General features: G+C 60.9%; 52 protein-coding genes and 6 pseudogenes (2 of these 58 only partly in view). 30 read left to right on the plus strand and 28 right to left on the minus strand.

Features of this window, described 5'->3' with window-relative positions:
* The 4 genes in view from AAFG16_RS09660 to AAFG16_RS09675 are tightly spaced (at most 10 nt apart) and all read right to left on the minus strand, a layout consistent with a single transcriptional unit that may run on beyond the window.
* On the minus strand, positions 1-595 hold the 5' portion of the coding sequence (locus AAFG16_RS09660) for a hypothetical protein (RefSeq protein ID WP_342738967.1). The gene continues 134 nt to the left of window position 1, outside the view; 595 of the gene's 729 nt are visible here — the first part of the coding sequence; its start codon is at positions 593-595; its stop codon lies off the left edge, out of view.
* Complete coding sequence (locus tag AAFG16_RS09665; RefSeq protein ID WP_342738968.1) at positions 592-1008, minus strand: phage holin family protein; 417 nt, start codon at positions 1006-1008, stop codon at positions 592-594. Before AAFG16_RS09665 ends, AAFG16_RS09660 begins: the two co-directional genes overlap by 4 nt.
* Positions 1005-1661, minus strand: a complete 657-nt coding sequence (locus AAFG16_RS09670; protein WP_342738969.1) for a hypothetical protein — start codon at positions 1659-1661, stop codon at positions 1005-1007. The genes AAFG16_RS09665 and AAFG16_RS09670 overlap by 4 nt, the downstream gene beginning before the upstream one ends.
* A gap of 10 nt (positions 1662-1671) precedes the next feature.
* Entirely contained in the window at positions 1672-2634 is a 963-nt protein-coding gene (locus tag AAFG16_RS09675; RefSeq protein WP_342738970.1) for a DUF3618 domain-containing protein, read from the minus strand.
* Between the two features lie 328 nt (positions 2635-2962).
* Between AAFG16_RS09675 and AAFG16_RS09680 the strand changes: the two genes are divergently transcribed.
* Positions 2963-4357 (plus strand): carbohydrate porin, encoded by a 1395-nt coding sequence (locus AAFG16_RS09680; RefSeq protein WP_342738971.1) that lies wholly within the window; start codon positions 2963-2965, stop codon positions 4355-4357.
* Positions 4358-4989: 632 nt separating this feature from the next.
* Here AAFG16_RS09680 and AAFG16_RS09685 read toward each other — a convergent pair.
* From AAFG16_RS09685 to AAFG16_RS09700, 4 genes are all read right to left on the minus strand, one after another.
* Positions 4990-5373 carry a DUF1330 domain-containing protein gene (locus tag AAFG16_RS09685; protein WP_342738972.1) on the minus strand — a complete coding sequence of 128 codons (384 nt, stop codon included), beginning with the start codon at positions 5371-5373 and terminating at the stop codon, positions 4990-4992.
* A gap of 1171 nt (positions 5374-6544) precedes the next feature.
* Entirely contained in the window at positions 6545-6766 is a 222-nt protein-coding gene (locus tag AAFG16_RS09690) for a hypothetical protein (protein WP_342738973.1), read from the minus strand.
* A 188-nt stretch (positions 6767-6954) separates the two neighbouring features.
* Positions 6955-7275: a hypothetical protein gene (locus AAFG16_RS09695; RefSeq protein WP_342738974.1), complete on the minus strand. Its 321-nt coding sequence runs from the start codon at positions 7273-7275 to the stop codon at positions 6955-6957.
* A gap of 480 nt (positions 7276-7755) precedes the next feature.
* On the minus strand, positions 7756-8013 hold the full coding sequence (locus AAFG16_RS09700) for a hypothetical protein (protein ID WP_342738975.1): 258 nt from the start codon (positions 8011-8013) through the stop codon (positions 7756-7758).
* 618 nt (positions 8014-8631) lie between these two features.
* On the opposite strand from AAFG16_RS09700, the pseudogene AAFG16_RS09705 reads away from it, so the two are divergent.
* Both AAFG16_RS09705 and AAFG16_RS09710 read left to right on the plus strand, forming a co-directional pair.
* Positions 8632-9248, plus strand: a pseudogene (locus AAFG16_RS09705) (IS5 family transposase); the annotation flags it as partial.
* 61 nt (positions 9249-9309) lie between these two features.
* Positions 9310-10660 (plus strand): annotated as a pseudogene (locus tag AAFG16_RS09710) (IS701 family transposase).
* Between the two features lie 249 nt (positions 10661-10909).
* Here the strand turns inward: AAFG16_RS09710 and AAFG16_RS09715 are convergent.
* From AAFG16_RS09715 to AAFG16_RS09735, 5 genes are all read right to left on the minus strand, one after another.
* A complete protein-coding gene (locus AAFG16_RS09715) occupies positions 10910-11140 on the minus strand; it encodes a hypothetical protein (RefSeq protein WP_342738976.1) in 231 nt (76 codons plus the stop codon).
* 263 nt (positions 11141-11403) lie between these two features.
* Positions 11404-11580, minus strand: coding sequence for a hypothetical protein (locus AAFG16_RS09720; RefSeq protein WP_342738977.1), 177 nt, complete (start codon positions 11578-11580; stop codon positions 11404-11406).
* A 41-nt stretch (positions 11581-11621) separates the two neighbouring features.
* On the minus strand, positions 11622-11951 hold the full coding sequence (locus AAFG16_RS09725; protein WP_342738979.1) for a hypothetical protein: 330 nt from the start codon (positions 11949-11951) through the stop codon (positions 11622-11624).
* 613 nt (positions 11952-12564) lie between these two features.
* A complete protein-coding gene (locus tag AAFG16_RS09730; protein WP_342738980.1) occupies positions 12565-12987 on the minus strand; it encodes a hypothetical protein in 423 nt (140 codons plus the stop codon).
* 92 nt (positions 12988-13079) lie between these two features.
* Positions 13080-13424: a DUF1236 domain-containing protein gene (locus AAFG16_RS09735; RefSeq protein ID WP_342738981.1), complete on the minus strand. Its 345-nt coding sequence runs from the start codon at positions 13422-13424 to the stop codon at positions 13080-13082.
* 199 nt (positions 13425-13623) lie between these two features.
* On the opposite strand from AAFG16_RS09735, the pseudogene AAFG16_RS09740 reads away from it, so the two are divergent.
* Positions 13624-14526 (plus strand): annotated as a pseudogene (locus AAFG16_RS09740) (divalent metal cation transporter); the annotation flags it as partial.
* A gap of 41 nt (positions 14527-14567) precedes the next feature.
* On the opposite strand, the gene AAFG16_RS09745 reads toward AAFG16_RS09740, so the two are convergent.
* Positions 14568-15695, minus strand: coding sequence for an AI-2E family transporter (locus tag AAFG16_RS09745; RefSeq protein WP_342738982.1), 1128 nt, complete (start codon positions 15693-15695; stop codon positions 14568-14570).
* 676 nt (positions 15696-16371) lie between these two features.
* On the opposite strand from AAFG16_RS09745, the gene ligD reads away from it, so the two are divergent.
* A complete protein-coding gene (ligD, locus tag AAFG16_RS09750) occupies positions 16372-17319 on the plus strand; it encodes a non-homologous end-joining DNA ligase (RefSeq protein WP_342740883.1) in 948 nt (315 codons plus the stop codon).
* Between the two features lie 28 nt (positions 17320-17347).
* On the opposite strand, the pseudogene AAFG16_RS09755 reads toward ligD, so the two are convergent.
* Positions 17348-18168: pseudogene (locus AAFG16_RS09755) on the minus strand (ribonuclease HII).
* 259 nt (positions 18169-18427) lie between these two features.
* Here AAFG16_RS09755 and AAFG16_RS09760 point away from each other — a divergent pair.
* A complete protein-coding gene (locus AAFG16_RS09760; RefSeq protein ID WP_342738983.1) occupies positions 18428-19531 on the plus strand; it encodes a DNA topoisomerase IB in 1104 nt (367 codons plus the stop codon).
* Between the two features lie 398 nt (positions 19532-19929).
* On the opposite strand, the pseudogene AAFG16_RS09765 reads toward AAFG16_RS09760, so the two are convergent.
* The 3 genes and pseudogenes from AAFG16_RS09765 to AAFG16_RS09775 form a co-directional block, all read right to left on the minus strand.
* Positions 19930-20331 (minus strand): annotated as a pseudogene (locus AAFG16_RS09765) (hypothetical protein); the annotation flags it as partial.
* 20 nt (positions 20332-20351) lie between these two features.
* The gene (locus AAFG16_RS09770; protein WP_342738984.1) at positions 20352-20552 is read right to left on the minus strand and encodes a hypothetical protein; all 201 of its coding nucleotides are present in this window, start codon (positions 20550-20552) and stop codon (positions 20352-20354) included.
* 94 nt (positions 20553-20646) lie between these two features.
* Positions 20647-21504, minus strand: coding sequence for a hypothetical protein (locus AAFG16_RS09775; RefSeq protein WP_342738985.1), 858 nt, complete (start codon positions 21502-21504; stop codon positions 20647-20649).
* A gap of 208 nt (positions 21505-21712) precedes the next feature.
* On the opposite strand from AAFG16_RS09775, the gene AAFG16_RS09780 reads away from it, so the two are divergent.
* Positions 21713-21952 (plus strand): hypothetical protein, encoded by a 240-nt coding sequence (locus AAFG16_RS09780; protein WP_342738986.1) that lies wholly within the window; start codon positions 21713-21715, stop codon positions 21950-21952.
* A gap of 292 nt (positions 21953-22244) precedes the next feature.
* On the plus strand, positions 22245-22466 hold the full coding sequence (locus AAFG16_RS09785) for a hypothetical protein (protein WP_342738987.1): 222 nt from the start codon (positions 22245-22247) through the stop codon (positions 22464-22466).
* A gap of 733 nt (positions 22467-23199) precedes the next feature.
* On the opposite strand, the gene AAFG16_RS09790 is transcribed toward AAFG16_RS09785, so the two are convergent.
* The gene (locus AAFG16_RS09790; protein ID WP_342738988.1) at positions 23200-25398 is read right to left on the minus strand and encodes an ATP-binding protein; all 2199 of its coding nucleotides are present in this window, start codon (positions 25396-25398) and stop codon (positions 23200-23202) included.
* A 279-nt stretch (positions 25399-25677) separates the two neighbouring features.
* Between AAFG16_RS09790 and AAFG16_RS09795 the strand changes: the two genes are divergently transcribed.
* Both AAFG16_RS09795 and AAFG16_RS09800 read left to right on the plus strand, forming a co-directional pair.
* Positions 25678-25917, plus strand: coding sequence for a hypothetical protein (locus AAFG16_RS09795; protein WP_342738989.1), 240 nt, complete (start codon positions 25678-25680; stop codon positions 25915-25917).
* Positions 25914-26123, plus strand: a complete 210-nt coding sequence (locus AAFG16_RS09800) for a hypothetical protein (RefSeq protein ID WP_342738990.1) — start codon at positions 25914-25916, stop codon at positions 26121-26123. Before AAFG16_RS09795 ends, AAFG16_RS09800 begins: the two co-directional genes overlap by 4 nt.
* Positions 26124-26171: 48 nt before the next feature.
* On the opposite strand, the gene AAFG16_RS09805 is transcribed toward AAFG16_RS09800, so the two are convergent.
* Positions 26172-26687, minus strand: a complete 516-nt coding sequence (locus AAFG16_RS09805) for a septal ring lytic transglycosylase RlpA family protein (RefSeq protein ID WP_342738991.1) — start codon at positions 26685-26687, stop codon at positions 26172-26174.
* A 281-nt stretch (positions 26688-26968) separates the two neighbouring features.
* Here AAFG16_RS09805 and AAFG16_RS09810 point away from each other — a divergent pair, with 281 nt between their 5' ends.
* Entirely contained in the window at positions 26969-27283 is a 315-nt protein-coding gene (locus AAFG16_RS09810; protein WP_342738992.1) for a hypothetical protein, read from the plus strand.
* A gap of 579 nt (positions 27284-27862) precedes the next feature.
* A complete protein-coding gene (locus AAFG16_RS09815; protein ID WP_342738993.1) occupies positions 27863-28129 on the plus strand; it encodes a DUF2934 domain-containing protein in 267 nt (88 codons plus the stop codon).
* Positions 28130-28697: 568 nt separating this feature from the next.
* On the opposite strand, the gene AAFG16_RS09820 is transcribed toward AAFG16_RS09815, so the two are convergent.
* Positions 28698-29303, minus strand: coding sequence for a cupin domain-containing protein (locus tag AAFG16_RS09820; RefSeq protein ID WP_342738994.1), 606 nt, complete (start codon positions 29301-29303; stop codon positions 28698-28700).
* Positions 29290-29415, minus strand: a complete 126-nt coding sequence (locus AAFG16_RS09825; protein ID WP_342738995.1) for a hypothetical protein — start codon at positions 29413-29415, stop codon at positions 29290-29292. Before AAFG16_RS09825 ends, AAFG16_RS09820 begins: the two co-directional genes overlap by 14 nt.
* 126 nt (positions 29416-29541) lie before the next feature.
* On the opposite strand from AAFG16_RS09825, the gene AAFG16_RS09830 reads away from it, so the two are divergent.
* From AAFG16_RS09830 to AAFG16_RS09845, 4 genes are all read left to right on the plus strand, one after another.
* Positions 29542-29982, plus strand: coding sequence for a hypothetical protein (locus AAFG16_RS09830; RefSeq protein ID WP_342738996.1), 441 nt, complete (start codon positions 29542-29544; stop codon positions 29980-29982).
* A 234-nt stretch (positions 29983-30216) separates the two neighbouring features.
* Positions 30217-30531, plus strand: coding sequence for a co-chaperone GroES (groES, locus tag AAFG16_RS09835; RefSeq protein WP_342738997.1), 315 nt, complete (start codon positions 30217-30219; stop codon positions 30529-30531).
* Between the two features lie 38 nt (positions 30532-30569).
* Positions 30570-32189 (plus strand): chaperonin GroEL, encoded by a 1620-nt coding sequence (gene groL / locus AAFG16_RS09840; protein ID WP_342738998.1) that lies wholly within the window; start codon positions 30570-30572, stop codon positions 32187-32189.
* A gap of 1024 nt (positions 32190-33213) precedes the next feature.
* Positions 33214-33924 carry a GntR family transcriptional regulator gene (locus AAFG16_RS09845; RefSeq protein WP_342738999.1) on the plus strand — a complete coding sequence of 237 codons (711 nt, stop codon included), beginning with the start codon at positions 33214-33216 and terminating at the stop codon, positions 33922-33924.
* Positions 33925-33952: 28 nt separating this feature from the next.
* Here the strand turns inward: AAFG16_RS09845 and AAFG16_RS09850 are convergent, their stop codons facing one another.
* Both AAFG16_RS09850 and AAFG16_RS09855 read right to left on the minus strand, forming a co-directional pair.
* Complete coding sequence (locus tag AAFG16_RS09850; protein ID WP_342739000.1) at positions 33953-34387, minus strand: OB-fold domain-containing protein; 435 nt, start codon at positions 34385-34387, stop codon at positions 33953-33955.
* Positions 34387-35466 (minus strand): thiolase family protein, encoded by a 1080-nt coding sequence (locus AAFG16_RS09855; protein WP_342739001.1) that lies wholly within the window; start codon positions 35464-35466, stop codon positions 34387-34389. Before AAFG16_RS09855 ends, AAFG16_RS09850 begins: the two co-directional genes overlap by 1 nt.
* Before the next feature lie 125 nt (positions 35467-35591).
* Here AAFG16_RS09855 and AAFG16_RS09860 point away from each other — a divergent pair, with 125 nt between their 5' ends.
* From AAFG16_RS09860 to AAFG16_RS09880, 5 genes and pseudogenes are all read left to right on the plus strand, one after another.
* Positions 35592-38291 (plus strand): CoA transferase, encoded by a 2700-nt coding sequence (locus tag AAFG16_RS09860; RefSeq protein WP_342739002.1) that lies wholly within the window; start codon positions 35592-35594, stop codon positions 38289-38291.
* Complete coding sequence (locus tag AAFG16_RS09865; RefSeq protein ID WP_342739003.1) at positions 38288-39934, plus strand: GMC family oxidoreductase N-terminal domain-containing protein; 1647 nt, start codon at positions 38288-38290, stop codon at positions 39932-39934. The genes AAFG16_RS09860 and AAFG16_RS09865 overlap by 4 nt, the downstream gene beginning before the upstream one ends.
* 42 nt (positions 39935-39976) lie before the next feature.
* Positions 39977-41536 (plus strand): aldehyde dehydrogenase, encoded by a 1560-nt coding sequence (locus tag AAFG16_RS09870; protein WP_342739004.1) that lies wholly within the window; start codon positions 39977-39979, stop codon positions 41534-41536.
* Positions 41537-41550: 14 nt separating this feature from the next.
* Positions 41551-42738 (plus strand): ABC transporter substrate-binding protein, encoded by a 1188-nt coding sequence (locus AAFG16_RS09875; RefSeq protein ID WP_342739005.1) that lies wholly within the window; start codon positions 41551-41553, stop codon positions 42736-42738.
* Positions 42739-42858: 120 nt separating this feature from the next.
* A pseudogene (locus AAFG16_RS09880) lies at positions 42859-43143 on the plus strand (helix-turn-helix domain-containing protein); the annotation flags it as partial.
* A 230-nt stretch (positions 43144-43373) separates the two neighbouring features.
* On the opposite strand, the gene AAFG16_RS09885 reads toward AAFG16_RS09880, so the two are convergent.
* Positions 43374-44261: a helix-turn-helix domain-containing protein gene (locus tag AAFG16_RS09885; RefSeq protein ID WP_342739006.1), complete on the minus strand. Its 888-nt coding sequence runs from the start codon at positions 44259-44261 to the stop codon at positions 43374-43376.
* Positions 44262-44444: 183 nt separating this feature from the next.
* Between AAFG16_RS09885 and AAFG16_RS09890 the strand changes: the two genes are divergently transcribed.
* The 5 genes from AAFG16_RS09890 to AAFG16_RS09910 all read left to right on the plus strand — a co-directional run bounded on the left by AAFG16_RS09890 (position 44445) and on the right by AAFG16_RS09910 (position 49424).
* Complete coding sequence (locus tag AAFG16_RS09890; protein ID WP_342739007.1) at positions 44445-46148, plus strand: FAD-dependent oxidoreductase; 1704 nt, start codon at positions 44445-44447, stop codon at positions 46146-46148.
* A gap of 68 nt (positions 46149-46216) precedes the next feature.
* A complete protein-coding gene (locus AAFG16_RS09895; protein ID WP_342739008.1) occupies positions 46217-47449 on the plus strand; it encodes an ABC transporter substrate-binding protein in 1233 nt (410 codons plus the stop codon).
* Between the two features lie 22 nt (positions 47450-47471).
* Positions 47472-47810: an NIPSNAP family protein gene (locus AAFG16_RS09900; RefSeq protein ID WP_342739009.1), complete on the plus strand. Its 339-nt coding sequence runs from the start codon at positions 47472-47474 to the stop codon at positions 47808-47810.
* A gap of 37 nt (positions 47811-47847) precedes the next feature.
* Positions 47848-48642 carry an SDR family oxidoreductase gene (locus AAFG16_RS09905; protein WP_342739010.1) on the plus strand — a complete coding sequence of 265 codons (795 nt, stop codon included), beginning with the start codon at positions 47848-47850 and terminating at the stop codon, positions 48640-48642.
* Between the two features lie 38 nt (positions 48643-48680).
* The gene (locus tag AAFG16_RS09910) at positions 48681-49424 is read left to right on the plus strand and encodes an SDR family NAD(P)-dependent oxidoreductase (protein ID WP_342739011.1); all 744 of its coding nucleotides are present in this window, start codon (positions 48681-48683) and stop codon (positions 49422-49424) included.
* Between the two features lie 426 nt (positions 49425-49850).
* Here the strand turns inward: AAFG16_RS09910 and AAFG16_RS09915 are convergent, their stop codons facing one another.
* Positions 49851-50660: a transglutaminase family protein gene (locus AAFG16_RS09915; RefSeq protein WP_342739012.1), complete on the minus strand. Its 810-nt coding sequence runs from the start codon at positions 50658-50660 to the stop codon at positions 49851-49853.
* 122 nt (positions 50661-50782) lie between these two features.
* Here AAFG16_RS09915 and AAFG16_RS09920 point away from each other — a divergent pair, with 122 nt between their 5' ends.
* On the plus strand, positions 50783-51052 hold the full coding sequence (locus AAFG16_RS09920) for a hypothetical protein (RefSeq protein ID WP_342739013.1): 270 nt from the start codon (positions 50783-50785) through the stop codon (positions 51050-51052).
* Positions 51049-52044: a putative zinc-binding metallopeptidase gene (locus AAFG16_RS09925; RefSeq protein WP_342739014.1), complete on the plus strand. Its 996-nt coding sequence runs from the start codon at positions 51049-51051 to the stop codon at positions 52042-52044. The genes AAFG16_RS09920 and AAFG16_RS09925 overlap by 4 nt, the downstream gene beginning before the upstream one ends.
* Before the next feature lie 114 nt (positions 52045-52158).
* Here AAFG16_RS09925 and AAFG16_RS09930 read toward each other — a convergent pair whose 3' ends face one another.
* Positions 52159-52338 (minus strand): DUF3606 domain-containing protein, encoded by a 180-nt coding sequence (locus AAFG16_RS09930; protein WP_220003171.1) that lies wholly within the window; start codon positions 52336-52338, stop codon positions 52159-52161.
* 708 nt (positions 52339-53046) lie between these two features.
* Here AAFG16_RS09930 and AAFG16_RS09935 point away from each other — a divergent pair.
* Both AAFG16_RS09935 and AAFG16_RS09940 read left to right on the plus strand, forming a co-directional pair.
* Complete coding sequence (locus tag AAFG16_RS09935; protein WP_092226167.1) at positions 53047-53256, plus strand: cold-shock protein; 210 nt, start codon at positions 53047-53049, stop codon at positions 53254-53256.
* 805 nt (positions 53257-54061) lie between these two features.
* Positions 54062-54301, plus strand: coding sequence for a hypothetical protein (locus AAFG16_RS09940; protein ID WP_220003170.1), 240 nt, complete (start codon positions 54062-54064; stop codon positions 54299-54301).
* Positions 54302-55439: 1138 nt separating this feature from the next.
* On the opposite strand, the gene AAFG16_RS09945 is transcribed toward AAFG16_RS09940, so the two are convergent.
* A protein-coding gene (locus tag AAFG16_RS09945) for an HWE histidine kinase domain-containing protein (RefSeq protein WP_312016667.1) crosses the window boundary here: on the minus strand, positions 55440-55851 show its 3' portion. The gene runs 308 nt beyond the window's last position; only the last 412 of its 720 coding nucleotides appear in the window; its start codon lies beyond the right edge, outside the window; its stop codon occupies positions 55440-55442.

Here is a 55851-nt window from a genome sequence, read left to right on the forward strand (position 1 = left end):
ATACAGCGGTCCCGCGCCTGCTCAGATCGTCCTTCACTTCGTCGCTGACCGCGCCGATGTAGTCGTCTTCGATCTGGGTCGTTCTAAACGCGCCTGCGAGTGCAGCGCCGACCGCCAAACCGATGGCGCCGATGACCAGCGGTTGGCGCTCCATCAGGTCGCCGAGCGAAGACTGCGCTTTCGTCAAGGTATCCCCTGCTGGCAGAGGATTGCCCATCTTGGCAAACTGTTCGCGGGCGTAAGCGACTCCCTCGTCAAACCGGTCGCGGACCCGGTCTACTGCTTCAGACATCGAGTCGGTTGCCGTTTGCGCGGCATCGCGTGAATCCCCGGCCACGCCGCCCACTTCGTTATCCATATCGGGTGCGGTCGGCGGCGCCGCGCTCCGCTGCAATCCCGAGGCTGCAGCCCGCAAATTGCTGGTACCGCTATCTACTACACCAGATGCGACGTTGGCGGCGGATTGCGCAGCGCCCTTCAATTTGTCGCCGCCGACAAGCAGCCAGAGTGCTCCGCCCCCGATTAGTGCGGCGGAAAGCGGGTTCTCTTTGGCCGCAGCGAGTAAACTGTCAAAAAAACCGGTTTGCGCGCTCATCGCACCATTCCCTTCACAGTGTCTTTGTCCTTTTCAAACTGCCGAATGGTCTCCTGCGGCGTGAGGCTACGCGCGTTCAATCGCTTGATACCCACGGCAAACAAAGCGCCGGATATGGCAGCGGCGACGATCGCCGAGGTCAGGTAGGCTAATGTCGGCGACCATCCGGCACTGATCAACGCGGATGACAACGTGAACAGCGCCATCACGATGGCGGGGATAACAAGAGCCGCGCCGACGGCCAGAAGTCCTAATGCTCCACCGAGCTTTTGAACCTTCTCGCCAAGTTCAGCCTTTGCCAGGTCGACCTCATTCTGAAAAAGCTTCGCGACCTGAGCCATTGCGTCGCCAACAAGGCCCGAGATGTTGTGAAGATCGCTTTTCCCGGTTTCGATATCGTGCTGGATGCTCATGATGCGCTGCCGCCCCCCGGGTTCGGTCGCTGAGCTGTGGATCCCATGAACGTCTGCCCACCGACGCCCTCGCTTGCGTAAGCCGTCCGAGCCCCGGACGGACCAGGTTCCGCACCGGTTTGCGTACTGGCCCGCTGCGACGTGGCGGAGCCGCCTGAAGCCTTCAGGAAGCGCACAGCGGCGAACCCAGCCAAAACAGATAGGCCGAGAAATGCCGCGGGTTGCCGCTTCGCAAAATCACTCGCCCCGTCGACGAGGTCGCGGAAGCTGCCGTCGCGAACCTTCGCGGCCGCTTCTTCAACGTAGTCGGCAGCTGACTTTATGCCGCGTGCCGCAAATGGCACGTCAGCTTCGAATGCGCCGGCAGCCTGGCGGAAGTTACCCGCCAACCGCTCGATGAAATCGGCACCGGTCTGTTGCTGCTCCCGTGCCCGTTCCTGAATCTGATCGACAGTGCCGCTCGCGACATTCTTGGCGGCATCGGCGGCTTCGCCGAACTTGTCCCGAGCCATGTCCGCCGATGCCTGCAGGGCGTCCCCGGCGCGCTGCTTCATCTCGGCCCCTGCATCGCCAATCTGGTCCTTCAGACCGGTGGAGGAGCTGCTCTTGCCTTTGTTGAAGTTGGTCGGCTTGACCACATCTGAATCGCTCATGTTGTGTCTCTCAGGTGCTCGATTTCGGGGAAGGGCTGAATGCTGCGTCAACAACCTCGGTGGCTGCTTCCTTGAGGTTGTCAGCCAGATTCCGCGTCATCCGGCTCGCGTGTCGCCCAAGGTCAGCTTCACTAACGCTTCTTGTCGCGGCATCGGCCGCAGACAACGTGGCATCCTTGGCTGCCTCGAAACCCGATTGAGCTGCCTCGCCTGCAGCGCGCTTCAGGCTCTCGCTCGCCGGCCCTGCCGTCCGGTCTTCGAGCTTCGTTTCCGGAAGGGCCGCCGCGATGATTGCCCCGATGGCGATACCCAGTCCTCCGATGAGCGCGGCGTTATCACCGATGATCTGACGCGCCTGTTCTGGAGCGGCGGAGGCCGAATCCTTGATGGCGTCCATCCCGTCCGTGATCTTGTCACCGATCGTCCCTGCGGCCTCCGTTGGTCGGGCCTTGAGGTGGTCTGCCGCTGTCTTGGCCGAATCCATCGCCTCGTTGACCGCACCGGCGCCTCGTCCTTGGGACTCGGAGAGTTTCGCCTGCACCCCACTGCTCGCTTCCTGAAGTGTGTCGGCAGTTTGGTCGATGACCCGACCGACACCATCCATCACGGGCGATACCGCTCCAGCAGCCCGGTCGCGCACCGTCTTGGAGGTAAGAGCGAGGCCTGCAGCAATCATGAGAAGCGGCAGGGGCACCCCTCTCGCCAGTCGCAGCAGCGGCACGGCTACTACGGTACCAGCGGCAACCGCGCGCATCGGGTTATCCATGGCCTGCTGTTTGAGCCCCTCGACCCAGCCCTGGGCTTTGTCGCTCACGTAGCCCGACATTTCCGATTTAACGTGTTGAGGCGAGACCATGTGACGCAGATCCTGCGTCGTGTCCGATATCCCCTGCTTGAGACGTTCGACCGAGGCCGCCAATTCCGCCCGGTTACGCTCGGACTCCCGTCGTAGCTCCTCCACCGATCGCGTCATCTCATCCTCTTGTCTTCTTGATTGTGCTTGGAGGACGAACTCCCCCTTTATTGGATGGTTCCTAGGCGCCCTTGGAGTGCCTTCGGCCGCATCGCCTCGCGCCGCCGCGCCCACTAGCCCGTATATGTCCTCCCGGCCGGCTGCCGCAGAACCGACTGCGGGCCGATCTCAAAGGCCGCGCTCGTTCGATATCTGCTGGTCAGAGGATCCCACGCCGCAGCGGCAACTTTTTCGAAGGAGGACAAGGCGCGGGTGCCCCCTTGAGTTTAATGTTGGAGCGTCAATACTCCGACCCCACTGAGAATCTTGGTATGCGGCTCGATTGACCATGTCCGTTAGATGCCTGGCGCTGGCGATCCTTCTGGCGGGCCTTCTCGGAGGTTCCCACGCACTCGCGCAGGAGGACAAGAAGACTGACGACGACAAGCCCGCCGATCCCGACACCGGCGAGAGCACCGTCGAGGAGAAGACCCTCGGACTTCTGCCGAACCCGTTCCAAAAGTACGGGATAAAATTCGCCGCTACCTACATCGGTGAGACGCTGGGGAATGTCTCCGGCGGACTGAAGCAGGGAGCGATCTACGAAGGCCGGTTAAACCTCGCGGTCGATGTCGACCTGCAGAAGCTCGTCGGGATCGACAAGCTCACCTTCCATGCCAACATATTCCAGATCCACGGAGATGGACTATCGCGCAACTATCTCGATAATTTTTTCGTCGTTAGCGGCATCGAAGCCTTGCCCTCGACTCGCCTCTATGAGGCCTACTTCGAAAAGCAGTGGGGCAACAAAAAGGTCTCTTTGAAGTTTGGGCAGCTTGCCGCCGACAGCGAGTTCTTCAACACGAAATACACCGACGTCTTCACCAACGCCTCGATGGGATGGCCAGCGATCACGTCGCTCGACCTGCCGAGCGGCGGTCCGTCGCCGCCGTTGGCCGCGATGGGCGCCCGGCTACTGGTCAACATCACCGATCAGCTCTCCGTCCTTGGCGGCATCTTCGACGGCAACCAGGCCGGTCCTGGGCCCGGCGATCCGCAAGAGCGCAACCGATATGGCGTCAACTTTCGGGTCAACGATCCGCCTCTGCTGCTCGGCCAAATCCAGTACGCCTGGAACAACAAGAAAGGCGATCCCAACCTGACCGGCCAGATCAAGTTCGGCGGATGGCGTCACTTCGGGGCGTTCTCGGATCTTCAACTTCCAAGCAACGGCGTTTCGCTTGCCAAGCCGACAAGCAGCGGCACCCCGCTCATGTTGGCTGGCGACATCGGCGGCTGGGCAGTCTTCGAGCAGCAGCTTTATCGGGTACCAAAGAGCGATGATCGTGGGATCGGTGTATTCGCTCGAGTTTCCGGTGCTCCCGCCGATCGCAATCTGATCGATCTCTACGCCGACGCGGGGCTCGAATTCATCGGTCTCAGCGACAAACGGCCGGACGACAAGTTTGGGATCGCGGCCGGCTACGCGCACGTCTCGAAGCGAGCCCAGGCGCTCGACTTTGACTATCGCGCACTCGCCGGTCCGGCATGGCCGGTGCGCAGCTTCGAAGGACTCTTGACGGCAGTGTATCAGTATCAGGTGAGGGACGGCTGGACGCTCCAGCCCAATTTCCAATACATCATCCGGCCGGGCGGCGGAGCGACGGACCCGACGGGCCCGATGCCGGGCCGAGCGCTGAAGAACGCAGCAGTCTTTGGCCTGCGCACGACGTTGAAATTCTAGGGAGCTTCAGGTTGCGTGAACTGGATGCGCAAGGTGAAGAGCTCATCTTGCTTCCTCCTAAACGACCGCTTATGGGCACACAAGAACGGCGAGCTTCTGAACGCCCATTGATCGTGCTCCAGACGCCTCGAAATCCGCTGAGATTGATGGCCGATCGCGAAAGCGATGCGCCAGCGTGGTTATCCGGCATCGATCACAATCGCGCTTACTGGCGAGGTAAAGCATGGTGGCACCATCATTCACCAACGTTCCGGTCGTGGTAAGAACTTTGCCACCAGGGCAACGATAGATGTCCCCAGCATGGTCATAGGTGAAGTCGTCGCGCGAGAAGAGCACGCCTTATCGGCGACACCTTTCACAAGCTCGGGATCCATAAGGCGCTCCTTCAATCGCGGTTGGGTCAAAGTGCAAAGAACTCTGGCCGAGCAAGTCCCCTGCGCCAACATGAGCCGACCTCAGCGCCCGGCGCTGTCCACGTCGCATTCGGGCCATGAGGCGACATTCAGGGGCCGACGTTGAGTGAAGCGGCCGTATGTTAGGCCGTTCCGAGCGAGCCGCGCTGTCGACGTTGGAAGGAAGGCCGCCGGCCTTGGCGGCCTTCTGGTCAATTATTGTGGCGCGCGGTCTGGCGGCTATTTCTCGACTTCAACGGCATACCTGCGCACGACCTTGACTGCCTTGTCACGCTGTGGAGCAAGGTCCGCCCAGGCTTTCGATTTGTAGAATGCCACCGCGTCATCTACGCTGTCCCATTCGGTGAGTGCTGCACTCTTGGGGGGTGCGCCCCCCTCTATCTGAACAACCCTTCCGGCCGCGGTACGCAAAGCGCGACCATGAGCGTCTGCTATCAGCTTGCGGGCCGTAGGCAGGTAAGCGGCCTGGGCCGAAGCATCGAGGATTTCATTTTCGCTGATGACGTACGCTTTCAGCTTGGCCCCTTGAGCGTGGAGGCCCTGAACAACGATGGCGCCGATTGCGATGCCTGCGAGTAATGTCATCGAGTGCTGAATTTTCATGACTTCCTCCCAGTTGCTTGCCGATGATGCGGCAGCCAATAGTACTGCTTTTTAGGACCGTGCAGTGAGCAATCTAGGACACCGGCTTCGAAATCAGTCGGCACCCGGCGTCGAATGCACATGAAAGAGGTTCGTCCGCTTCCGGTCAAAATGCGAAGAACTCAGGTCGAGCAAATCTGGTCCGCTATGCCGCCATGAGCGGACCTCCGTCAGGCGCGGCGTAACTTCGCAGATGGGCCACAAGCGGCCCCAAATAAGTCCCTTGCTAGACCTGCGCTTCTGCTTTCGTGATCGAGGTCGCCTTCGGGTCACGAGTGGCCATTTGGAATGTCGGGTGGTTGCTTCCGGTCTACCAAAAGCGGCGGGGGGCATGCACGAGGGCCGAGCTCCGCTCAACTGCGGACCGCCGACTTGGAAGGGTTGGCGCTGTCTAATTCGAACACTAGGTAAACCGCGTGTGTCCGTATCGTTCCGAGCTGCCTCAGCACGCGCATGGCACATCAGACCGCCTCAATCGGTACTGTCCCAAGCCCACGAGCCGGGGCCGCCAGCGTACGCTAACCAACGCATGCGCTGGCAGTAAGCAGCTCAGCCTAAGGTTTCTCTTCGTATGTACGGAGTGATCTGATAGGCTTGCTGCCATCACCGCACGGCCCTAGGCAACGATCGGTGACTGAGAGCTCTTCACGCTCCCGCCCGACCGCGGGAGTTCGTGTTGATAAAGCAACCCAAGCCGCCCCCTGAAGCCCCGGCCCATGTCCGAAATGCGACGGGCTGCCCATTCCATACCTGCAGCTACCCGACCCCCGCACCGGCATCTTGGCTTACGTCTACCGGTGCAACCGCTGTGCAGGCCTCATCTGGCTCCGCCGCCGCAGTTGTTGGCGGTCTCCTCCGTCCAGCCATTTCAAGGGGAATAGCCATGTCGTCTGCAGATGAATGCCGTAAGCTATCTCAGCAATATAAGGATCGGGCTAACCAGCCGGGCGTCTCCCAAAGGATGGCAGGGGTGCTCAAAAATATTTCGCACAGCTTTGCGGGCCTCGTCAGCCAATTTGCAGTACTCAACGGGATCGCCTCTGAGGAAAGCAACGAGCCGAGCGAGCAGCAAAGCCAGGTCGTAAGCAGGTTTTTGCCTTGCGTCAGCAAGCGTGCCGCGACATCGCAACGGTCAGGGCTGAAGCCTCGATAGAAGACGTTGCCGATCCTGATTGCGAAGGCGCTGTTCTTTGCGCAGCCGCTCCAGTTCCTGTTCGGCGCGCTCGGTGTCTTGCCCGTCACGCTTCAGCTCAACGATCAGCCGTTCCTGTTCTGCGAGGCGTCGCTCTCCCTCGACCACGTCACGCTCGACTTGCCTCAGCTCATCGAAGATCGAGCTGTTGTTGTCCATCATCTGGCCCCTCCCTAGGGGGAGCCGTTGTGCTCTTTCTGATCAACTGTGCCGCCACTTGTGCGTTCCGGCCGGTCGCCGCTCGGCGTGTGGCGGGTTCCCGATCTGAAGGGGCTTTTTGTTATCCTAGGTGATGGCGGTTAAGTGCACTTTGGTACACAGTGCACGCATGGAAATGAGCCGAGCAGCAGTCAAAGACTCTGAGCTTTCGCGGCCTTGCTGCCGGATATGGGTAAGGATTGAAGGACGCACTGCAGATCTTCGGCTTGTGTTAGCAACCGAACATAAGTTCCGCTCTCGTGGATTTCCAGCCAGCCCTTCTCGACGGCGTTGTTGATGCCGGCTCCGAACTCCGGCCCGCTTGCCTTCAGGGTGAAGAGGAATGGCGCGTTGATCTTCTCGATATGGATGCGCCCGTCCTGGACCGGCTCGATGATCGCAGCCAGCTCGATCAGCTTGCGCGCGGCGGTCTCCGGGCTGGCGTAGGGCCGCTTCTCGACGTGGTTGGTCATGCTCTGAAGGCCCCTGACGAAATCATGGACCTTATTGAACATTGCGCGGGTCCGCGCGAGCGATTTGTAAGGAACGAACGGACCCCGGCCAATGGGGGGCCAGCATTCAAGAGCCACGCCCGTTCCGGGGCTCCGACCGGTGTTGCGTCCCGGTCTGAAACAAACATGAGCGTTGCCAGATGTTCCTACCCCTCGGTCGAACCGGCCGGTTAGCGTGATCCGTGGCCTCGAACGTCGCCGCCAAATCTTCGGGCTCGGCTTTCGCCTTGAAGGTCAGCCATGCGGCCTTGAAGCGTTCCTTAGCCTCCTCACTCGACTGGGCGTCCCCAAAGGGCGAGCCTTGAATGGTCACGGTGACGATCCAGAGCCAAATGCCTGGGCTGTGCTCGTGGGCGAAGCGGATGCGGCCGATCGGCTGGCCGTCCTCGCGGACGCTGTAGTCGTCTGGATCGATCGCGCAGGGAAAGGGTCACTACATCCTCAATCCTTCTCGGCCTCCCGGACCATATAGGCCATCCAGCCATCAACCCCAGCATCTTCGCGAGCCATGCCATTGAGCAGAATTTGGCGGTGAGCTTCCGATGGCATGTGCTCCGGCAGATGCATCAGGAACGGGGCCTGCCAGGGATCGTCGCTGTCTTTCATGATCAGCGCGAGCAGGTCTTCGGACCTGTCGTCGATGAGGGTCCGGGCTAACTGAGCGGCCTTGCCTTTCAGGATGGGGTATAGGTTGGTCAAGGTGTACTCCTTATTCGGGTCTTCCGCGGTTGCGGGCCAACATGCTGCGCTCTATAAAGTTGCCACGCAGGAGGCAGTCAAATTACTAGTTTAGGGCCAACCTCGCTTGGCACTGGCCTCCTCGTTACAGGCGCACTTGCGGTCATGGCTTATCTGATCTTTTGGCTTATTGGCTGGCTATGTGCCGGGTTCACACGCGAGACACCTAGCGTCTCGCTATCGCGAAGATCGACTGCAAGCGAGGTCGATGTAGATCAACATTCATCTGCTGCGTCGGCGTCAGCCTCTCCGGGCAAAGACTCCAACTAACGAACTGCCATGACGGTTTACTGTTTCGATCTCTCGATCGCTCGTTACCCGCTGACGTTGCCGTGGATGAGGAGGGACTTGAACTTCCCAGCATCGAGGCTGCTCAAGAGGCGGCCCGCGCTGGCAGATCTGGCGCGGGAATTCATTCAGGCAGGTCCAATTCCGGATTGGCCCGCAACTTCGCCATTGAAGTCCGCGACGACAAAGGAGTTGTGATGCGGGCTCGCTTCCAGTTCGAGCGCTTATGGTAAGCACCGGACTTTCTAGGTAGCCCCAACCGACACTGACCGCGAAGCAACTTACTGGGCGTGGCGCGACCTGCCGGAGAACTTCGGTCCGTACACTACGTGCTACAACCGCTTCGTCCTTTGGCGGCGGGCTGGCGTCTAGGGCGGCATCATAGATGCGCTTGCGACTGCCCATGATGCCGCTGTCCAGATGATCGACACTTCGATTGTCCGTGTGCATCAGCAGGCTGCCTGCATTCGAAGGAATCAGCACCAGATCACGCGGTGGCTTGACGAGCAAGATCCATGCAGTAGTCGATGGCAATGGTCTGCCGGTCCGGCCTGCGTTGAGCCCCGGCGAGGCGCACGACCTTCGGCTTGCGGGAAAACTGCTGTCTCGTCTCAAAGCCGGATCAATGCTGCTTGCCGATCGCGGCTATGACGCCGACTGGATCAGAGAGCTTGCCATGAAGAAAGGTGCGTGGGCCATTCCCGCCGAAAAGCAACCGCAGCGATCCGATCTGCTTTAGCCCCTACCTCTATCGCGCTCGCAACCGCGTCGAACGGTTCTTCAACAGGATCAAGCAATGCTGTCGCGTCGCGACGCGCTACGACAGGCTCGCGGGAAACTACCTTGCCTTCGTCCAACTCGCATCCATCCGCCTATGGTTGGCCGCGCGTTATGAGTCCGCGCCCTAGCACTACTTTGGCAGATTATCGCTTTTGCCGCGTTTTTTAGGATTCCCGAATCGATTTTTCAATGATTCATGGGTGGTCGGCTCTTGGAGGGCTGACCAATGGCGGAATGGGAAGACGAACTCGAACGCTGGCTGAAGCCGTTCCTGGACCGATTAGGTCATAAGACCCGGCAGCGGATGTGCCCCCTGTACGTTGCGGGATTGATCGGCCCTGGCGATCGCAAAAGCGTTCAGCCGATGGCAGAACGCCTTGCAACCGGCAACTACGATCAGCTGCACCATTTCATCGCCGATGGCGTCTGGGACGCGACACCGTTGGAATCCGAACTGCTCAACCAGGCGGACCGGCTTGTCGGCGGCAAGGATGCGGTGCTGGTTATTGACGACACGGCAATGCCGAAGAAGGGCGAACGCTCGGTTGGTGTCGCGGCTCAATATGCGTCCTCTCTTGGCAAAACGGCAAATTGCCAAACGCTGGTGTCGCTGACACTTGCGCGCGGCGAAGTGCCCGTGATGGTCGCATTGCGTCTCTTTCTGCCCGAGAGTTGGACAGGCAGTGTGTCTCGTTTGAAGCGTGCTCGCGTGCCGATCGAACACCGAACGGCACGATCCAAGCCGGAAATTGCTTTGGCCGAGGTTGACCGAGCGATGGCAGCCAACGTGCGCTTTGGATGCGTGCTGGCGGATGCAGGATACGGGCTCAGCGCACCGTTTCGACAAGGGCTAACAGACCGCGGCCTGGCCTGGGCCGTTGGCATCCCTCGGCATCTCAAGGTGTATCCGGTTGATGTACAGCTCATTTGGCCGATTACCAAAGTCCGCGGGAAGCCACGAAAGCACCACGTACCAGATATCTTGTCGATTGCGGCGGAACAAATGCTGGCCAGCGCCAAATGGAAAACCGTGAGTTGGCGCAGCGGGACGAAAGGTCGCCTGAAAGCGCGATTTGCTGCTCTCCGTGTCCGCACCGCCGACGGCCCTCCGCAGCGGATATGGGATAAAGGTCAGCAGCATCTCCCGGGCGACGAAGCTTGGCTCATTGGCGAGCAACGTGCCTCCGGGGAGAGGAAATACTATCTCGCCAACCTCCCTGCGGCGACGGATCTGCGCACACTGGCCGCCACCATCAAGGCACGATGGATTTGTGAGCAGGCGCATCAGCAGTTGAAGGAGGAGCTTGGACTTGATCACTTCGAAGGGCGATCATGGCAAGGTCTTCATCGCCATGCCCTGATGACAATGATTGCCTACGCCTTCCTGCAACATCGTCGCCTCGCATACGCGGGGCGGAAAAAAAAGAATCAACGGGCCTCCGCCTCAGCCAACCATGCCCGCCGTACGTCACGCCATCGTCGATCTCATCCTTCGACCGCCGTCGCAGCGGTGTCCATACTGCAGAAAACAAATCCTTGAAAAACAGTGGCGCAACCACATTCTGCCAAAGTAGTGCTAGTCTAAATGCGGTCATCACGTTGCGTTCGATCCCGATCATTGCACGGACCAGATGCGGCTGTCCGACCTGGAGTCTGGATAAGTTCGTCAGGGTTGCGGTAGTCGCGGCGCCTATGTTCTGGCCCCACTTCGAGCGAGGCGACTCGCGCTTTGCGATCATGGGTCATCGAGCGCGATGGACGCCGTGAGAGACCGACAACTGAGGCCGTCTTACTTTGGCTTTTCGGCTTTGATGTGCAAGACGTAGAGCGTGTTTTGAAATTCGTCCGTGACTTCCATCCGCCATCCGTGGTCCGGGGTTAGCTTCCCGTCGAGGCCTTGGAGTATCTTGCCAGCCGTCACTGTGGCCTCATGCCAAGCGGCGTGCTTGTCCGGCAACTCCTCGCCTTCAAGGTCAGGTTCGTAGCCTTTGTGGGTCACGTGGAAGAAATAGCGCGGCATACCAGTAATGCTGATCTTACTCTTTGTCCTCAGTCCAAGAGCGCTCGCCACACCGGCACTCGAACATGCGCACAGTCAGGCCGCGCACTGGGTCCATCATCGTATGAGCCAGTCGGGGCTGCGCGCCGCATTTGCAGCGCTGCTCTTCCCGCGTCTTCGGTCCAGAAAATTTGTCGCCACTGAAAAAATTCACGGGAATCACCCTGCCAAAGGCGACTCAATAAGTACCAAAGTGGACAATTGTTCCCTAGTCCAATCTGAGTCTACTGCTCGGGAGGGCTAGGCTCCGGTAAGCCGAGCATCTTGGCACGCTTCGCGGCCATCTTCCGGTAAGCCTTCGCTTGGCTCTCCATCGCCGCTCTCAGCTTGGGGTCCGATTCTTCGGCCGCCATCCGTTCAAACTGGAGGGCGTGTTCGAGATACTCGCCGAGCAGCTTCACATCCCACCCCTTTAGGGCAGCCAGCATTGATTAGGGGAGATTCATTCGGGCGGCCGTAGGCCGGGTGAACGAAGCCAGTCACTCAGATGCGCGCCGGTCTGCGCAATCCTGGCTCGCTTCAGTAGCGCCTCACGCTCGGCCCCAGCGGGTAACTGGCTGGCCTGCTCTTTCAGCTTTGCCGCCTGTTCTGCCATTCGTTCTTCGAGGGAGCGGGTCTGTATGACCCTACGACGATGCTGCGCCATGGTGCCTTCCCAAGAAATCATTTCAAACGACTCCAAAACGGAGATGGCCGGTTTCGGTTCCGGGAATGAAACTAGACCTTTAGTAAAATCGGGAAGCCCGCCGCACGTGCCCGGGGGCAGGTTCATGAGCAAAGGTCGGCGGACAAGTTTGGGACTTTCGCTGTCCGCCGAGCTGGCGGAGCACTCCAAGCCCCCGCGAGGCCGGGGGCCGTGTCTCCGCAAGCATACTCGCGAACTTCATCAACCTTGATGACCAGCAGGATGTTCTCCGTCGATCAGGCTCGAGCTTCTTCTTGATGCAGGCCGGCTCTTCTCGGCTGTCAGTCGCCCGAGAAAAGCCAGGTACGAACTGGGTTATCCGTCTCAGCCGGAAAGCGTGCGCAGCACGCTTTTGCGCGGGCCCTCTCGGGTGACGCGCGGCGGCGCTGGGCCGGACCACCTGGCGGCCAGAGCAGGGGACGCCGCCGGCGCTGAAGCCGGAGGCCCCACGGCAGACGCAGCGCTCTCTGTCCGCGCCTCCCGTATCGCGGGGGCGGCGGCTACACCACAACCTGCCCGTCTCCTGCGGTTATCGCTATCCCCGTCATCCGCCCAGCCGACGCTTATTACGGCGGCACTTATCCGATCGTTCGGCCACTGGCATCGGCACTACCGGCACTGTGAGCGAAGTCGATCCGCATGCAACGGGGCCGCGCTATGGAGGCGCGGCCTTTTTTCGACATCACGCGCCAGCATTCCGTCACCACCATCCGCCGGCAAATGGGTCGGGCCGCTCGAAGGCAAGACGCCGGTCGGGCGCTCCTTTCTGTAGTTTTGCCGAGCGCTTCGGATGCGGGCGAACCGCTGCGGCCGCGCGCACAGGTGGCTCTTTCTTCACCTCAATGGCAGGTGCGGCAGGCACTGGGGCCATGGCTTCGCCCACCTTTTGCTGCGGTACTACAGGGAGCGGATCGGCCTGCGCGATCGTCGGCGCATCGGTGCGAGGACGCGTGTCGAACACGATCTTCTCCGGAAGGCTTCTCGTCGACGTAATTCGGATAATGGTCCTGTCCGGATCGGAGGGGCCCGCGCGCTCGACAGGGGGCGGCAGGTATCGGTCCGCAGCGAAGAGCAGCGCCAGCAGCAGCGCGCCGACGAAGACGAAGTATCTGATGATCGGCATGGACGGCCGCTCGCAAGGAAGGAATCAGGAATCGGTGGGCCGGAGCGGACGCAGGCGGGCCGCTTTTGTTTCAGCGACCCGCCCGGAAGGATTCAGTCGATCTCCTGGACGACCGTGCGCGTCGAAGGACCGACCAGCATCACGCGATCGCCGGAGTAGACGTAACGGTACTTGGTGAGCGACGGCCCCCAATCGGCGGGCACGGACTCGAGCTCGATTTCGCGAGGCACGGGCTGCCCGACCACGATCTTCTCGCGGGTCTGCACGGGGCGCACCTTATGTTCGGTGACGTAGGTGCGGATCTTCGTGCGGGATTCCGGCTCGATCTGCACGGCAGCGGCGTGGCCCGCGCCGGTGGTGGTGACGACCGTGGACTGCGCCATCGCGCCGGTCGAGATCAGCGCAGCAGCCGCGCACGTCAGCATCAGCTTCTTCATGAAAATCTCCTGGCCGCAGGATGCGGCATGCGAGAACCCGCGAATGATGGCAAGGTTCCGGATTCGCGACAGGAAATTGCCTGTTTTTCCCAAGCGCGCTGCGATTGAAATCGACTGCGCGCGCGACCGTGCGGACCCTTGGGGCGGTCGGAGCGTTGACAGTTCCGTGGCTAAAACAAGCGGAGGGTCGGACGTGGCGATGAAGGAGGGCGCGCGCAAGAAGCCGATTGAGAATGAAGATCAGGACAGCTTTTTGCAGCGCCTTGGTCCTGGCCTGATTACCGGCGCTTCCGACGACGATCCTTCTGGCATCGGCACCTACAGTCAGGCGGGCGCCCAGCTCGGATTCGGCGTCGGTTGGACGATGCTGATCACCTATCCGCTGATGGCCGCAATCCAAGAAATCTCGGGACGCATCGGTCGGGTCACAGGCCACGGCATCGCAGGAAACGTCTGCCGGAATTTCCCGGCACCCGTTATATGGTCCATGATCGTGCTGCTCTTCGTCGCCAACACGATCAACGTCGCCGCCGACCTCGGAGCGATGGGCGATGCTCTCAAGCTTCTGATCGGCGGACCGGGCACGCTTTACGTCGTGGTCTTCGGCGCCGTTTCGGTGCTCGCGCAGATCTTCTTCAAGTATGAGCGATACGTCTCCATCTTGAAATGGCTGACGTTGGTGCTCTTCGCCTACGTGATCGCGCTTTTTCTCGCAAAGGTGCCGTGGGGCGAGGCACTGAGAGGATTGCTCATTCCCAAGCTCCAATGGGATGGGCCGTTCCTGACAACCTTGGTCGCCATCCTAGGGACGACGATCTCACCCTATCTGTTCATCTGGCAATCTTCTCAGGAAGCCGAGGAGCAGCGGATCGATCCTGACAAGAAGCCGCTCAAGCGCGAGCCCGAGAAGGACGCCGAGGAGGTCAAGCGGATCCGGATCGACACCCTTGTGGGCATGGCAGTGTCGAACGTCATCGCTGTCGCGATCATCATGACGACGGCAGCAACGTTGCACGCATCCGGCAAGACCGACATCGAATCGTCCGCACAGGCCGCGGAAGCCTTGAGGCCTGTCGCGGGGGCGATGGCCGAGTTGATCTTCAATTGAACTTGGCGACGCCCGTTTCCGCGATAGCGGCTTCGTCATGCCTCAGGAACTGGCCGGAAAATCCACTCGCGCCACATCGCCATTAGCGCAGCCATGATGACTGGGCCCACAAAGAGGCCCATAAGGCCGAATGCGGACAAGCCGCCGAAAATTCCAACGAACGCGAGCAGGAATGGGAGCCTCGCTGAGCCGCTCCCCAGCGTCGGCCAGATGAAATGGTCGCCGGCAAACATGACGAGCGAGCCCCACAAGAAGACCGCCGCCGCAGCGATGCCGCTTCCGCCCTGCGATATTGTGGCGATGGCTGCGACGGTGAAGGCCAACCAGGCGCCGAACGGGATCATCGCAAACGCCGTCGTAAGGATAACGAAGATCAGGGCGTTGGGCACCCCAGCGACGAAATAACCGATTCCTATCAGCAATCCTTCGCCAAGGGCTACCAGCACTGTACCGTTCACGATCGCGCGGGTCGCATCAATCATCTTTTCGACCAGACCTTCTCCCGCATCTCCGAAGAGCCTGTCGCAAGTCTCGAGGAAGCGGCTCGCAACCGAGCGGCCGCTGCGAAGCAGAGCGAACAAGGCCAGCAACGAGAAAAACAAGAGGAACAGCCGATGCATAAGCTGACCGCCCAACGTTCGAAAGAGCTCGGATACGTTGTCCGCATTGACCGACTTCAGCCATTCAGTGACTGCCTTGGGATCGGAAAGATTGGCCCGCCACCATAGCTCCATGCTCTCGGCGGCGATCGGCAAGCGGGCGATCCAGTCGGGCACCCCGATGCCGCTCTCGCGTGCCCTCTTCAGCCAATCGGCGAGCAAATTACCTTGTTGCGCAACCTCATATACTGCAACTGCAATCGGCGTCACCAGGATCAGCGCGACGAGGACGGTAAAGACGAACGCTGCCGACCCGGACGGTCCACCCGTGACGCGTGTGGCGAATGCCAGATAAAGAGGCCACAGGGTGATTGCCATGATGGCGGCCCAGATGAGAGCAGGCAGGAAGCTTGCGGCAGTCCACAATCCGAGCACGACCAGCATCAGCGCCAGGACAATTCTGGCCTTCATGCGCGCCCCCGCTCCGAGAGGGAGCGGCTTTTGTTCGGCCGGCGAGGCTGCCGAATGAAGTCTCTTCGGTTTCCCGTTGGCTGTGGCGGTCATGAGACCTTCCGGCCTTTCCCGGCTGCGCCGCTACCGTCTTGCGGTAGCTGACGTTTGGTCCGCTGACGGACCGAACTGCGGGACCACACGCTTGGAAATACGGACCACATGAACTTTGCCTGTCGTGGTCCCTCGTCTCTGGATCCGTCTGCTGCGCCAGGCGGCCACCTCGTTCTCCAAGCGAGATACTTCGTCCTTGACTTCGCCGTCGCGTTCGTTCGCCGCGGGCATCCAGTCTTTCCTCCTCAGGCCCTGCACGCTTAAAACGAGACAAGGCGACGTATGTTCCGTTACCAGGAACAACCGGGAGGATGCCCTCGTTCTTCCCGGAGGAGCATCGCATGAGCTTAAGAAAGTCGATCGAAGGACTCAGACCCTACCCGTCGCTCTTCTTGCTGGCTCTACCGGCGGCTACCGTAGAGCCTATGAAGCTCGTCGCGGTAGCGGTGGCAGGAGAGGGCCATTGGATCACCGGGACGGCGATGATCGTTGCGTGCTACGCATTCAGCCTTCTGGTGGTCGAGCGGCTTTTCGTCATCGTGAAGCCGAAGCTGCTCACGATCCCTTGGTTCGCGAAACTCTGGAAAGCTTTCGTTTCGGTTCGGACGAGCGTGATCCGGACATTCCGTGGCGGCCGAACAGATCAGATAGTTCGCGAGACGCGATCGGCTCCGAAATGAGCCGAAAGTCGACGTTGCCCAAACGCCTGCAGCCGATGCTGGCCTCGCTCACCGATGGTCCCTTCGACGATCCCGATTGGGTATTTGAGGACAAGTACGACGGATTCCGGAAGGTCTGCGAGATCCGCAGGGGCAAGGTGGCGTTGTACAGCCGCAACGGCAAAATCATCAGCCATTCGTATGTAGAGGTTGCACAGGCCCTGGAAGGCGTGAAAGGCGACGCCGTGATCGACGGGGAGCTCGTCGCCATCGGCAATGACGGCGCATCCCATTTCCAATTGCTCCAGAACGCCCTCCGCCATGAGGCCAAGCTTCTGTACTGCGCGTTCGATCTCATGTTCGCTGACGGAGAAGACCTTCGCGCGCTGCTGCTCTTGGAGCGCAAGAAGCGGCTCAAGGCCATCCTGCCGCGCCACAAGCTGATCGCGTACAGCAACCACCGCAAAGGCAGTGGAACTCAATTCTTCGCAGAAGCCGAGCGAAGGCATCTCGAAGGCATCATGGCCAAGCGCGCCGACAGCCCGTACGCGTCCGGACGCCGCACCGTCGATTGGCTGAAGGTGAAGACCGCGCAGCGGCAGGAGGTCGTGATCGCCGGCTTCACGGCGCCGAGGCGAACCCGACCCTTCTTCGGCGCTCTCACGCTGGCAGTGCGGGAAAATGGCGGGTGGCGGTACATCGGCCACGTCGGCACCGGCTTCAGCCACCAGGTTCTCGAAGAGCTTCACGGCAAGCTCCTGCAGCTCAAGACGGCCAAATCGCCCTTTCCCGCCAAGGTGAAGGATGAGCAGGTCACGACCTGGGTCCGTCCTTCGTTGGTCGCAGAGGTGAAGTTCGCGGAGTGGACCAGCAAGGGAGAGCTGCGCCAGCCAGTCTATCTCGGGCTGCGGTCCGACAAAAAGGCCAAGGACGTCGTTCGCGAAAAGAGTTGGTCGCGAAGATAGCGCTGCCGTGAAGAGACGTCCGACCCGGTCAACCGGCGCGCTCAGAAGCAGAAGCCCACGGCGGCAGGGGCGGCAACCCGAGAGCCTTGCGTACTGGTCCGAACGATCGCCTGTGAGCTGCGCATGCGCCAAGCCTGGCGAGCGCCTCATAGCGAGCCGGCACCGGGTAGCCCTTGTGATCCGCGAAGCCGTAGCCGGGGTGACGCGCGTCGAGGGTCCGCATGACGGTGTCGCGCTCTACTTTCGCAAGGATGGAGGCGGCAGCGATGCTGGCGAACTTGGTGTCGCCCTTGATTATGGCGTGCTGGGGGAGGTCGATTTCCTTCAATCGCTTCGCGTCGATCAGCAGATGCTGCGGCCTCGACGCTAGTCCCCGGACCGCACGCTGCATAGCCTGGATGCCCGCCCAATAGATATTGATCGCGTCGATCTCCTCGACCTCGACGAACGCCACGCACCAACTCTCAGCCTTTTCCTTGATCTCCTTCGCGAGTTCTTCGCGAGCCGCGGCATCGAGTTTTTTCGAGTCGTCGATCCCGACTATCCGCGTGCCAGGCTTCAGGATGACGGCGCCAGCGGAGACCGGCCCGGCAAGAGGGCTCATTCCGGCCTCGTCCACGCCTGCCACGGCATGATGGCCGCTTTCCCAGAGAGAGGTCTCGAAGCGGAGCATCTTGCGGAGGCGCTGCCCTTCGGACCTGTTTTCGAGCGCCTTTTATCGATGGATGCCAGGATGGCACGTGCTCCCGCGCGGCCGTCAGCCCGCAAGATCTGTTCGACGCTGGCCTCGAGTGGTCTTTTCTCGATGACATAGCGCCGGCGCAAGGCATCGAGCGAATATTGGGACATAGCGGCCTTCATACACACTGACTGGGGGAGCCATGTCGGTGAACTTTGTGGCGATTGTCTGAAGTTAGGCGTTGCCGCCATCGTCAGCCTGCGTAGCGCCCCTCGAGAGGAACCGCCGGGCTCTAGCTGGGGGCAGGTATTCTGCGGCTACTGATCTGCATCTACGACGCGCCGATCTCCGAACGGAACCAACCGCTGCCTTCATTCCTTTAGAAAAGAGTGGAGCCTCGATCCCCGGGTGCTTCCGAGGGACAGGCCCATGCTCCGAGAGACTCGCAACGAAGAACAGGTTCTGGACCGCACCGCCGAGGTCGCAGCCACCATTGCGGAAGAAGGCCTTCGCTATGTCAGCGACTCCGCGCCCGGTTACGCTCGCAAGCGGACGGGGACTACCTTCAGCTACTACGACAAGGACGGGAAGCGCATAACCGATGCCGCCGTTATCCGACGCATTAAGTCCATCGGTATCCCGCCGGCCTATGAATCCGTCTGGATCTGCCCCTCGGCGAACGGCCACATCCAGGCGACCGGGCTCGATGCGCGGGGCCGCAAGCAGTACCGCTACCACGCGAAATGGCGCGAGCTCCGCGACCAGAACAAGTACGAACACATCGTGCAGTTCGCTGCCGCGCTGCCCGCGCTGCGCGACCGTGTCGCGGCCGACATGAAGCTGGAAGGGCTACCTCGCGAGAAGGTTCTGGCCACGATCGTCAGTCTTCTGGAGAAGACTTTGATCCGGGTCGGCAACGCCGAGTACGCCGAGAAGAACAAATCCTACGGGCTCACCACGATGCGACGAAAGCACGTTGCGGTGGGCCGCGGCGTCCTTCGGTTCGACTTCACGGGCAAGTCGGGCAAACAGTGGAAACTTCGGGTCGAGGACAGGCGGATTGCTGCCATCGTGAAGCGCTGCGCGGAAATCCCCGGACATGAGCTCTTCAAGTACCTGGATGACGACGGGCAGCCGCGTACCGTCGATTCCGGCGACGTCAATGCCTACATCAAGGACATCACAGGCGAGGACTTCAGCGCAAAGGATTTCCGGACTTGGGCGGGGACGGTTCTGGCGGCGTTGGCCCTGACCGAGTTCAAGAAGTACGACAGCCAGGCCGAGGCGAAGCGCAACGTCGTCGCCGCGATCGAGAGCGTCTCGAAGCAGCTCGGCAACACGCCCGCAATCTGCCGCAAGTGCTACGTGCACCCTGAAGTCTTGAGCGCCTACATGTCCGGTGACCTCGTCAAGATGATCGAAGCCAAGATTGCGCAGAAGTTCAAGCGACAGTACGCCAAGCTCACGCCGGACGAGATCATGGTTCTGGCGTTTCTGCGCAAGCGTCTCGATTCTCTGAAGGCCCCCGCCTAGTCCCGCGATCAGTGTTTAGACGCGCTCTCCGCGACCGATTGCGGGTCGGCCTTAGCTGCGCGCTCTCTCGTCGGCGGAACGAACTCTTGCCTTCGGATCGGGGTTGTTGGGCTTGTCCGGGCGAACGGGACGCTCGCGGATGGCCGTAGCTTACGGGCCGGCTTCCATCCTAATCCCGCCCTTTGCCGGCTCTTTGAATGCGCGTGCATAATCGGCGGCCTAATAGCCGAATCGAAGCGCATTCATAGTTCGGAGCGGCATAGCCGCAAACAAGGTAACGGCGGTACGCTTGGGGCTGCGGAGGCAACCGACGGTCCGGGACTATCAAGCCGCCCGGCTCCGCTGGCGGCTTTTTTCATGACCAACCTATTTTTCATGCCCAACCTAGGAGGCGTTCGCCTCGCTCGTTCGCAAGCTTCGCGGCGGCGTTCTCGGCGCTCGCGCCGCCGCTTGGCCCGATCGGCGGCCTGCCGCAGCGGTGGAACAGGTGACGTGGACGCCGCAATGGAATCTTCAACCGCGGGCACCTGGACAGCCTCCGACGCCCCTACGCGGGCCTCCATGAGGTCGAGCACTGCCCGTCCTTTGGCTGTGATCTTCGATCCCCCGCTTAGGCGCTCGACCAGTCCTTGTGACCAAATGTCCAGGTCGGGCGCCTTGGCCGCGAGCCGCCTGGTCCGGTCCGCCCAGTCGCGGCCACTCGTCGCCAGGATAGCCATGTCACGCTTGAGGTCTTCCATCACGGCAAACCCGTCCGGGTATGCCGCCAAGATCTTCAAAACGGTGACCTGGAAGTTCACGTCCGCGCCCCGGCTTTCAGTTAGCGCCACATGGTGGGCGCGTGCGAGAGGGCCTTGCGGCCGACCTGTCTGAGGTCTTCGGGAGAGAGTTCGCCGCTGGTGGCGGCCTCCAGGATCTTCGATGCCACATGCGTACGCGCCCCGATCTCGCGATGCGGAAGACCCTCGCATACTTCTTCGAGGACCGCGCGCAAAAGCGCGGTGGTTGCTGTGTCGAACATGAGCGCCCCCGTCCGGGAAAGTCCCATCCTAACTCGGTTTATTCAGGTTTGGGATTCAGGCATGTTAAGAGTCGTCTGGAAACGCGCCTTGACGCTAAGGCAGCAGCGGCGCCGCCGGCGTGCCGAGATGCGAGGCGATCGCCTCGATGCAGCGAGCGTGTTCTGCCCGTCTCGCCGCAAAAGCCGGCAAGTCGGGATCGGACTTGAGCTTATATCCGGCCGCGGAAAGTCGCCTGCAGACCATGACTACCTCTGACGCAGTCTGTTGAGCGTTCTCGGGCTCCAGGCCGATCAGCCCAGCGATATCACGGACGAGACGCAATCCTTCGTCGCGCAGCAGGACGGCGGCCGCCCGGCTCTTCGGATCGTCGATCAGAAGTTCGAAGATCAGTGCGATGTCCATCATGGTGCCCAGCGCCCCTGGCCAGCCAGCACCGGTGCCGACCGAGCGGAAGTAGATCAGGGAGGGGTGGGACGCGTGGCTCTGCAGCACCGAGGCGCACCAGTCTCGCCCGTCATACAGGAGCCGCCGGATCTCCTCGGGGGCATCCAGGTCGGCATAGCGCTCGAGCATCCCGAGCGCCGAGGGCGGCTGGCCCGATGTGGTGGTGATCTTGAGGACGCCGCGGTCCCGCCGGGAGATGCCCTCCTGCACCTCAAGGAGGTAAGTGACCGCCATTGTGAGCACCGCCAGACCGCAGATGCCAGCAGCGACTAGCACCCAGTGCGCGGGGCCATATGCCTCGATGCCCGACAGACCGACGGTGGCGAGCGCACTGCCCGCGATGAAGGCGGCCTGCTCGAAGCTATCGGCATGTGGAGAGAACCAGTTCCCTAGCCCGTGCGCGATGAGGCCGAAACCGACCAGAAGCAGCGTCATCCAGACCACGAAGGACGCCATCAGCACGGATTGAGCGAAGCTCGTCGAGCCCCCAGTTTTGCCGCGGCGCATCCGCTTCCAAGCCGCCGCGCGACGCGCAAGGCACCTCTGGATTCGCCGGGTACCACCACGGTGTCGAAGACGTCCCGGCCTCGCTGTGCTGGGCATGACCAATGTCCATTCAACCTGAACGGGGGTGAACTCTACCGGTTCCTCAATAGCGCTGGGAAGACAGGAACGAAACGTGCGGAGGCGGCTTGGTCGCAAAAGGAATGACGACATGAAGCTGTCCCGATTTGCCCTGCTCGCCGTGGTTCTCGTTCAGGTGGAGGTGGCGGAGGTGGTGGAGGGGGCGGCGGTGGCGGCGGATCCGCTGGCGGCGGTACCGGCGGCGGCGCCAGTTCAGGTGCCGCAGGAACGGGCTCAACATCTTCGGGCACAGGATCTGCGGGCCCGGCCGCCACCGGCACGAACGGAAATGCGTCGTCGGCGACAGGCGCGACCGGAGGCCCTGGACTGAGCGGAAATGCGGCGAACGGCAACTCCAACAATCAGACGACCGGCAACGCAAATGGCCAGGCCACCGGCCAACTCCCCAATCAGCAGAGGGGGAATGGCAACCGGCTGAGCACAGGATCAGCACCTGGCACCAATACGGCCGGTACGGCGGCGCCGTCGGGCTCTCCTGGGGCCAACGCCCAGAACACCGCTCCTGCGGGCGGCATCGGCAAGCCTACAACTACGAACGAGCAGGACAGCGACGCCAAGATCGATCGCGAGAACAACAAAGCCGACAAGACGGTGGAGAAGATTTGCAAAAATTGCTGAAAGTCATGTCGTCTACATCGGCTGTCCTAGTAGCCGCCCTCGCGCTGGTTCATTCTGCAGAGGCCAGGAGCAAAGGACACAACCATCGCTCGCCGACGCCAGCGGTCGAGCAGAGGACGATGGATAAGGCGACCGGCGCGCAGTCGCGCGATCCGTCCGACATTGCTTTGGAAAAGAAGATCAAGAGCATCTGCCGAGGCTGTTAGCCAGAGCGGCAGAGAGGCGTCGTAGGTCCAGCAGGCAAGTCGCCATCGGCTACCGGACCAATCGGCCGGCCGGGAGGTACGGCAACCCGTCCTTCAAGGACCTGGAGGATCTTTAGCTGCGGCCGACGACCGATATGCTGCTGCGTTATCCAATTTCACCGATGCACGCCGCATGAACGATCGCGCCGACGTGGCCTCCGCAGCAATGGCTGCATGAGCGGATCGAAGCTTCTCGATGTTTTCCGAACTTCTCTGGGCCGGCGCAGCCTTGCAATTCCGGACCGGCTTTCGTCCCGGCGCCGGCGGGGCCTCTGAAATGGCCGCTTCGGCGCGAAGCAAGAGCTCATCTTCATCAATGGCCGCTGCGGAAAGGCGGGAAGCACTGGCGCACAGCAGAAGGAAGAGCGCGCGATCCGCCTTGTATCGTGCTCCCGCTCGATTGTGCTCCCATTCGGACATAAGTGCCTGCCCCGTGGCGGCAAAGACAGCCAATTTCCAGCGGCTTCGCCCACGCCTTTTCAGCACGATCGCGAACTGAGCGAACCGGCCGCAACGCTCGCTACTCTGCGGAGAATCCCGCATGCCACGACCCCAGGGACTTGTCTCGAAGCTGAAATTACCGAACTGACCCGATCAAGCAAGGTCTACTTTGGCCCAACGGTTTCCTCCGCTTTCGCGGTGCAGAAAACATGCGGCATAGCTGCTGAGTGTTTGAAGGGCAGCCTCCGTCAGTCTACTTCGCATCAAGGACATCGCGGACCTTTGCCGCGAGTTCGCTGAAACTGAAAGGTTTGACGATCAACTGAACGCCCTTGTCTAACCGGCCATGATGGATGATGGCGTTCCGCGCGTATCCGGTCGTGAACAGCACCTTCAAAGCGGGACGGAGTGTCTTCGCTTGTGCTGCGACCTGTGCGCCGGTCAGTCCGCCAGGCAAAACTACGTCGGTGAAGAGCAGATCGACCCGAGGCTCCCGCTCAAGGAGACGCAAAGCGGCAGGTCCGTCGTGGGCTTCGATGACGCGATAACCCAGTTCACGGAGCGTATCGACGGAGTAGGCTCTCACGTCCTCATCGTCCTCCAAAACAAGGATAGTCTCCTCCTGTGCGCCTTCGGGACTGGGGAGCGAATCGGAGTCTTCCCTCAATCCCTCCGCCGCGATGCGCGGCAGATAGAGCTTCACCGTCGTCCCTTGTCCGATTTCGGAGTAGATCTTCACGTGTCCGCCAGACTGCTTCACGAACCCGTAGACTTGGCTTAGACCGAGACCTGTTCCTTTTCCGACTGCCTTTGTCGTAAAGAAAGGCTCGAAGGCTTGCGCGATTGTCTTTGGCTCCATGCCGACGCCGGTATCCGTTACGGCGATGGCGACGTATTGGCCGGGTACGACTTCGCTGTGCGCCGCGACGTATGCTTCGTCGATGTGTGCATTGCTGGTTTCAATGGTAAGACGTCCGCCATTCGGCATGGCATCGCGGGCATTGACGGCGAGATTGATAATCGCGGCCTCCAGTTCGGCCGGATCGACTTCGACGCGCCACACTCCTGCACCGAGTACGGTTTCCACCGAGATCGTCTCGCTCAACGTGCGATGCACCATTTCGGATAGGCCGTTCACCAGTGCGTTCACGTCGAGAGGCTTCGGATCGAGCGGTTGCCTACGCGAGAAAGCCAAGAGCCGCTGGGTTAGCGTGGCTGCGCGCTGCGCCCCGTTCATCGCGTGCTTGGCGGCGCGCTGGAGGCGAGCGGATTCTTCCGGCAGATTGCGCTTGATCGTATCGAGGTTGCCGATAATGACCTGGAGCAGATTGTTGAAGTCGTGCGCGACTCCGCCGGTCAATTGACCGACCGCCTCCATCTTCTGCGATTGGCGCAGAGCTTCCTCATTCTTTCGTAGCTGCTCGGTTCGCTCCGTCACCTGCTTCTCGAGCGTCGCATTCAGTTCTACCAGAGCCTCCTGCGCCCGCTTTCGCTCGTCGATCTCGCGCTGCATCGCCTGCGAGAGGCGGACGTTGTCTATCGCCACAGCGGCCTCCGCAGCGAGGCCCGAAAGGCCGCGTTCGGATCTCTCGTTGAACACGCCCGTCTTCGCGTGACCGAAAAACAGGCCACCGAGAACCTCGCCCGTACGGGAGATCACAGGCACTGCAAGATAGCTGCGGACCGGCAGATGCCCCTCGGGCATGCCCCGACGGGGCGTATTCTTTCCGTAGCGCGGATCTCTGGTGATGTCGTCCGAACGGACGATGCCCTCGCCATTGAACGTAGGCGCGAACACCTCCGTGTTTCGCGGCATGGGAAATTTCGAGAACGCCTCCATGGGAGCTCCCGACAGGGTGTAGAGCGTGTAGCTCTCGCCGGCGTCGTTGACCAGGTTGTAGAAGAAGGCGCCAAATTCCGCGCCGGAAAGCTTTACACCGGCATCGGTGACGATCTGTACAAGCTTGTGGAGGTCAGTTTCGCGAGAAATCTCTGAACTAGCATGGTTGAGAACTTCCAGTGCCTGACGTTCTTCCCTGATGTTTTCTTCAGCGTCGCGCTGAGCCGTCCTGTCCCGCAGGATTTTGATGAACCCGACGATGCGCGTTCCATCACGAATGGGGCTTAGTTCTCCGACGGCCCAGAAGCGACTGCCATCCTTGCGGAACCGCCAACCCTCCTCGCCGCCACCCTTGCCAACCGAGACGGCGTCATCGATCTCACGGAGAAGCTGGGCCTGCTGGTCTTCCGCCGCAAAGATGCGACTGAGCGACTGGCCGAGCATCTCGGCCTCGTCCCATCCGAGGATGTTGGAAGCTCCATTGTTCCAGCTTGTTACCGCGCCGCGGGGATCTGTGGTGATGATGGCCGTGTCAGTGGCGCCGTTGACGATCTGCCTCCATTGCCAAGCGGCTATTTCGGCGGAGGCATCCGCTTCGCTTCTTCGCGTCATGTCACCCCAATTCCCGGCTGCCAAACCGACTGTTCGACGGCTGGGTGCCGCCGCTTGATCAAATTAGTTTTTCTGTAAGGAGGGCCGACGCTGGCCGAGCGTCAACGTGAACGTGAGCCCCAGGTTCCAAGGGCACCCCCGAAGCTCATTTGAATCATTGGGTGACCGTTTCCAATTCGCTTAATTTGTTGTTCCAGCCGCGGAACAAACTGCGTGGGTCCTGCTTCTTTAGCGTGGAGCGTCACCGCCTTCTACCCCGGGGATGCGAGGAGAAGCGACATGCAGAAGCGGCGGCATTTTAAGCAGACGGTTTCTCTTGCTGACCGTCTCTCCACTTTCGCGAAGGAAGCTGGTGAAAAGGCGGCAGGTCTTCCTCGGGGCCCAGCGCGAGACGAGCTGTTGAAGAAGGTCCGCCAGGCCGAGACGGCGTTGCGATTGGAGGGCTGGACGGCGCCACGAAGGGAACCGCAAGATCATACCATCGAGGATGATCACTTCGCAGGTTCGAGGCATCCATGACCCAGCTCGACGACCGAATGCAGGCCAACCTCGACGTCGTGCTCGTGGACGTGTGCCGTTCACTTCCTCACGGTGGCGATCACCAGTTGCGAAAGCAGATCGCGGAAAGGCTGCTCGACAGCGCGATCAAGGGAAACAGAACTCTTGCAGGGCTGACTGACGTGGCGAAGGCCGCTCTCGCGGAGGCGACACAAAAGTCGGCATAGTCCTCAATAAAGGCCGAGCAAATTCGCTTCGGCGCCCCGGTTGCGTGTCTACAGCACCTCGGCACGAACCTGAGCGACGCCACGATCCGTCATCCCCAAGCTGCGCGCAGCGGCGAGCGAAAGGTCGAGGACGCGACCGCGAACGAATGGGCCGCGGTCATTGACGGTGACGATGACGCTGCGGTTGCCGTGAGTGACGCGTAACTTGGTACCGAACGGCAGGCGGCGGTGCGCCGCGGTCATTAGATTTCGATCAAACGATGATCCGCTCGCGGTCCTGCCTTTTGAATAAGAATAGTAGGAGGCTTTGCCAGAAAAGACTCGGTTAGCACCTAGACGATCGTTCGAGGGCTCTTGCGCGGGTTGCGCTTGCTGTGTGGTCGGAGGTTGCGCTTGCGGCTCGTCCTTCTTCATCTGTTCGAGTCCCTCAGAGGCCGGCTCTGCGTGGGCCTTTGGAATGATGGACCATCGGTCATTGAAATCCTGTGCTGCGGCGGAGTCCGGGGTCAATCCAATCCAAGCAGGCACTGTCGCAATCGCGACCATTCTGACGACAGGATGCATTGTTGGCCTCGTCTAAAAATTGAAGATCAAACCGACAATGCAAGCTCGTGAGGCCGCGTTCCTCAACACGCGTTCGCGTCAGGCAAATTGGTGATTGCATACCGATCTTGCGGAGCAAGAGCGTTGAGGCACCGCAGCAACACACCATTTCGCTGCGGCGCATCAACTAGGAAGGGGCGGGGGGCGAGTCATCTTGGATAGAGCGGCTGGAACCGGCCCATGGGAAAATTCGTATGCGGGGGTCCCGCGTTCATTTCAGATTTTAGAGCAAAAGGAATTTAGTGACGAAATCCGCACCAAAACATCTTCGTAAGGACTCCAGCGAGTTCTTCAAGCATGTGACGAAGGAATACGATCTAGACGAACACCACGTCATTCTGCTTACAAAGGCCTGTGAAGCCCTCGACAGGGTCAAAGAGGCGCGGGCGGCAATCAAGACCCACGGCCTCACCTACACCGATCGGTTCGGCACGCCGCGTGCAATGCCAGAAGTCGTCATTGAGCGAGATAACAGGCTCGCTGTAGCCCGCCTCTTGCGAACTGGGTCTGGACCTTGCCGGGGACGGCAAGACCGCGCCGCCAACACTACCGGCTAATCGATAATGCCAGTCCGCAAACGCAATCTGTCGCGTCGCGCTGTTCTCAGTAGCAACGCGCAAGCGTGGCTCCGCGGCGAAGCACAGGGGTCTCTTGCGACTGAACCTAGACAGTTTTTGTCCTCCGTTCCGGCGACCCATGGCGCGCTTCGACGTAGATGCTTTTTGGAGCTTCCGACCATGTCCATCGAACACTTCACAAAAACACGCGCGGAGCTGGCCCCGCCTCGAAGGCTGCGGCCCGAGACCACTGACCCTCTCGCCAAACGGCTAGGCGGAGCTCTCGCCGCGAGACAGGGGCGTGGAAGGCCGTTAGCCTACTGGTCAAGGGAGCTCGATCAATTGCTCCAGGCGAAAAGGCTTGTGCAGGATCGGCCGGTGAAGGCTTCAGGTATATCGCTGTCGCCGTAAGCTATGTCGGCTTTCTCCACAGGTACAGCGCATTGGCTTAAAGGGGTTAAGAGCCACTTGTGTGCAAAAGTGAACTCACAGTTCGACATCAGTAGAAGTCGGCCTGCCGGCGAAACAATCGCGCGCCGATGGAGTCGTCTTCAACAAAGGAGGACGGGAGCGGCTCAGATGGACGAGCGGGCGAAGCTGGAGCACCAGATCGAACTGGCCACAAAGGCGGCCGCCTATATTCGGGACGAGAGCACTGTCAGCCGGTTGAGGCGGTTTGCCAACGAACTAAGGCAAAGGCTTTTCCCGTTCACTCGCGATCAACAGATCAAGATGCGAGCGCATGAGCTCTGGGAGCACGCCGGCCGCCCTGCGGGGCGCGACCTGGACTTCTGGCTTGAGGCGGAGCGGGAAATCAGGGGGCGATCCGACGAGACATCCGCTTAGAGATCGAACCGATCCTCCCTCGGCAGCCGGTTGAGCCATCTTCCGTTCCGGCCCATCACTGCCGCATCCTAGGGCCGAGGATATGTCGGCTTCTCTAATCGGCCGTTTGAGATCAAGCACTTTCAGACTATCCGCCACTGCAGTGTTGATGTCGCTCACGGGCTCGCGCTTCTCTTCGGAATCGGCACCACGGCCCTTCCATCATGGGATTCGAGGACGAGGTAGAACAATCTGTCAGGCGGCCTTGTCGTCAGTTTGAACGACAGGTTCAAGCCGACATGCGAACTCACCTCATCCATCGTCCCGCGAGGGACATCTTTCCACTGCTGAGTGGATCTCGAGTTTTCTCCTATCGGGTTTGATCTTGAACGGTTTTCATGCTGCTGCCGCGGTTGGCTCCCGAGTCCATCGGAACTCGGTGCCATCAATCCAAATGCGACTATTCCTGGCGCGAGCCGCTTGAGAATAGGTGCTTTACAGCTACGCTAAGGAGCCGGCCGATTCCCAGCTGCCTGCGGTCGTGGGATCCGGGTGTCCTCCGTACTTGGCTTCCGCGGCCAACGGCCGCTCATTTTGGTTTTCTCCAAAGTTTCGCCAGCGGCCCACCCGCCCCGTACGCCGGATCCTTGCGGGGCACCGGGACCTTCGGGATCGTCTTCAGCGCGCGCGGCCGGTCCTCAACGGACGTGCATTCATCGTACGTGCCCGCGGCGGGGTAGGCCCCAACGACAAGAAAGTCCTTATCTGCGGAAAGACACTGGTGCCCAGTCCCGGCGGGCAGAACCGCGACATCGCCGGCCTTCAGCGTGAAGATGCGCCCTTTGTTGCCTCCGAAGCGGACCCGACCCTTGCCGCGGGCGATCCCGAGCACCTCGTGGATGCGGGAGTGGTAGTGGACGTAGTCGTAGATGCCGTCGCGCCAGCTGTCGCTCCAGCCGTGAGCGTCGAAAAGATCTTCGAGCACCGCCGCGGGGTCATGCTGCCCGTCCAGCCGCACTGCGCCCCTGTAGAGAATCAGTGGCCAACGGGGATGATTGGGGACGAGCCCGTCGTCCTTGAAGCGGACGGTGTGGGGACTTCTTGGACGCGCAAGATCCGGCTCCTGGCGCTTGCCCGGTCGGCGAAGTCCAGTGGCGCGCTCCGCATATTCCTTCATGTCCTCAAGGATCGGCATGTCCGTTCTCCTCATCGATCGCACCGGGATATCCCGTCGAGAAGCGCAGCGCCCGCTCTAACAATGCGGAGCGCGCAAAGCCGGCGAGGACGTCGCTCGCTCCGTGCGCCATGTTCGGACTCCATAACTCCGAAGGCCGGTCCCGGGTTCGCGCCGGGTCCCTGGAACCAACCCCGCAACCCCTTGTGGAAAATAGAATTTGAGGCTGCGAATGAAGAGGAACACGCGAAGGTCGACGTTGATCGCGATCGGCATTGCGGTGCTCGCGGCCGCCGTGAGCTACCTGCTGATGGGCGGCAAGGATTCCGGCGCCGTCCAAGCCGAGTCCGGCGTCACCTTCCAGAAGGCGGCGGATGCCGCCGGTGCCCAGGTCCTCGCGTTCCATTGCGGATCGGTCCCGGAAATCGTCGAGGACGGACTGACCGGACGCATCGTGTCCGACGTCGATAAGGCAGTGCGGGCCATTCCCCCGATTGCTGCAACTCGACCGCAAGGGCGTCCGTGCCTGTTTCGAGGAACGTTTCTCCTCCGCCCGCATGGCCGCGGACTACGGCCGCATCTACCAGAGGATGCTTCGCAGGCTTCCGACACCCGGCTCCCGCCATCGGCACTCGCTGCGCGTTCGGCCACCCTCCATGGACAGGGCCCCAGAAGCGCCGCCCACGGCCCCGTAAATTGAAGGCACGACCTGCGGCACTGCGGAAAGTCGGCGAGAGGAGCCGCGCGCCGTTGAGATCACCCGCGTGACGGATCGCGGTGGCGCGGCAATGTCACCGCGGAAACGTCTGCCCGCGGTTCGAAAAATCTAGTTGATTCCTCTTGACCTCCGCTTTGCCTCGCCTGGTCGATTTTGCCGGCGGGCCGGTTACGGCCCCGGTTCTAATGACATCGCTGAATTGCAGGGAGGATGTGCATGCATTTCCGTCCATTGCACGATCGCGTGCTGGTGCGACGCATCGATGCCGAGGAGAGGACTGCCGGCGGCATCATCATTCCGGATACCGCGAAGGAAAAGCCGCAAGAGGGCGAGGTGATCGCCGCCGGTCCGGGCGGCCGTAACGAACACGGCCAATTGGTGCCGCTCGACGTGAAGCCTGGCGATCGGGTCCTGTTCGGCAAATGGTCCGGTACGGAGGTCAAGATCGACGGCAAAGAACTTCTCATCGTAAAAGAGAGCGACCTCCTGGGTGTCGTCGAGAAGACCTCCGCGACGAAGAAAGCCGCTTGAAGCGCTGACAGTCATTAAAGGGGAAAGGAGAAAACGTCATGGCTGCCAAGGAGGTAAAATTCTCAACGGAAGCTCGCGATCGCATGCTGCGCGGCGTCGATACGCTGGCAAACGCCGTCAAGGTGACACTCGGGCCGAAAGGCCGCAACGTCGTGATCGAGAAATCCTTCGGCGCGCCGCGCATCACCAAGGATGGGGTCACGGTCGCCAAGGAAATCGAGCTCGAAGACAAGTTTGAGAACATGGGCGCGCACATGGTCCGCGAGGTGGCGTCCAAAACCAGCGACATCGCCGGCGACGGCACGACGACCGCGACCGTGCTGGCGCAATCGATTGTCAAGGAAGGCGCGAAGTCCGTTGCTGCGGGCATGAACCCGATCGACCTCAAGCGGGGCATCGACCTAGCGGTCGAGGCGATCGTCAATGATCTCCGATCGCACGCCAAAAAGGTCACCGCGAACGACGAGATCGCCCAGGTCGCTACGATCTCGGCGAATGGCGACACCGAGATCGGCCGCTTCCTTGCCCAGGCCATGCAGAAAGTCGGCAATGAAGGCGTCATTACGGTGGAGGAGGCAAAGAGCCTCAATACGCAGTTGGAGGTGGTCGAGGGCATGCAGTTCGACCGCGGCTACATCTCGCCTTATTTCGTCACCAATGCCGAAAAGATGCGGGCCGAGCTCGAAGACCCCTACATCCTGATCCATGAGAAGAAGCTGTCCGCACTGCAATCGATGCTGCCGCTGCTCGAGTCGGTGGTGCAGTCGGGCAAGCCGCTGCTGATCATCGCCGAGGACATCGAAGGCGAGGCGTTGGCGACGCTGGTCGTCAACAAACTGCGCGGCGGGCTGAAAATCGCAGCCGTCAAGGCACCGGGCTTCGGCGATCGCCGCAAGGCGATGCTGGAGGATATCGCGATCCTCACCGGTGGCACAATGATCGCCGAAGATCTCGGCATCAAACTCGAGAACGTCACGCTCAAGATGCTCGGCCGTGCCAAGAAGGTGGTAATCGACAAGCAGAATACCACCATCGTCAACGGCGCCGGCGGCAAGAAGGACATCGAGGCGCGCGTCGCCCAGATCAAGCTGCAGATCGAGGAGACGACCTCGGATTACGATCGCGAGAAGCTGCCGGAGCGGCTTGCCAAGCTCGCCGGCGGCGTGGCCGTGATCCGGGTCGGCGGCGCCTCCGAAGTCGAGGTCAAGGAGCGCAAGGATCGCGTTGACGATGCGATGCATGCGACGCGCGCCGCTGTGGAAGAAGGCATCCTGCCGGGCGGCGGAGTGGCGCTATTGCGCGCGCTCAAGGCGCTTGAACGCGTCAAGACCGCCAACGCCGACCAAAAAGCCGGCGTCGATATCGTGCGGCGCGCGATCCAGATGCCGGCCAGGCAGATCGTCGAGAATGCCGGAGAAGACGGCTCGCTGGTGGTCGGCAAGCTGATTGAGAAAAGTGACTACAATTGGGGCTTCAACGCGGCGACCGGCGAGTACCAGGATCTGGTGCGCGCCGGCGTGATCGACCCGGCCAAGGTGGTTCGCACGGCCTTGCAGGATGCCGCGTCTATCGCCGCCCTGCTGATCACCACCGAGGCGCTCGTCGCCGAGAAACCAAAGAAGGCGGAAGCCCCGGCCGCGCCGCCGATGGACTTCTAGCTTGGCGGACAAGACAACCGACCTATCCCTCGAACCAGGAAAGGACACGTCGACAATAGGAGCTTTCAGATGAGCAGGAATCTTCAGTGAAGACCGCGTTGGAATGGAGCGGTAGACGCCGGAACGTCCGCATAGAAGCCCTAAGAGCGCGGGGCGACCGCCAGCCTCGAACGCCTCGAGATCGGTCGAGATTGACGGTCCGAATCGCCGAACAGGTGGTACACAGCGGTGGTCACAAATTTCGGCCGGCGCTTTCCGAATCCTTGTCTTTCGGCGGTTTTCGCGACTACGGAGCCGTGTGGAAGAAAGTCCCTCCCTCTCCGCCACTATAAAGTAGCCTCGAGAAAGCCCCGTAAAATCAGGCCTTACTGCACGCCAGAAGCGTCTGGTGTAGCCCCAGGGTGTAGCCCCAAGGGTGGTTCCAGTTTGCCACGGCAAGCTGATAGTTTCAATGCCAGCGGCTGCAAATCGGAGCAACGGACCGAAAGCCTCAGATGAGGGACTTCTGATCCGGACGCAGACCGGGGACAGCAGGCCGAACAAGCTGTGGCTGCGGCCGCCGGGACGATGTCTTCGGGTCGGCGAGCGATTTAAGCGGAATAGATCAGCGCCAGTTGGCGATGCTCGCGAACGTCGGGCATTCGGGCCGTCGCCCTGGAAGGATCGCTGCCCGGAACATGTCGATGCGCCAGCGGTCGTGCTCGAAAGGAATTGCAATGTCCTCGAGCAGGAGTTCGGAATCGACGCCGCACCGACAATGACTGGACACGTGTCTTCCCGAGGTAAGGCGAGGACATGGGTTCAGCAGCTGAAACATCTTTTCGAGGGACTTCCGACCATCGCGGCCCTCGTCGGGCATGCAAAGGGTTCGGTCACGGGCAAAGCGTCCATACACTCGACACAGCGCTATCTCGATGTCTTCCCGGCAAGGCGCAGGCGCGCTGCGGCTGTGCAACCAGCCATTTAAAGTATTCACATTTCCCGGATGGGCCTTAAGATTGGTAGGGCCAATCCGGATTCATTTATGTTAGACGCCAACCTGAACTTAAGGCCAGCGCGATCGATCCGCGCCATCGAAGACATAGCCGACCAAATCCGAGAACAGCTTCGATCTGGACACCTGCGTCCTGGTCAACGGCTGCCGCCGGAACGAGAACTGGCCAAGCAGTTGGGGGTCGGGCGCAATACCGTGCGCGAAGCCATGACGATGCTTGAAGTTGCGGGTCTGGTCGAACGACGACTCGGCAGCGCAGGCGGCGCGTTCATCACGAACTCCAACAGCAGGGCGGTCGCCGAACGCATTTCGGACGGCATGATGCTCGGACGGATTTCGTTGGGCGACTTGGTCGAAGCGCGGCTGGCCCTGGAAACCTTCATCGCGCGAAAAGCCTGCAAAAGCGGAACGCTCGAGGAATTTGACGCGCTAGAAGCGAACATCGAACGGACCGCGCGGATACCGCTCGCTTCATGGGAGGAGCGCCTGGCAGCCTACGCTGAATTCCTGGCGATCTTTATCGGCGCGGCGCATAATCCGCTCCTCGGTGACCTGGCCAAGCCGTTGATCGAGAGCACCCGCGCGCTCGTGAGCCGCATCGGACCGCCGAAGAAGGATGAATTCCTGACGTTCCGCCGTAAGCTGGTTGCAGCCCTCAGGGCCCGCGATCCAGAAAAGGCAAGCAAGGTCGTCGCGAAGACCATGGAGTACATCCAGGATAGCTGGTCATCGCGCGTTTGATCGGCCACGTATCTACCAGGTTGCAGCCTTAACACTCAGGTGACGGCGTCCCGACCAGCCGGGCTGCGAAAGAGGGCGTGTTCGGATAGCTGATCGCGACAAGTTGGACCTGACGATCCAGGGGTGCCGGACCATCGCCAAGAAGGCGCGTGGTAACGCGAATGCCTTCCTCCAGGTCGACTACGCAGACTCGGTAGGGAGCTTCGAATTGGAATACCGCTGGCACCGCGTACATGGTCATCCAGGAATAAAGCTTTCCCTTGCCCGAGAGTTCGACCCACTCGATTGGTTCGTTCCAATTGTGCGGCGAGATTTGCTTCGGCGGAAACGTCAGCCGCTTACTAAGAGTTCCTCGCGTGGTCAGGAAGCGACCCTGGGCAAGCGCATCCCAGAACGTCTTCGTGAATTCGCTCACGCGCGGAGGATAGGGATGCAGATGATCCTGTACGATGATCTCGAGCATCAGTGAACCCCCTCTAAAACGTGAACAAGTGCGGCGTTGTAGTTGCCGAGTTCCGCGGCTGTCAGCCCAAGCCGCACATTCTTGACCTGGCGATCTCCCGCGGTCCCGCGAAGCTGGTCCAAGGCCTCGACGAAACTGTAAAGCGGGGTCACATAGGGCGGATGTCCGCGGGATAGCAGGCCTCCCGATGTCCCCATTGGGATGCTGCCGCCGAGCGAGGTTCGTCCTTCTCTCGCCCAGATAGCGCCTCGGCCGCGAGGGACGAGCCGCAACGCCTCGCTGATCAGGATCTCCATGATCGTGACGGCCGCGTAGACCTCGGCAAAATCGATGTCCGAAGAGACGACGCCCGCCTGCTCGTAGGCGCTTGCGCCGGCTCGTTCGAGCGCGTTGAGCGCAATCATGTCGTTGTGCTCATCGCTCACCTGGTGGACGCCTTCGTGGTAGAAGGCGCGCGACCGAATGCGAACGTAGGGCTTTCGCAGCGCGCGAGCCACGTCTTCATCCGCAAGCACGAGACAGGCTGCGCCGTCGCTCCGCGGGGGCACGTCGAACAGGCCGAGCGGTGAAACGATCGGTGGCCCTGCGAGCACCTCGTCGAGGGTAAGGGGCGTGCGAAACTGTGCCAGCGGGTTGAGCATCGCATGCTGCCGGTTCTTCACGGCGACATAGGCGATCTGCTCCCGGGTCGCGCCGGTTTCGTGCATGTAGCGCACTGCGTCCATTGCACCCCAGGCAATCGGGCTGATGCCAAAGGGAGCCTGGAAATCCACGTCGCCGACAGCGCGCATGGAATTCATCATCAGGTCCGCCGCCTTTGCGGCGGACTCGAAATTGATGCCCAAAGCAAGCGAGACCTTCGCACGTCCAAGCAAGATCTCGTTGCAGGCGTTCTCAAATGCGAGGCCACCGGTCATGCCATTGCCTAGCGTCTCGCCGACCGAACCGGCGCAGGGAAGGCGCAGATAGCTTGTCATGAACGTGCCGAAGTACTTTTGACGCGTGTATTCGCGTGGCAGCGTAAACGAGAGCGAGCCGATGTCGCTCTTCTCGACCCCGGCATCGGCAACCGCATCCACGACGAGCCGGGCCAGAATTTCATGCTCCAGTGCCGCGATCTGGCTCTCGGCGGAAGTTTGGTACTTGCCGCACGGCAGTGCTGCGGCGCCGATGATGGTGACGCTCCTCGACATCTTCTCTCCCCGTGTTGCCGGGCTCCCAGCGCGTTGACGGGAAAAGCCCTCTTGACATTAGTACGGCCCAACCATTATATTGGCCCAACCAATGTAGCGCTGGCTGCCTCTGGATGCAAGCCGTGAGTTCCGGGAGGACAGGCATGGACCACTACTTGGACGGTTTTCGCGTCCTCGAGCTGGCAGATGAGACCGGCGAGTACGTCGGCAAGGTTCTTGCTGGCCTCGGTGCCGATGTCGTCAAGGTCGAAGGGGTGGCTGGGGGAACGACGCGTGACATCGGTCCGTTCCGCAACGATGTCCCCGACCGCGAAGCCAGTCTCTTCTTCTGGCATTATAATCACGGCAAGAGGAGCATCGTCCTCGACCTGGACACCAAGATTGGACAGGAGCGCTTTCATGCGCTCGCCAGCCGGGCCGACGTGCTGATCGACACGCGGCAGCGCAGCTATCTCGAGAGTCGCGGCATCGGCTACGCGACCCTCAAGGCGCTCAATCCTTCGCTCGTATATGCCCGTATTCGTCCGTTCGGAGATAGCGGCCCGTGGGCCGACTTCCAGGCGAGCGATCTCATTCATCTCGCGCTCGGTGGCGTCATGATGAACTGCGGCTACGATCCCCATCCGCAGAAGGGATACGAGACACCGCCGATCGCACCTCAGATGTGGCACGCCTATCATATTGCCGGAGAGGCTGCCGTCATCGCTGTCCTCGGCGCGCTCGCCTATCGACGGCGAACCGGCCGCGGCCAGCCCTTAACCGTCAGCATCCACAATGCCGTCAGTCAAAACACGGAGACGGATCTTCCGGATTGGGTCTATCTGCGCCAGCCGCACCATCGGCAGACATGCCGTCATTCGTTTCGGACGACAAGCGTCCCGTCGCTCGCGATCACGAAAGACGGCAGATACATGCTGCCGTACAAGACCTATCTTCAGTCCTCGCCGACGTTCACGGCGGACGCGCCGCGGGCCGCCGCGGCCGTGCTTGCGAAGTTCGGGATGGACGAGGGCCTCCACGAGACCGACGACAAGGCACGCCTCGCAGCCCAGGAGCGCCTCGCGGTGCTGGTCGATCGCCTGTGTGGCCGCCTGATGTTTTCGGACGATCTGTGGCGTGACGGGCAGGAGCGCGGTTTGCCGTGGGCACCGGTGCGCCGGCCGGAGGAGAATGTGACCGACGAGCACTGGATCGCGCGAAAGACTTTCGCGGCCATCAAACATCCGGAAGACGGTACCGAATACACATATCTGGGCGCGCGCTGGTACAGCGAGGATGCCCCCTGGAAAGTGGAGAAGATCAGGCCGCCGCGTCTCGGAGAGCACAGCGATATTGTCCTGCGAGAATGGGCCGCGCCGCGCGATCTTCCACCGCTCGTGGCAGGGACTGGACTTGCGCGATCGCACGGCAGGCCCAGCGCCGTCGGCAAGCCCTTTGCACTTGCCGGCGTGCGTGTGCTTGATCTCGGCTGGATGCTGGCAAGCGCAGGCGCAGGGCGATATCTCTCCGCATTAGGCGCCGAGGTGATCAAGGTCGAGCATATCGACCGCATCGACGGCCTTCGCTACGGCGCAGGCAGATGCCCGTCCGGCGGACGCGCAGAGCGCGACGCTGCCACAGCGCCGATGACGACACCAGTCCCCGCAAATCCAAATCGCTGTGGGGCATTCAGTGAGGTGAACGCGGGCAAGCTCGGCTTGTCGCTGAACCTGAAGAGTCCGCGTGGAAAGCAGATCCTGGAAAGCCTGATTCGCGAAGTGGACATTATCGTCGAGGGCTTTTCTCCCGGGACGATGGAGCGGATGGGCTTGGGGTATCAACGTTTGAAGGAGCTCAATCCCCGCATCATCTATGCCCAGCAATCGGGATTCGGCGAGTTCGGCCATTATGGCCGAACGCGAGCCTTTGGGCCCACTGCGCAGGCCTTCAGTGGAATCAGCGAGATGTCTGGCCTCGCCGACCCGTTCCCACCGGCCGGGATCGGCTATTCCTATCTCGATTGGTTCGGCGCCTACAATCTTGCAACGGCCATGCTGGCGGCCCTGCATCGGCAAGCGACGACGGGGCAGGGGTGCCATATCGACGGATCGCAAACCGAAGTCGGACTCTATCTGACCGGAACCGCGATCCTGGACCATTCGGTGAATGGGCGACGCTGGTCGCGCTATGGAAACTGCTCTCCCTACAAGAAGGCGGCCCCGCACGGCGCCTATCGGACGCGTGGCAACGATGCATGGATTGCGATCGCAGTTTTCACCGAACAGCAATGGGAGGCACTGGCGACCGGTCTTGGTCATCGCGAATGGATCGACGATCCTCGCTTCAGTGATCTGGACACGCGATATCGAAATCAGGATGTGCTCGATCGATTGATCGAGAAGGAGACGACGACACAGGACGGTTACGACCTTATGTATCGGCTACAGGCGGCGGGCGTGGCCGCCGGCGTCTGTCAAACCGCACAGGATCGTTGCGAACGAGATCCGCAGCTCCGACACGAAGGCTGGCAGATCGAGCTGCCTCAATCCGAGATCGGGACCTGGCCAGTGAAGGACTTCCCGGCGAACTTGAAGGAGACGCCGGGCTACGCGGGTGGTCCTCCAGGCCGCGCAGGTCCCAACTACGGCGAGGATACGGAGGCCATTCTTTCCGAAATCTGCGGACTCTGCGCTGCCGAGATTGCCGAACTGCGCGAGGTCGGCGTGATATGACCAGATCGGCCCTCAACGATGAGACGTTCGATTTCGTCATTGTCGGTGGCGGATCGGCTGGCTGCGTGCTTGCGGCAAGGCTGTCCGCCGATTCCGGCAATCGCGTGCTCCTGCTCGAAGCCGGAGGGCGGGATGACAGCCGCCTCATGCCGATGCCGTTGGCATGCGGAAGCATATTCTACGATCCCGCGCTGAACTGGAGCCTGGCATCGGAGCCCGAGGTCTTTGCCGACGACAGAATTATCCATCCGGCCGCTGGGCGAGTGCTGGGCGGAGGTTCCTCAATCAACGGCATGATCTACACCCGCGGCCATCGGCTCGACTACGATCAGTGGGCGCAGATGGGCTGCCGAGGCTGGTCTTTCGACGATGTCCTGCCCAGCTTCACGCGCGCCGAATGCAACTGGCGTGGCGCTTCGAAGATACATGGTGATTCCGGACCTCTCACCACGTCGCCGCTCGCGCGCGACGCCATGTTCGTGGCGATCGCCGACACGGCGAGGCGCGCCGGGCTCCGTGTGACCGACGATTTCGAACGGGACGGTCCCGATGGCTTCGGCCTTCCTGATATCACGACCCACGGTGGACGGCGGGCCAGCACGGCTCGGCGCTACGTTCACCAGGTACGTAGACGGAAGAACCTCGTTGTGAAGACCGACGTCTGCGTGACGCGCATCGTCATGGAGCGGTCGATCGCCGTCGGCGTGGAATATGCGGAAGGCGCAAACACCAAACAAGTTGGAGCTCGCCGCGAGGTCATTCTCTCCGCAGGGGCCTATGGATCGCCGAAGCTTCTGTTGCTGTCCGGTATCGGACCCGCCGATGACGTGGCATCCGTAGGGATCACGCCGGTCGTCGATCTTCCCTCTGTCGGAAAGAATCTTCAGGAGCATCCAGGGACCGCTCTGACTTTTGGTACCAAGGATCCGATGCAATTCGACCGCGAACTGCGGCTCGATCGCCTCATCTCGTCGGTGGCGAGATGGTGGCTGACGGGAACCGGCCCCGTGTCGACCTTGCCGATTTCGGCGATGGCATTCATTCGAACGCGCCAGGAGCTCGAACGCCCTGACATTGAGCTGTTGTTCACCCCGTCTGCGCTCAATGCGCGGACATGGTTTCCCGGCTGGCGCAAGTCCAGTGGCGCGACGCTCGCAATCTCTGCATTCCTGATGCGTCCCGCGAGCCGAGGATCGGTGTGCCTGCGGTCGCCGGATCCGCGCGCGCCGCCGCGAATTCATCTCAACCTGTTAGGTGAACCCGAAGACAGAACCACGCTTCTCGCGGCAATGCGAATGGTGCGGGAATTCATGGCAGGGGAGCCCGTGGCGTCGCTCGTCGCGGGCGAGCTCGGTCCGGGGCGGGAGTTCACCTCCGACGAGGCGCTTCTCTCGTATCTGCGACGAACCATCCGGACGATGCAGCATCCGACCAGCACCTGCGCCATGGGTATCGGCGACGACGCGGTGACCGATCCCGAGCTTCGTGTTCGAGGAACGGAAAGACTGCGCGTCGTCGACGCCTCCGTCATGCCGCAGATCGTCGGAGGGCATACGAATGCTCCTACCATCATGATCGCGGAAAAAGCCGCCGACATGATTCTCGGCCGCTTGGAAAGCGCAGAAAACCATGAGGCCGCTTAGCCAGCTATCGAAAATATCGATCGCAGACGAAGAGACACTGCAGTGACCAACAGCAATCCAGACTACAGCCCAATGCGTTACCCCGATCGGTTCTTCATCGGCGGCAAGTGGGTCAAGCCGAGCTCGGACGCCGTGATCAGGGTCATCGCGCCGGCAACCGAGGAGGTCGGTTTCCAGGTCGCCGAGGCCAAGGAAGCCGATGTCGCGGCCGCGGTCGCAGCTGCCCGCAAGGCGTTCGATGAGGGGCCCTGGCCGCTTCTGTCTCATGCGGAACGCGCCGGTTATCTCCGGCGGATCGCAGCCAAGCTTCACGAGCGTATCGAGACGATCGCTCAGCCGGCTCCGATGGAATCGGGCATCCTCCATCTGCACGCAAAAGGATCGGCTTCGTCGCTCGGGCCGATCTTCGGGGCACACGCCAACCTTGCCGGAACGTTCCCGTTCCACGAGCGTCATGTGCCGGGTCCGACTGGCGGCGGTGGCGTCGGTGTGCTGGTGCGCGAGCCGGTTGGCGTGGTCGCGGCGATCGTGCCGTGGAATGGGCCGGCGGTCATCTCTGCCTACAAGGCGGCTGCCGCGCTGCTTGCAGGCTGTACCATCGTTCTCAAGCTCTCGCCCGAGGCGCCGAGCGCCGGCTATATCCTCGCAGAGGTGACTGAGGAAGTCGGTCTGCCGCCCGGTGTTCTCAACGTCATCACTGCGAACCGCGAAGCTTCGGAGGCTCTCGTCAAGGACCCGAGGGTCAACAAGGTCAGCTTCACCGGGTCGAATGCCGCCGGCCGCCGCATCGCTTCGATCTGTGCGGATCGAATGGCGCGGGTCACTCTGGAGCTCGGCGGAAAGTCGGCGGCACTGATTCTGGACGACTACGATGTGCAGAAGGCCGCCGATGCCATTTCGAAGTCGGCTCGCGTTCTCACCGGCCAGATCTGCTATTCGATCACGCGCCTCATCATTGATCGCAAGCGGCATGACGATTTCGTCGAGGCACTGAGTGAATCATTCGGCAAGATTCGTGTCGGCGATCCCTATGATGCCGCTTCCGAAATGGGACCAGTCGCTACCGCGCAGCAGCGCCTGCGCGTTGAATCCTACATCGCGAGAGGACGCGACGAGGGCGCGGTGCTGGCCGCGGGCGGTGGCCGGCCATCTCACCTCGGCCGAGGGTTCTTTGTCGAACCCACGGTTTTCGCGAACGTCGACAACCGATCGGTCATCGCCCAAGAGGAAATCTTCGGCCCGGTTCTGAGCGTTATTCCTGCTGATGGCGAGGAAGAAGCCATCCGGATCGCGAACGACTCGATCTACGGACTAAACGCGTCCGTCTTCACCAATGACTCCGCTCATGCCTACGCTGTCAGCCGCAAGCTCCGGTCAGGAACGGTCGGCCATAATGGCTGCCGGACCGACGCGACGATTGCTTTCGGTGGCTTCAAGCAGTCGGGCATCGGCCGTGAAGGAGGCGTGGAGGGACTTCGGCCTTATCTGGAAACCAAAACAATCCTGCTGGATCAGGAACCAGGGTCAACTCGGCTGAAGGGCAATCGGAGCGAACAACCGCTTTCACAGAAGGAGGAGCGACCATGCTTCCAAGGATTCTAACCGTCGCAGTCGGAATGACGTTGTTCGCCGCGGCGCACACGGCCGCCGCGGAGAAAAAATATGGTCCAGGCGTCTCGGACACCGAGATCAAGATCGGCCAGACGATGCCTTACAGCGGGCCCGCATCCGTCCTGAGCACCTCGGGCCGCGTCGAATCCGCCTATTTCAAAATGATAAATGCGCGAGGGGGCGTCAACGGACGCAAGATCAACCTGCTCTCGCTTGACGATGCACTGAGCGCGCCAAAGACGGTTGAGCAGACCCGAAAGCTAGTCGAAGGGGAGGAGGTTCTTGCAATCTTCGGGACGATGGGATCCGGGCCGAACATCGCCATCGCAAAGTATCTCAACAGCAAGAAGGTCCCGCAGATCCTGGTCACGGCAGGATCGTCAAAGTTGGTTGATCCCAAAAATCTTCCATGGACAACGACTTTCTACATGCCGCTGACCATGGAAGCGAAGGCTTACGCGATCTATCTCCTCAGAGCCAAGGCCGGTGCAAAAATCGGTGTCCTCTATCAGAATGACGAATCCGGCAAGGTATATCTTGAGGGTCTGAAGGCCGGACTTGGTAACAAGGCCGCGACGATGCTAGTCAAGGAAGTCGCCTTCGATCTGACGGATCCTACGATCGACTCGGAAATTCTGTCGCTGAAAGCCGCCGGCGTGGACACCATCTTTCTCGCCACCACGGCGCCGAAATTCGGCGCGCAGGGCATCCGCAGAATTGGTGAGATCGGCTGGAAGCCCCAGATCGTGCTGGTCGCGGGCTTGTCTCAGGTCGAGTCGACGCTCAAGCCCGCGGGCGTCGAGAATGCCGTCGGCGCCATCACCTCCGTGTTTCTCAAAATGCCGGCTGACCCTCAGTGGGACGGCGACGCGGCGATGCAGGAATATTACAAGTTCATGAAGGAGTGGGCGCCCGGAGAGCCTGCCGGCGAGGCTCAATCCGTCTCGGGCTATCTTGGAGCTCAGATGCTCGTCGAGGTCCTGAAACGGTGCGGCGAAGACCTGACGCGGGAGAACGTCCTGTACCAGGCCACCCATATTTCAGACCTGCAGCTCCCGATGTTCGTCCCCGGGATCAAGATCAATATCACCCCGGAGGATCGGGTCCCCTGGAAGCAAGCACGGATGGCACGGTTCGATGGAACGAGTTGGGTGTTCATCGGGGACGTGATCGCGACGACCGACGAACACTAGCGGTCGTGGTGGCAAAATTTGTTCGAACAGATGGGCATCTATTGAGCCAAGTGGAGCGCCTGCCGCTCTGATCCGGTCACCCGCGAGTAGGTGCCGTTCGCATATTGGGAGACGTAAGCAATGGGGCGTCGATCAAAGAGATTGCTGCCGCAACAGACGCAGCCGTCCTGCCTAGAAAACAAGGAAGTGATACAGGTCGTATCACGCGCGTTCGAGGTCTTGCGGTGTTTCCAGGGCCCAAGCATGCGCCTGGGCAACCGGGAGATCTCCGACCGCTGCGGTCTTCCTCGATCAACAGTCTCACGTCTGACATGGACTCTCACCCAGATCGGCCAGTTGAGGTACCTGCCACAAGAGCAGAAGTACGCCATAGGCCAAAATGCGTTTGCGTTCGGCACTTCATTGCTTGTGGAGAGCTGGGACAGAGTTGCCTTCGTCGGAGCGCGGGAGCAGGGCAAGATCCATGTTACGGCAGACCAGCTTCGGCGAGTAGCCTCATGACGACGGCACGACGGTTCTCAAGATGTTATTGGACCGGCCGCTCAAGAGCATTGAAGGGCGTCGCAAAACCAAAGCCGCATGCCTTTAACGTTTTTCCTAGCCGAAAGATTGCACGATGTCGCTTGATGGCTCATTCAACCGGCGGCCGTGTGAGGCTCACCGAGGAACAGCCGGTCGCGGAATCGTCCCGGCGACAGGCCGACGTTCCTGGAGAAGAACCGGTTGAAATAGGCCGGATCCGCGTAGCCGAGCGCTGCGCCTATCTCGTTTACGGTCATATCGGAATAGAGCAGGTTGCGTTTGGCCTCCGTGAGCAGCCGGTCGTTGATCAGCGCCAGCGACGACTTGCCCGTCGTGACGCGACAACAGGCATTGAGGCGCGCGGCCGTCACGCCAAGCTTGCGCACGTAGAAATCGAGAGGCGGGTGATTGCGATAATGTCGTTCGACCAGCTCGCGAAAGCGCATCACCGTGTCGGCGTCGCGTGCGGTGGACACGGGGCGGGCGCGCTCCTGCTCGAGCAGCCGCCGCACGGTCACCGCGAGCAGTTGCAGATAGGCCTTGATGGCCGTGCGGCGGCCCGGGGCCGACCAGACGAACTCATGCTCGAGCGAGGCGAACAGGCCGACGAGGTCGATGTCGCTGCCGATCTGTTGCGGGAGAAAGCGGACCGGTATGCGGAAGCCCTCGACGAGATCGGCATCGTGGTCGAGCGCGGATTGCAGGAAGGGCGGCGCAACGGTGATGACGTAGCCGTCGGTGTTGGGCTTGAAACGAATGGCGTGGATCGTGAGCGCCGGGATGATCACGAGCGACGGTGGTGACACCTCCCAGCTCACGCCTTCGACCTCGATGGCGCCGCCGCCTTTGCTGATCACCAGGATTTGGTGGTGATCGGGGTGCGTGTGAGTCCGGATTGTCCAATCGTGGCGCCCGCTGCGCACCGGGATCGGCTCGATATGGAGGAATGACGGCTCGACCGTCGGAGCCGCTTCCTCATATAAAAAGTAGTGCGGGATCATGCCGGTGGGTTCCTCGGCGGCGTCCGATCTGCAATGGCTGGTCGCTGCGCCGCACTTATGGAAAGTACAATACAAAGCGAGTTTCGTCCATTGGCGGCGGTCGCATCCGCCCTTATCCAGATGCTTCGCATGACCCGACGCAACAACGGGGCGGCGCGACAACGCCACGGGAGGAGGACGTCAATGCCAAGACAGCAGCGTGATCTGTCGTGCGACGTGCTGGTCGTGGGCTCGGGCGCCGGTGGATTGGCCACCGCGATCACGGCCAGGAAATCCGGCCTCGACGTCATCATCATCGAGAAGGACCAGTATTTCGGCGGGACCACCGCGTTTTCCGGTGGCGTGCTCTGGGTTCCCGGCAACAGGCATGCCCGTGACGCGGGCGTGGCGGACAGCCGCGAGGCGGCGCGCACTTACCTCAAGCATGAAACCGGCAATCATTTCGATGACGCTGCGATCGATGCCTTTCTCGATGTCGGCCCGCGCATGCTCGATTTCTTCGAGCGGGAGACGGAAGCCAAATTCGTTTTGTCCGCCTATCCCGACTATCATCCGGACGTCGAGGGAGGCGCAACGCTGGGCCGCTCGGTCACGGCGGCGCCCTATGACGCCCGCGCACTCGGCGAGGAGATCCGCAGGCTGCGGCCGCCGCTCGAGACCATCACCTTTATCGGGATGATGTTCAACTCGTCCAACGACGAGTTGAAGCATTTCTTTCGCGTGACGAGCTCGATCACCTCTGCGATCTACGTGGCCAAGCGGCTTGCCAGTCACATCAGGGATCTCGCGCTGTATCGCCGCGGCGTCAAGATCACCAGCGGCAATGCGTTGGCGGCGCGTCTTGCCAAGACCGTGTTCGACCTCGGCATCCCGCTGCTTACGGCAACGCCAGCACAGCGGCTGATCAGCCAGAACGGCGCCATCACGGGTGCAGTGGTGAGCGACGACAAGGGCGAGTACCGGATCACGGCGCGCCGCGCGGTGGTGCTCGCGAGCGGAGGATTTCCCCATGATCAGGCGCGGATCGCCCGTGCCTATCCGCACCTTGCCCGCGGCGGCGAGCATCTGTCGCCGACGCCCGAGGCAAACACGGGCGATGGCATCCGAATGGCGGAGAAGGTCGGCGGCAATTGCGATATCCGCTTTACGAACGTCGCCGCCTGGATGCCGGTCTCGCGCGTGCCGCTCGGCAATCGCACCGGCGCATTTCCGCATCTCGTCGACCGCTACAAGCCCGGCGTGATGGCCGTGAACCGGAAGGGGCGCCGCTTCACCAACGAGTCGGAATCCTACCACGATGTCGGCGCTGCGATGATTGCCGACGGCGCCGGCGGCAAGGAAACCGCAGCCTGGCTGATCTGCGATCACGCCACGATCCGGAAATACGGTCTCGGCTACGCCAAGCCGGCGCCGGTGCCGGTCGGCCTCTTCGTGCGCAACGGCTATCTGACCCGCGGCGCGACGCTGCGCGAGCTTGCCACTAATGCCGGCATCGATGCCGACGGGCTGGAAGCAACGATTCGCGAGTACAACAAGGGCGCGGCGCACGGTGTGGATGCCGCGTTCAAGCGCGGGAGCACGGCCTTCAATCGCTATCTCGGCGATGCCGAGCACAAGCCCAATCCGAACGTCGCTCCGGTCGGCGCCGGGCCCTATTACGCGCTGAAGATCATCATGGGCGATCTCGGCACCTTCGATGGATTGACCACCGACGTAGTAGGCCGCGTGGTGCGCCACGACGGCACGGCGATCGGCGGACTATACGCCGTCGGCAACGATCGTGCCTCGATCATGGGTGGCAACTATCCCGGCGCCGGCATCACGCTCGGGCCGATCATGACCTTCGGCTACATCACCGGCCGTCATCTGGCCGGCCAGCAGGCCTGAACGCACATCGTCCATCCGGACCAACGAAAGCCCGCGCCGGCACGGTGCGGCTATGAGGGAGAAACGACATGAATATCACGCGACGCGGTTTTGTCGGCGCAGGTCTCGCGGCAACCCTGGCGCCGCGCCTGGCGTGGGCGCAATCCGACAACACCATCCGCATCGGCGTCATCACTGACATGTCCGGCATCTATCGCGACGTCTCGGGGCCGACCACGGTCGCTTGCGCGCAGCAGGCTGCTGCCGAATTCATGTCGGCCAATCCGTCCATCAAGGTCGAGATCCTGGTGGCCGACCACCAGAACAAGGCCGATGTCGGGCTCGCGATCATCCGTAAATGGTTCGACCAGGACGGCGTCGACGTCATCGAGAATGTCGGCAACAGCTCGATCGCGCTCGGCGCGAAATACCTGATCGAGGACAAGAACAAGGTCGCGCTGATCACCACCGCCGGCTCGTCCGACCTGACCGGCAAGAGCTGTAGTGCAAACTTGGTGCACTGGTCGTGGGACTCCTGGTGTCTCGCTCACTCTACCGCGACCTCGCTGGTGCGCACCGGCGGCTCGAAATGGTTCTTCCTCACCGCCGACTATGCCTTCGGCCATGCGGCCGAAGCGGATGCGGCAAAGTTCGTCAAGGCGGCCGGCGGCACGGTGCTGGGCTCGGTGCGCTATCCCTTCGGCTCGACGTCGGACTTCTCGTCGTTCCTGCTGCAGGCACAGTCCAGCGGCGCCAATGTGATCGCCTTTGCCAATTCCGGCAATGAACTGATCAACTGCCTGAAGCAGGCGCAGGAGTTCGGGCTTGACCAGGGCGGCACGCGCATGGCGGCCCTGGTCGGCTATGTCACCGATGTCATCGGCATGGGCCTGTCGACGGCGAAGGGGCTGTCGCTGACGGAGACGTTCTATTGGGACCTGAACGACCGGACCCGCGCCTTCATGAACCGAGTGAAGCCGCGCCTCGCCGCCAACGTCTATCCCAATATGAGCCAGGCCGGCGATTACGCCTGCGTGCTGCACTACCTCAAGGCGGTGAAGGAGCTTGGCGTCGAGCGGGCCAAGCGCAACGGCCGCGACGTGGTCGAACTGATGAAGAAGATGCCGACCGACGACGATTGTTTCGGGCAGGGCTCGATCCGTGCGGACGGACGCAAGATCCACCCGGCATACCTCTTCGAGGTGAAGAAGCCGGCCGATAGCAAATCGACCGGGGACGTCTACAAGCTGGTCTCGACGCTCGGCGCAGACGAAGCGTTCCGGCCCGTCGAGGAAGGCAACTGCGCGCTGGTGCGCAGTTGATCGCGCCGCAGGGAGAGCTCCGATGACCGAGCACGCCATCGTCGATTTGCGCGTTTACACCATTGCTCTGCGGAAAATGGCGGAGTTCATCGATGTGTTCGATCGGCTCGCAATGCCGGTCCAGCTTAGATATCTGGGGCGGCCGCTCGGCATGTTCACGAGCGCGGTCGGGCCGCTGAACCAGATCGTGCACCTCTGGGGCTTCCCTGATATGGGCGAGTTCGAGCGCCAGCATGCCGCGCGCGACAAGGATGCGGACTGGCCGGCCTATCTCAGGGCCTCCGAACATCTCATCGTCACGCAGGAGAACCGGCTGATCGGCAGGATCGAACTGCCGTCCCTCGTGGGCCTCGCCTCCTGATGCGTGCGTCGTTTTCTCTCAACTTCCGGAGCCCTGGATGACCTGGATCGATCTCACGTCGAACGTCGCCGTGGTCACGGGCGGCGGCGCCGGCATCGGGCGCGGCATCGCTCTTGGCCTTGCAGCGGTTGGCGCAAATGTGGTCGTCCTCGATAGGGACGAGGCCGGCTCGGCCGTCGCGGCGGAGATCCGCAGCAGCGGCGGACGCGGGGAATTTTTCGCCTGCGATGTCATCAGCGATGACAGCGTCGCGCGCGTCGCCGAACAGATCACGGCCAAGGCTGGTCAGCCGTCGATCCTCGTCAACAATGCCGGCACCATGTTGCCCGGCAGCCTCGATACCGTGAGCATGACCGACTGGGACGGCATTCTGTCGCTCAATCTGACGGGCTATTTGCGCTGCGCGCGGATCTTCGGCGAGCCGATGCTGGAGCGAGGCGCAGGCGCCATCGTCCATGTCGCGTCGATCTCGGCGTCGTTCCCGCAGGGCTACAGCGGCGCCTATAGCGTGAGCAAGGCCGGCGTCGTAATGCTGTCCCGTCAGCTCGCCGTGGAATGGGGACCGCGCGGCGTGCGCAGCAATGTGGTGAGCCCCGGCATGATCCGCACGCCGATGACCGAGGCAATCTATCAGGCTCCGGGCGTCCACGACGCGCGGCGGGCCCTGGTGCCGGCGCAGCGCATCGGCCGGCTGGCGGACATCGCCGATGCGGTAGTGTTTCTCGCCAGCGAGCGTGCAAGCTACATCACCGGTGAGGAAATCGTCGTCGACGGCGGTTTTACCAGGACGATCATGGGCGTGATTCCGCGCCCGGGCTTCGAGAAGAACTGAGGGCGGCCAGCAGGTCGCTGGCCGAACAGGAGGGACCCGTGCTGCTGGAGGGAAAGGTCGCTGTCGTCACAGGCGCTGGCTCCGGGATCGGGGCCGCAATCGCGCGGTTGTTCGTGGCCGAGGGTGCGAAAGTCGTGCTCGGCGATCTCGCCGAAAGCGGTGCTGCCCTCGCGGCCGAGCTCGCCGCCGACAGCTTTCAGGCCGCGTTTTGGCGTGTCGACGTCACTGATGAGAGCAGCGTTGCCGCCCTGATCCAGGCGGCGGTCGCGAAATTTGGCTGGCTCGACATCCTCGTCGCCAATGCAGGAATTCCGGAGCGCAAAGCGCCGATTCATGAGCTCGATCTTGCCGACTGGCGCCGCGTGATCGACGTCGATCTCACGGGCGTGGCGATCTGCAACAAGTTCGCCGCAAGCGTCATGCTGGCGACCGGCGGCGGAGCCATCGTCAACATGGCGTCGATCCTTGGCCATGTCGGCCAGGAGAACAGTAACGCCTATTCGGCGGCGAAAGCCGCCGTGGTCAATCTGACACGGTCGGTCGCACTGACCTACGCTCGCCAGGGCATTCGGGCAAATTGCGTCTCGCCGGGCTATGTCGACACGCCGCTCCTCGCCAAGCTCCCCGAGGCGACGCGGCAGAACATGCTGCTGCGCCAGCCGATCGGACGTCTCGCCCAGCCCGAGGAGATAGCGCAGGTTGTCGCCTTTCTTGCCAGTGACCGGGCCTCGATCATTACCGGCGCATGCGTCCATGCCGACGGCGGTTATACGGCCATCTAATCTGCACAACGTACGGCGTGAACTATTCGGCTAAGGCCGTGGCGCGAATCTGAAGGGCGCGCTGTGAATCGGCGCCGAACTAAGCCCCTTGAACTAACGGTAGCAATTCATTGTAGCAAATACCGGATTCTGCATCGGGTGGGGTCCCAATCGGCGCCGATCGTAACCCCACCCCGATTGGCCTTTCTTAATTGGCTTCAGAGCATTATTGCCGAGACTTGCAGCTGCTTGACCCCGCGCCGATTCACAGCCCGGACGTTGCAGTCGAGGTCCGAACAAAGGCGGGCCGCCTATTTCAGGCGGCACTGATCTTCGAAGCCAATAAATGCAAGCAATAGACCGCTGCTTATCGCGCTTTTGGAGTCTGTGGCGGTTCTGTTCCGCGCTTGGTTGGCAGTTGCATTGCCCAACTCGCCGCTGGGGCGATCAACACACGAGTTCGTCGGTCCAAACCTTGAAGTCCAGTAGGGTATTGGGGCCGAATGTCTGGGTGATTGGAACGTCCGCGGCATCGCGGCCCTGCGCGATCAGCACGCGACCGATCCGCGGAATGTTGTTACGGGGATCGAATGTGTACCAGCACCCGCCGATATAGGCTTCGAACCAGCCGGCAAAATCCCCGGCGGCATATGGAGGTGCCATGCCAATGTCAGTGAGGTAGCCCGTGCAATAGCGCGCGGGGATGTTCATGCAGCGGCAGAACGCAATAGCCAGATGTGCATAATCCCGGCAGACGCCTTTGCCTTCGTTAAACACTTCCCAGGCAGTCTTGGTGGGGCGGGCGTGTTCGTAGCCGAAAGCGATGTGGTTATGGACGAAGTCGCAGATGCCCTTGACCCGTGCCCAACCAGGCGCGGTCTTCTCGAACAACTTCCACGCCACGTCGGTAAGTCGGTCGGTCTCGACATACCGGCTCCCGAGCAAATACATGATGGTGTCCGGAGGAAGATCTTCCACCGCATGTTGCTGCGCTGATGGTACGATCAGGTCGGCCTGACCGCTATCTCGTACGATGCCGTCCGCTGTGAGGCGCATGCGGCCGGCGGGCGCAACGAGACGGCTACACCAATTTCCGAAACCGTCTCGATAGGGCGTGATCGGCACTGACGGCTCGCTGACGAGATGATCGGGCACGACGATGTCGGATGCCCGCGTGAAGTGGGTGCCGACAACTGCAATCAGAGGTGTTGGTTGCGGAAAATCGTAGATCATCTCGAAGCCAACGCGGATTTTCATAGGATCTGGCTCCAATGAGACGATTGAGAACGTCGCAAGAGCTGTCTGCGCATCGTCACCGATGAATGCCGCGAGTGCTCAAGCGCGAATAGTATGACATCACGGCTGCGACCGCCAGCAGCATGCTCGATTGCGGCGGATCAACCGTCCAACACCTGACCGGAACCGATTCCAGAGTGAGGGCTTTGCAAAAGATGGAAATGCGATCCAAAATCAAACCCATGTCCATTCAGCCGGTGCAAGACTGGCTGGCCCAGCTCGTGTCCGACAAGGCGTCCTATCAGGGCGCGCGTCGCACTGTGAGTGCAGCCGACGCTGACATTCTGAGGAAGCGCGCATTAAAGAAGCAGCGCGCATTGATCGGCACCCTCAATGATCGTGTGCGACCATGAGAGAGTTCAAGTGTCCTCATTGTGGGCAGCTAACGGCTTTCGAGGCTTCCGAATGCAATGGCTGTACGCAGCCGTTGATGTTCGATCCTGACCACATGGCAATGATTGGCGTGAAAAGTGCCCTTGAATGCGTGAACCGGAATATCATCGGTTGCAACTGGTGCGCTGTTGCGACAGCTTCCTACTGCCTGTCCTGCTCCCTGACCCAGGTCATTCCCAGCACGCAGAATACGCAAAATGTGTCGCTTTGGACGCGCGTGGAGGAAGCCAAGCGCAGGCTGATCTACGACCTGCGACGGCTCCGCCTGCCCATCGCGCTCGCGGGTGGATTTCTGCTGGCATTCGAGATTCTGTCCGACGAGCACGGGCCGGTCCTGACAGGGCACGAATCCGGCCTGATAACGATCAACCTTGCGGAGGCCGATGATGTGCAACGAGAGATCAGGCGCGTTTCATTTCGCGAACCCTATCGCACCCTTCTCGGTCATTTTCGACACGAAATAGGCCACTTCTACTGGAATGCGCTGATACATGAAGGAGGCTTCCTATCGCCCTTTCGGCTGGTGTTCGGCGACGAGACCGAGAATTACCAGGCTGCGCTTGCTGCCTATTACGCCCGTCAAGATCGGCCGGACGATCCGACAAGTCACATTAGCATGTATGCGACATCTCACCCCTGGGAAGACTGGGCTGAAACCTTCGCCCACTTCCTACATATCGTTTCGACCCTGGATTCGCTGGCAGGACTTCCGCTGTCTTTGGACGCGCGCGCTCAGCACACTCTAAACGATCCCTATCTCGAAAGCGATTTTGGCGCACTTTTGGAGCTTTGGGCCCCGCTCGCACTTACGATCAACCGCCTCAACCGCTCGCTAGGTCTTGCCGACGCGTACCCATTCGACATTTCGCCCGCAGTTAAAGGCAAACTACACCTGGTCCATATGGCGATTTCGGCTTTTAGAAATCGGCAAGAATCAAAGGCAACGCGGTAGATTGTCGATTGTCGGGAGCTCTATTCGTTCTGCCCGCGCTTCCTGGGCTCGAGCAATCTCGCTGGCACGGAGGCACGGTCTTTGTGGCTCAACAGGCCGGCGACGAACCAATACTCACCCTGATTTTAAAGTGGATGCTTCCTTGGTAATGGCCGAGATGGCGGTGCCAGACTTGCGCACGACGCTAGTAAACTGCTCATCCGACAGCTTGAGTCGCTTACGAAGTATCTTGACTTGTACTTTGTCTCTCAAATCCAGCGAATTACGGAAATGGGTCGGCTTGTACCTGTTCATGGCATTCTCTCACAATTGGGGATGGGGAAAGATCGTGACCAGGGCTGGCGTTAAGCCGTTCCTGCCGCGGAGGTCGACCGTCGCGCTCCTCGCGAAGCTTCTGCGGCGTTTAAGGCAACATTCCCCACAGGTCGGCGTTCCGCGTTCTAGAAATATATCAGCGTCAGCGACAGGTAGCTGGGTTAGGTTTGTTGGGGGTCAAAACCGCTGGCGACGCTTAGCGTTTAACAATCTCCGCTGGATCTGGGACAGCTGAGATGGTGAACGAAAGAGCTCGCTTGGGCTTGGGGTTCCGGGACATTTGCGGCTCGATCCGAGGCAAGCTCAAGGCCACCAACAAGATTAAGAGCGCTCGCCTTCCCGGGCGCGTAGAGTAGGGTCCGCGTCCGTTTGGCGTCTGGCACGAAGGGCTCACCAGTCGCAAGATTGAAATATCGGTCTCTGGCGCGAGACCCAGACCCCTCCAGGTTTGGGTCATCCACCTATAACCATCGTCCGACACGCGTTTGGCGAGTGCGGGTTCTCGTAATTCTTGACTTTCTCAACTGCTGGTATATGGTCTCGCCATCGATACTGGCCGAACCGCTGTTCCGCTTTCGCCTCAGATCTTGCGGCGCGCACGTTTCAGACATTCTCCAACATCGACTAATTGGACACTGGCCGCAGCTCCGCGCGCCGGGTCTTGCGCGCACGCGAAAGGAAAACCTTATGAACACGGGTACAGTGAAGTGGTTTAACACCCAAAAGGGCTTTGGCTTTATCCAGCCAACGAACGGCAGCAACGACGTCTTCGTTCACATCAGCGCTGTCGAACGCGCTGGTATGGGGACTCTGAGCGAAGGTCAGACGCTGTCTTATGACGTCGTGGCAGACCGTCGTACCGGTAAGTCCGCTGCCGAAAATCTTCGTGCTGCTTAAACAACAGCACGACAGACCTGTCGCTCCAGCCACGGATGTACTGGCAGAGCTTGCGGTCCTGCCCCGCCCCGAGCCATCGGGGGCGGGGTTTTTGATTGAATCCAGCAAAGAAATTCAATGGGCTCGTCTGTGGTTTCGCTTCGACAATAGGCCCTTGTGTCGCTCGGTTACGACTAAGCTGAACCGAGGTCTGTCTCGAAGCTCATCGCGCAAATTCATTTCCGAGTGGCTTGGTTCGTCTTTCAGGTGCATAGGTCTGTATGCACGATTCTGATCACCGATCTTGTCGGTGCGGCGCCGTCTATAGCCGAACCGAGGCGATGGCACCTAGCCGGCAGATCGCCAGCTTCGATTGCTCGGTTTGCGGCGCTACGATGGAATCATGGAACACCGCCTGGGTGCCCATCTACAGGCTGATAGTCGGCCCAGTTCGACATTCCTCATCGGAAGGGTGATTTCACCTCGCAAATCGAAACGCGGCCTGTCGCAGGAATTGCCGTTCATCGCAATGTCGTTCGGCAACTTGTTTACTAGCATTGACGTGACCGCGGACGATCGTCGGACTTACGCAAGCCAAGTCAGGCGCCGACGTTGGTACTCGCAGCCGTTCTCGAAGGCTGGTTGGCGGCACGTAGTTCAACTTTGAGGGAAGAACAGCAAAGGCTTTTCAGGGAGTTGCACTTCAAGCCGCGCGATGTTTACAGGCTGCCCCAGTCTGACACAACGAAGTGCGACCACGCCGGCGTGTCGACTAAACGCGGCTGCATCTGGAACGTGCTATCCTTGGTCCCAAGCAGGAGATTCAATGAGCATCGTAAAACGTCATCTGGCCGAGCAAGAAGAACGCCTGGTACTAATCGAGGAAATTTGCATCGATACAGGAGCGCTTGTCTTGGATACGGCCACCGACGAAGTCTACTTTTCTGCAGACGAACCGGCTTACAAGAACGCCTACGTCACCGTGTTTCAAGCCTGGGCGAAGGGCACGATCAAGGGCACAGCGGAACAGATATTCGAGGCAACAAAATCCATTCTTGACGACTAGGGATTCCACCGGACACCAAGAACTCAGATCGAGTTGTGAGCGATGAGGAAGAATTATGCAATATGCCTACAAGCTGAATGAGGACGTTCGCCATCAAGCTCAAGGCCCGCAAGGACGCGCCGGAACTGAACCGCAGATGATTTACACGATCGTACAGCACATGCCCCTCGAGTCTGATGGACGAGTTAGGTATCGTATCAGGTGCAAATCCAAGAACATCGAGCGCGTTGTTACGGAAGATCAGCTTTCGTATTTTCAGTGATCGCAAGCGTCCGTTCGGGCTCGTACGCTTTCCGAAGGCAACGAGGAGGAAAAATGTCAGACCGGCGGGAGCTCTATCGGAGCCCAAATGGCGACGCATGGCTCATCGCACGCGAGCCGACAAACGGTTACGCTTTCATCATCCACCAGCCCAATTCGCCGTCTGGCGGCCGGCTATCTCATGTTGAGTTGGGTGAGTTCTTGCGTGACGGGAAGGGACCCGAACAGCAAGCATTGTTGCGCTTGATCGGAACGCTAGTCGAGGTACCGCCCTTTGCGTAGGAGGCACCCGTTTATCATGGCCGCATCGCCTTGTAAGGCAATGCCACGTCAGCAGCTGCTACCCCCCTTGAAGGCGTTGAGACACTCTTCTTGATAAAGGAGCACCTGAGGCCTCCGGCCGCGAAAGTACTCCACGGCTACAAGCCAGTACCTACCGGCGAAAAATGGCGGTTTGGTTGAGGGAAGCTGGATCAGTGGAGATGGTAGCGGGATATTCGACGCGCGCCAGAATCTTCCCAGGGGCATGATCGTTGAGGAAGGCGTCATCAAGTTACTTCGCGTAGCCTTGTGATCGGAGCCAGGCAATCCGACGCTCTCCATTCAGCCAGTCATCAATATCGGCTTTGCTCGTGAAGCCCGTGATTTCTCGAGGCTCTGCGCCTGGATAATCAGCGATGATAGTCCAATCGCCCTCAGATTTGCGAACCGGTTTGAAGCTCACTTTTATTTTTGCCATGCCGGACCATGCAGGAAACCTAGCGGAAAAGGAACCTCGTCCTTCACAAAACAGGTAGTTACCCACCAGCTGTCACTGCAATCGGGCTCTCCGTCCGCAACGACTCCGGAGCCCGCATTGTCAGGGGCCGCAGGGAAATCATTTGCACCTTGAATAGAGGGAGGACTTGTTATCCCTGATGGATATCTTCCTCGAGTGAAGTAGTTCACGCCTCTGCCAAAAGCGGCATAGCGAACGTGAACTTGGCTTCTTCACTCGTCGATCCGTCGCAGCGGCGCCAGCCAGTGCGAGGGTCTCGGCTTCCGCCACAGCTTGAAAGCGCCCCAAGAAGGCGTTGCGGTACTCCTTGGCTGATCGGCCTTCCACTTCTGTCTGACTGGCGAGCGATCGCACGATTGCGAGAAGGTTCTTCATCCGATGGCGGGTTTCGGCGAGGAGAATGTCATTTTGGGCGTCGCGCTGCTGCCTGTCGGTCACGTCCTCGAACAGGATGAGGATGCTCGTGCTGTTATTGTCGGGGTGAACCAAACGGCGCGCGCTGACCAGCATG

The sequence above is a fragment of the Bradyrhizobium sp. B117 genome (genome assembly GCF_038969555.1).
GTDB lineage: Bacteria > Pseudomonadota > Alphaproteobacteria > Rhizobiales > Xanthobacteraceae > Bradyrhizobium.

What these genes read in the sequence shown, in the direction of transcription:
- AAFG16_RS09665 (WP_342738968.1), bottom strand. Translation starts at nt 1,008, where the DNA reads ATGAGCATCCAGCACGATATCGAAACCGGGAAAAGCGATCTTCACAAC.
- AAFG16_RS09670 (WP_342738969.1), bottom strand. Translation starts at nt 1,661, where the DNA reads ATGAGCGATTCAGATGTGGTCAAGCCGACCAACTTCAACAAAGGCAAG.
- AAFG16_RS09675 (WP_342738970.1), bottom strand. Translation starts at nt 2,634, where the DNA reads ATGACGCGATCGGTGGAGGAGCTACGACGGGAGTCCGAGCGTAACCGG.
- AAFG16_RS09680 (WP_342738971.1), top strand. Translation starts at nt 2,963, where the DNA reads ATGTCCGTTAGATGCCTGGCGCTGGCGATCCTTCTGGCGGGCCTTCTC.
- AAFG16_RS09685 (WP_342738972.1), bottom strand. Translation starts at nt 5,373, where the DNA reads ATGAAAATTCAGCACTCGATGACATTACTCGCAGGCATCGCAATCGGC.
- AAFG16_RS09690 (WP_342738973.1), bottom strand. Translation starts at nt 6,766, where the DNA reads ATGATGGACAACAACAGCTCGATCTTCGATGAGCTGAGGCAAGTCGAG.
- AAFG16_RS09695 (WP_342738974.1), bottom strand. Translation starts at nt 7,275, where the DNA reads ATGACCAACCACGTCGAGAAGCGGCCCTACGCCAGCCCGGAGACCGCC.
- AAFG16_RS09715 (WP_342738976.1), bottom strand. Translation starts at nt 11,140, where the DNA reads ATGCCGCGCTATTTCTTCCACGTGACCCACAAAGGCTACGAACCTGAC.
- AAFG16_RS09725 (WP_342738979.1), bottom strand. Translation starts at nt 11,951, where the DNA reads ATGAACCTGCCCCCGGGCACGTGCGGCGGGCTTCCCGATTTTACTAAA.
- AAFG16_RS09730 (WP_342738980.1), bottom strand. Translation starts at nt 12,987, where the DNA reads ATGCCGATCATCAGATACTTCGTCTTCGTCGGCGCGCTGCTGCTGGCG.
- AAFG16_RS09735 (WP_342738981.1), bottom strand. Translation starts at nt 13,424, where the DNA reads ATGAAGAAGCTGATGCTGACGTGCGCGGCTGCTGCGCTGATCTCGACC.
- AAFG16_RS09745 (WP_342738982.1), bottom strand. Translation starts at nt 15,695, where the DNA reads ATGACCGCCACAGCCAACGGGAAACCGAAGAGACTTCATTCGGCAGCC.
- ligD (WP_342740883.1), top strand. Translation starts at nt 16,372, where the DNA reads ATGAGCCGAAAGTCGACGTTGCCCAAACGCCTGCAGCCGATGCTGGCC.
- AAFG16_RS09760 (WP_342738983.1), top strand. Translation starts at nt 18,428, where the DNA reads ATGCTCCGAGAGACTCGCAACGAAGAACAGGTTCTGGACCGCACCGCC.
- AAFG16_RS09770 (WP_342738984.1), bottom strand. Translation starts at nt 20,552, where the DNA reads ATGTTCGACACAGCAACCACCGCGCTTTTGCGCGCGGTCCTCGAAGAA.
- AAFG16_RS09775 (WP_342738985.1), bottom strand. Translation starts at nt 21,504, where the DNA reads ATGCGCCGCGGCAAAACTGGGGGCTCGACGAGCTTCGCTCAATCCGTG.
- AAFG16_RS09780 (WP_342738986.1), top strand. Translation starts at nt 21,713, where the DNA reads ATGAAGCTGTCCCGATTTGCCCTGCTCGCCGTGGTTCTCGTTCAGGTG.
- AAFG16_RS09790 (WP_342738988.1), bottom strand. Translation starts at nt 25,398, where the DNA reads ATGACGCGAAGAAGCGAAGCGGATGCCTCCGCCGAAATAGCCGCTTGG.
- AAFG16_RS09795 (WP_342738989.1), top strand. Translation starts at nt 25,678, where the DNA reads ATGCAGAAGCGGCGGCATTTTAAGCAGACGGTTTCTCTTGCTGACCGT.
- AAFG16_RS09800 (WP_342738990.1), top strand. Translation starts at nt 25,914, where the DNA reads ATGACCCAGCTCGACGACCGAATGCAGGCCAACCTCGACGTCGTGCTC.
- AAFG16_RS09805 (WP_342738991.1), bottom strand. Translation starts at nt 26,687, where the DNA reads ATGCATCCTGTCGTCAGAATGGTCGCGATTGCGACAGTGCCTGCTTGG.
- AAFG16_RS09815 (WP_342738993.1), top strand. Translation starts at nt 27,863, where the DNA reads ATGGACGAGCGGGCGAAGCTGGAGCACCAGATCGAACTGGCCACAAAG.
- AAFG16_RS09820 (WP_342738994.1), bottom strand. Translation starts at nt 29,303, where the DNA reads ATGCCGATCCTTGAGGACATGAAGGAATATGCGGAGCGCGCCACTGGA.
- AAFG16_RS09825 (WP_342738995.1), bottom strand. Translation starts at nt 29,415, where the DNA reads ATGGCGCACGGAGCGAGCGACGTCCTCGCCGGCTTTGCGCGCTCCGCA.
- groES (WP_342738997.1), top strand. Translation starts at nt 30,217, where the DNA reads ATGCATTTCCGTCCATTGCACGATCGCGTGCTGGTGCGACGCATCGAT.
- groL (WP_342738998.1), top strand. Translation starts at nt 30,570, where the DNA reads ATGGCTGCCAAGGAGGTAAAATTCTCAACGGAAGCTCGCGATCGCATG.
- AAFG16_RS09845 (WP_342738999.1), top strand. Translation starts at nt 33,214, where the DNA reads ATGTTAGACGCCAACCTGAACTTAAGGCCAGCGCGATCGATCCGCGCC.
- AAFG16_RS09850 (WP_342739000.1), bottom strand. Translation starts at nt 34,387, where the DNA reads ATGCTCGAGATCATCGTACAGGATCATCTGCATCCCTATCCTCCGCGC.
- AAFG16_RS09865 (WP_342739003.1), top strand. Translation starts at nt 38,288, where the DNA reads ATGACCAGATCGGCCCTCAACGATGAGACGTTCGATTTCGTCATTGTC.
- AAFG16_RS09875 (WP_342739005.1), top strand. Translation starts at nt 41,551, where the DNA reads ATGACGTTGTTCGCCGCGGCGCACACGGCCGCCGCGGAGAAAAAATAT.
- AAFG16_RS09885 (WP_342739006.1), bottom strand. Translation starts at nt 44,261, where the DNA reads ATGATCCCGCACTACTTTTTATATGAGGAAGCGGCTCCGACGGTCGAG.
- AAFG16_RS09890 (WP_342739007.1), top strand. Translation starts at nt 44,445, where the DNA reads ATGCCAAGACAGCAGCGTGATCTGTCGTGCGACGTGCTGGTCGTGGGC.
- AAFG16_RS09895 (WP_342739008.1), top strand. Translation starts at nt 46,217, where the DNA reads ATGAATATCACGCGACGCGGTTTTGTCGGCGCAGGTCTCGCGGCAACC.
- AAFG16_RS09900 (WP_342739009.1), top strand. Translation starts at nt 47,472, where the DNA reads ATGACCGAGCACGCCATCGTCGATTTGCGCGTTTACACCATTGCTCTG.
- AAFG16_RS09905 (WP_342739010.1), top strand. Translation starts at nt 47,848, where the DNA reads ATGACCTGGATCGATCTCACGTCGAACGTCGCCGTGGTCACGGGCGGC.
- AAFG16_RS09915 (WP_342739012.1), bottom strand. Translation starts at nt 50,660, where the DNA reads ATGAAAATCCGCGTTGGCTTCGAGATGATCTACGATTTTCCGCAACCA.
- AAFG16_RS09920 (WP_342739013.1), top strand. Translation starts at nt 50,783, where the DNA reads ATGCTCGATTGCGGCGGATCAACCGTCCAACACCTGACCGGAACCGAT.
- AAFG16_RS09925 (WP_342739014.1), top strand. Translation starts at nt 51,049, where the DNA reads ATGAGAGAGTTCAAGTGTCCTCATTGTGGGCAGCTAACGGCTTTCGAG.
- AAFG16_RS09930 (WP_220003171.1), bottom strand. Translation starts at nt 52,338, where the DNA reads ATGAACAGGTACAAGCCGACCCATTTCCGTAATTCGCTGGATTTGAGA.
- AAFG16_RS09935 (WP_092226167.1), top strand. Translation starts at nt 53,047, where the DNA reads ATGAACACGGGTACAGTGAAGTGGTTTAACACCCAAAAGGGCTTTGGC.
- AAFG16_RS09940 (WP_220003170.1), top strand. Translation starts at nt 54,062, where the DNA reads ATGAGCATCGTAAAACGTCATCTGGCCGAGCAAGAAGAACGCCTGGTA.